The following is a 57,671-nucleotide window of genomic DNA, read 5'->3' on the forward strand; positions in this document are numbered from 1 at the left end:
CCTTGATGATCTCTTCCAGGATCTCGTAGACCTCGGGGCTCTCGCGCTCCACGATCTTCTTGGCGCGCTTGACCGTCTCGGCGATCCCCTTCTCCACGAGCTTGTGGATGATGAACGGCTTGAAGAGTTCCAGCGCCATGGCCTTGGGGAGGCCACACTGGTGGAGCTTGAGCTCGGGGCCCACGACGATGACCGAACGCCCGGAGTAGTCGACGCGCTTGCCTAACAAGTTCTGGCGGAAGCGCCCCTGCTTGCCCTTGAGCATGTCGGAGAGCGACTTGAGCGGGCGCTTGCCGCGGCCGCGGATCGCCTTGGAGCGGCGCCCGTTGTCGAACAGGGCGTCGACCGCCTCCTGCAGCATGCGCTTCTCGTTGCGGAGGATGACCTCCGGCGCGCGGTGCGTGATGAGCTTCATCAACCGGTTGTTGCGGTTGATGACGCGGCGGTACAGGTCGTTGAGGTCGGACGTGGCAAAGCGCCCGCCGTCGAGGGGGACCAGCGGACGGAGATCCGGCGGAATGACCGGGATCACGTCCATGATCATCCACTCCGGCTTGTTGCGCGTCCCGCCGGCGTCGCCCGAGTTGCGGAAGGCGTCGACGATCTTGAGGCGCTTGAGCATCTGCTTCTTGCGATGCTGCGACGACTCGTCGGTCACGCTGCGACGGAGCTGCTCGGCGACCTTGTCGACGTCGATGCGCTTGAGGAGTTCGCGCACCGCCGGCGCGCCGATGTCGGCGAGGAAGGCGCTGTCGCCTTCATCGCGCGCCTTCTGGCGGAGGTCGAGGAACTGGTCTTCGTCGAGGAGCTGGTTGGCCCGGACCTCCTGGTTGCCCGGCTCGATGACGACGTAGTTCGAGTAGTAGATGACCTTCTCGAGATCACGCAGGGTGAGGTCGAGGAGGTTCCCCATGGGCGAGGGGAGCGTCTTGAAGAACCAGATGTGCGCGACCGGGACGGCGAGCTCGATGTGTCCCATGCGCTCGCGGCGCACCTTGGATAGCGTGACCTCGACGCCGCAGCGATCGCAGATCACGCCGCGGTAGCGGATGCGCTTGTACTTGCCGCAATGGCATTCCCAGTCCTTCACGGGACCGAAGATGCGCTCGCAGAAGAGTCCGTCCTTCTCGGGCTTGAACGAGCGGTAGTTGATGGTCTCGGGCTTGGTGACCTCGCCCCACGACCACCACTGCCGGAGCCCCTGCATCTCCTGCCGTTCGCGCTCCTTGGGATCCTTCGGGCCGCGGATTTCCTCCGGCGACGCGATGCGGACCTGGATGAAGTCGAACGACGAGGCGCGCGTCTCGCGCGCGCTGCGGAAATCGATCATGGGTTACACCTCGCCTTCGGTGGTGAAGCCGGCCCCGTTCCCCGCGCCCGGTGCGCCGCCGGTCCCGGCCCCCTCGCCCTTCGCGCCCATCTTCACGTAGATGCCTAACGCCTGCAGTTCCTTCACGAGCACGTTGAACGACTCCGGGGTCCCCGGTTCGGGGAGGTTCTGCCCCTTCACGATCGCCTCGTACACGCGCGACCGGCCGTTCACGTCGTCCGACTTCACGGTGAGGATTTCCTGGAGGGTGTGCGCGGCGCCGTATGCCTCCAGCGCCCACACCTCCATTTCCCCGAAGCGCTGGCCACCAAACTGCGCCTTGCCTGCCAGCGGCTGCTGGGTGACGAGGGAGTAGGGGCCGATGGAGCGCGCGTGGATCTTGTCGTCGACCAGGTGCGAGAGCTTGAGCATGTAGATCTCCCCCACCGTCACCGGCGAGGCAAACCGCTCGCCCGTGCGCCCATCGCGCATGTGCATCTTGCCACCCGGCGTGATTCCCGCCAGACGCAACAACTCGACGGCCGCCTTCTCGACGTCGGCGTCCGACTTCTTCCCCAGCATCGCCGCCAGCGCCGGCAGCTCGAGGTCCTCGAGCACCTCCTGCGGCGTGCGCCCGACGCGCTTCTCCACTCCCTTCACCGCCGCCTTCATCTCCGCGCGGTGCTGCGGCGTGGCCGACTCGTCCTCGGCACCGGCCGTGTGGAAGGCGAGCTGGTTCCTCAGCTCGGACTCCTCCCGCTCGGCCAGCGTGCGCGCCGCATACGCGAGGAAGTCGCGGACACGGTTGAAGACGTCCTTCGTGTCGGCCGACATCCCGCGCCCGCCCAGGTCGTTGAGCGAGGCATCGGCGAGCAGCTCGACCTTGTCCGGTGCCGCACGGTCCGGGCGGAAGTCGCGCGTGATGTGGCGGATGTCCACATCGTTGATGTTGAGCGGGACACCCGTGAGCGAGAGCGTCTCGCGCCCCCAGCTGAGCCCCGCCAGCTTGAGGAGGAGCCCGATCTCGCGCTCGTTGGCCCCCTGGAAGACGGGGGTCTTGGCGTAGAAGCCGAGGATCCGCGCCGCCCACCCCAGGTGGGTCTCGAGAATCTGCCCGACGTTCATGCGCGACGGCACGCCTAACGGGTTGAGCACGATGTCGACCGGGCGCCCGTCGGGGAGGAACGGCATGTCCTCCTCGGGGACGACGCGCGCCACGATACCCTTGTTCCCGTGGCGGCCGGCCATCTTGTCACCCACCGAGATCTTGCGCTTCTCGGCCAGGTAGACCTTCACCAGCTGGATGACGCCCGGCGGGAGTTCGTCCGGCTGCAGGATGCGGTCGATGCGTTCCTCGGCCTTCTCCTCGATGCGCGCCTTTTCCTCGTTGGCCGCATCGATGATCTCGCGCATCTGGTCGTTGATCTTCTTGCTCTCGACGCGGAACGTCTTGAGGTCGAGCTGCGCGAAGCGGAGGTCACGGAGGTTGTCCTTCGTGAGCGCCGTCCCCGTGTTGATCGCTTCCTCGACCGTCCCCGCCTTGAGCGCGAGCGCCACCGTCTGTCCCTCGAGGAGGACCTTCAGCTCCTCGTCGCGGACCTCGTTGACGCGCACCTTCTCCTCGCCCTCGAGGCGACGCACCTCACCGATGCGTTCGCCGCGGTCCTTCTCCACCACCTGGTCCTCGATGCGCGAGAAGATCTTCACGTCGATGACCACCCCTTCCATGCCCGGCGGGACCTTGAGCGACGAGTCCTTCACGTCCTTCGCCTTCTCGCCGAAGATGGCCGTGAGGAGCTTCTCTTCCGGCGACAGCTCGGTCTCGCCCTTGGGCGTGATCTTGCCGACCAGGATGTCACCCGGCTTCACGTGGGCGCCGATACGCACAATGCCGCGCTCGTCGAGGTCGACCAGCGACTCCTCGGCGACGTTGGGGATTTCACGGGTGATCTCTTCCTGCCCGCGCTTGGTGTCGCGCACGTGCAGCTCGAGCTCCTGGATGTGGATGGACGAGTAGACGTCGTCCTTCACCAGGCGCTCGGAGAGGACGATGGCGTCCTCGAAGTTGTGCCCGTACCACGGCATGAACGCGACCAGCACGTTCGAGCCTAACGCGAGCTGCCCGAGCTCGGTCGCGGCGCCGTCGGCCAGCACCTCGCCTTCCTTGACCTTCTGCCCCAGGCGGACGATCGGGCGCTGGTTGATCGCCGTGTCCTGGTTGGTGCGCCAGTACTTCTTGATCTTGTAGCGATCCTGCTGCGTGAGGCGCTCGAGCGGCCGGTCGCCGCTGGAACGCGTGCGCTCCGCCGGTCCGGCGTCGACGATGATCTCGTCGGCGGTCACGCGCGTTACCACGCCCGAGCGGCGGGCAATGACGACCGCGCCGGAGTCGCGCGCCACCTTCGCCTCGAGCCCCGTCCCCACCAGCGGGGTCTGCGGGTTGAGGAGCGGCACCGCCTGGCGTTGCATGTTCGAGCCCATCAGCGCGCGGTTCGCGTCGTCGTGCTCGAGGAACGGGATGATCGCCGCGGCGATGGAGACCAGCTGCTCCGGCGCCACGTCCATGAAGTCGATGCGGTCGGGCGAGACCACGGGGAAGTCACCGCGCTGGCGGCACAGCACGAGCTCGTCGACGAAGGTGCCGTCCTCGTTGAGCTTCGCGTTGGCCTGGGCAATGACGGTGTCCTCCTCGCGGTTGGCATCGAGCCAGGCGAGTTCGGTCGACACCTTGCCGTTCTTCACGACACGGTACGGCGTCTCCACGAAGCCCAGGTCGTTGACGCGCGCAAAGCACGCCAGCGACGTGATGAGGCCGATGTTGGGACCTTCCGGCGTCTCGATGGGACACATGCGCCCGTACTGCGAGTAGTGCACGTCGCGGACCTCGAAGCCCGCGCGCTCGCGGGTGAGGCCGCCCGGGCCTAACGCGGACAGGCGACGCTTGTGCGTCAGCTCGGCCAGCGGGTTGGTCTGGTCCATGAACTGCGACAGCTGCGACGAGCCGAAGAACGCCTGGATGACCGCGCTCACCGTGCGCGCATTCACCAGGTCGTCGAGCGAGATCTTCTCCGGGTCGGTGTTGATCGACATGCGCTCCTTGACCAGGCGCGCCATGCGGGAGAGACCCACCGAGAACTGGTTGGCGATGAGCTCGCCCACCGAGCGAATGCGGCGGTTCCCCAGGTGATCGATGTCGTCGACGTGCCCGCGCCCCTCGTGCAACTCCACGAGGTAGCGGAGGATGGCCACGAAGTCGTCCTTGGTGAGCACCGTGGTGCTCGCCTTCTCCTTGAGGCCGAGGCGCTGGTTGATCTTGTAGCGCCCCACGCGCCCGAGGTCATAGCGCTTGGGGGAGAAGAAGAGGCGCTCGAGCGCCTGCTTCGCGGTCTCCTTGTTGGGCGCATCGCCCGGGCGGAGCAGCGTGTAGATCGAGTTGAGCGCCTTTCCTTCGCCCGACTCGGCGTCACCCGGCCAGCCCTGCTTCTTGCGCTCTTCCGGCGTGATGTGCTTCGGATCGGTAGGGTCCTTGGCGATCGTGTTCTTGATCAGCGCCGACTCGGCGCGCCCCGACGGGACAAAGACCTGGACCTTGACGACGTCGGCCTTCCGGATGCGCTTGATGAGCGACTCCTTGAGCGCGCCGCCGGCATCGGCGACGACTTCGCCCGTCTCCGGGTCGACGACGTCGTGCGACAGGACGCGCGGCGTCGGGCGCTCACCGCGCTCGATGGCGTCGACCTCGTCGCGCAGGTCGACCGTCATGTACGAGGAGAAGACCTTGATGGTCTTGATCCCCTGGCGCACGAGGCGGTTGAGGATCTCCTCGGTGAGCTCGTCGCCCTCGCGCACGAGCAGGTCGGCCGCGGCGCGCTCGGCGGCGGCGCGGGCCTTCTTCGTCTTCGCCTTGGGGGCGTCGGGATCGGCCTCCTCACCAGCGAGCGTGATGTCCTCGGCGACGATCGCGCCCAGCACCTCGCGCGTCTCGGCGCGCCCTTCACGCTTCTTGGTGAGGTCGAGGTCGCGGACGGCGAAGAAGAGCCGCAGGATGTCCGAGTTGGCGCCGTAGCCAAAGGCGCGCAGCAGGGCCGTGGCGGGGAACTTCTTCTTCTTGTCGATGTGGACGTAGATCACGTCGTGGATGTCGACGGTGAACTCGACCCACGAGCCGCGGAACGGGATGATGCGCGAGGAGATGAGGCGCTGCCCGTTGGGGTGCGTCGACTCCTCGAAGACCACGCCCGGCGAGCGGTGCAGCTGGCTCACGATGACGCGTTCGGCACCGTTGATGACGAACGTGCCGAGGTCGGTGAGCAGGGGCAACTCGCCGAGATAGACTTCCTTCTCGATGATGTTGCGCGGGCGCTTGACGCCGTTGACGTCCTCGTTGATGAGGAGTCGCAGCGTCGCCTTGAGCGGCGCCGAGAACGTCATGTCGCGCTCGATGCACTCCTCGACGGAGTACTTGGGTTCGCCAAGGTTGTACTTGACGAACTCCAGCGCGAAGTTCTCGTGGACGTCGGTGATGGGGAAGAGATCCTTGAAGACCCGCTCGAGTCCGATGTCCTCGCGGTCGTGCGAGGCGGCATCCAGCTGCAAGAGCGTCTCGAACGCCCGCGTCTGGATGTCGAGGAGATGGGGCATCCCCATTCCTTCGTCGAGCTTTCCAAATGTGATCTGCTTCATCAGTTCAGGCATGTTTCACCCGCGCACAGGCGAAAACGGCCCCACCCCCGTCGGCGCCGAGGCGGGCGCGATCGGGAGGGAGGCGGAGGAAGGAGCTGCGGAAGTGGAGCGGTACGGCTGAATCACTGAGCGGCGGCTGGGGCGGAGGGAGTGAGGGACGGGAGACGGGGGACGGGGGACTGGAGTGCGCGCCGCTGCGCGGCTCGCCGACCCTTGGAGGCCGGGCAGTCGCGGTGGCCGAAGGCCGCCGCACTCCCGTCTCCCGTCTCCCGTCTCCTGTCTCGCCCTTACTTGACCTCCACCACCGCGCCTTCGGCTTCCAGCTTCGCCTTGATCTGGGCGGCTTCGTCCTTGGAGACGCCACCCTTGATCTCCTTGGGCGCGCCGTCGACGACGTCCTTGGCTTCCTTGAGGCCGAGGCCGGTGAGTTCGCGGACGACCTTGATGACCTGGATCTTCTTGGCGCCGGCTTCCTTGAGGATGACCGCGAACTCGGTCTGTTCCTCGACCACCGGGGCCGCAGCCGCGCCGCCGCCGGCGGCACCGCCAGCCGCAACGGCGGCGATGGTGACGTTGAACTTGGTCTTGAACGCGTCGATGAGGTCGGCGAGCTCGATGACCGACATGTTGCCGATCGCGTCGAGGATCTCGTCCTTGCTCAGGGTCGTAGGCATGATCTGTATTCTCCGGGTAAGCCCCAGGCGATCCTGGGATTGTTGAATCACAATTCCACGGCGATCGGTCGGCGGCGGCGGGGCGGGATGGTCTCCCGGCTCCGTCCTCCGTCTCCCATCTCGCCTGGGTTAGGCGTTCTCCACCTGCTCCTTTCTCGCTTCGAGGGCGAGGGCGAACATCATCAGCACGCTGTTGAAGGCACTCACGAGCTGCGACAGCGCCTCGTCGCGCGTGGGCATCGTGGCGAGCTTCTTCACCGTGGCCTCATCGATGGCGTTGCCCTCGAAGAGACCGCCCTTCATCGCCGGCTTCTGGTCGTGCTCCTTCGCGAAGTCGACGAGCACCTTCGCCGCGGTGATGGCATCCTTCGCCACGACCACGCCCGTGGGCCCCTTGAGGCGGCTCCCGGTGAGGCCGCTCTCGTTCACGGCCCGCAGGGCGAGGGTGTTCTTGATGACGACGTAGTCGATCCCTGCCTTCCGGAAGCGACGGCGCAGTTCCGTCATCCGCTTCACGTTGAGTCCCGTGAAGTCGGTGAAGTAGAGCGCGCTCGCTCCCTTGATCTTGTCGCGGAGCTCGCTAACGAGCTGTTCCTTGTCGGATCTCTTCATCGCTCGTTAACCCCGGTACGGAGTGGTGTCGACGCGCACGCCGGGTCCCATCGTGCTGGAGACCGAGACGCCCTTGACGTACACGCCCTTGGCCGCGGCCGGCTTGGACCGGACGATCTGGTCCATGAAGGCGGTGAAGTTGGTCTCGAGCGCCTCGATGCCAAACGACACCTTGCCGATGGCCGCGTGGACGTTGCCGCCCTTGTCGACGCGGAACTCGATCTTGCCGGCCTTCGACTCGCGCACGGCCTGGCCGACGTTCATGGTGACCGTCCCGGCCTTGGGATTGGGCATCAGGCCGCGGGGGCCGAGCACGCGCCCCAGCTGGCCGACCTGTCCCATCTGGTCGGGAGTGGCGATCATGACGTCGAAGTCTAGCCAGCCGTCCTTGATCTTCTGGATGTGTTCGACGCCCACGAAGTCGGCGCCGGCTTCCTGCGCCTCGCGCGCCTTCTCACCGACGGCGATCACGAGGACGCGGACCGTCTTGCCGGTGCCGGCCGGGAGGACGACCGTACCACGCACGACCTGGTCGGCGTGGCGCGGATCGACGCCCAGGCGGACGGCGACTTCGACGGTTTCGTCGAACTTGGCGAAGGCGGTGCTCTTCACGAGCTCCAGCGCCTGACGGACCTGGTAGTTCAGCGTCTCGTCGATCTTCTTCGCCGCGTTGTTGAACTGCTTGCCGTGTGTGCGCATCAGTCCTTCACCTCGACTCCCATCGAGCGCGCCGCGCCTGCCACCATCGACATCGCGGACTCGATCGAGTCGCAGTTGAGGTCCGGCATCTTCACCTCGGCAATCTTCTTGACCTGCGCCTTGCTGATCGTCCCGACCTTCACGCGGTTGGGCTGACCCGACCCCTTCTCCAGTCCCAGTTCCTTCTTGATCAGGATCGCCGCGGGGGGCGTCTTGAGGATGAAGGTGAAGGACTTGTCCGAGTAGATCGTGATCTCGACCGGGAGGATCAGGCCATCCTGACTCTGCGTGCGAGCGTTGAACTCCTTGCAGAACATCATGATGTTGATCCCCTGTGGGCCGAGAGCCGTACCCACTGGAGGAGCCGGGTTCGCGCGCCCCGCGGGGATCTGGAGCTTGACGAACCCTGTGACCTTCTTTGCCATTGGTCTCCTCTGCGTACGAGCGCGGAGCGAACGGCGAACAGGGGGACGGACATGCCGGGGTGGGAGACACCCGTGGCACGGCTCAGGCACGGCGCAGCTAGGTTGCCGGTTGAGCGCGGAGGGCCGGGTCGAACCCGGCGGACGAACCGCCGGCTGCAACGCCGTCCTCCTTCCGTCCCGCGGCCCTGGTCGACGAGCAACCGCGTTCAGACTTCCACCGTGTGATTCACGTCGTCGTGGTTGCCGACGGTGCGCTTCTCGCCGCAAAGCGGCCGCCCCGCGCAGGGGCCGGTGACTGCATGCGGAGGTCGAGGGACGGTTTCCCGTGCTCTGGCCATCCGGCGCCTGGTTCGCGTCGTGCGGGGCGCCGCAGTTCCCTTGCGCCCCGCCGATCCCCCGGCGTCTTGTGCCCGCCTTGCGGCGGACCCTTCATCCGCCTTGCGGCGGAGTGTTCATCCGCCTTGCGGCGGTATTCGCTGCTATCGATCGACCGGCCCCAGGAGGCGGGGTCAGTAGGCCTTCAGCTGCAAGTAGTCCAGTTCGACCGACGTCGGGCGCCCGAAGAGCGACACCATGACGCGGACCTTTCCCTTGTCGGGCATGACTTCCTCGACCGTGCCGCTGAAGTCGGTGAAGGGCCCTTCGGTGATGGCGACCGCCTGACCGACGAGGAACGGAATCTCCTCGCGCGGGGCGGCTTCCTCCACCTCATCGGCGATGCCGAGCAGGCGCTTGACCTCGTCCTGCCGCAGGTGCATCGGCTCCTTGGTGACGCCGCCAAGCCCGTGCTGCACGAACTTGATGACGCCCTGGATGCCGTTGATGATGTGTGACGACTCCTGGTTCCAGACCATCTCGACGAGCACGTAGCCGGGGTACAGCTTGCGCTCGACGTTGACCTTCTTGCCGTTCTTGAGCTCGACGACCTGCTGGGTCGGGACCAGGGCGTGACGGATGAGGCGCTCCTCCGGCGGACGGGCGTCCTGCTCGATCTTCCGCTGGATGAGCGACTTGACCTTGTTTTCGTGCCCCGCGGTGGTCTGGATGGCGTACCAGCGGTGCTCCACGATCAGCCCCCGAACAGCGACGGGATCCAGCGGACGAGCACCTGTTGCAGGATGACGTCCATCAGGGCGATGAGGGCCCCGATGAAGAGCGACAGGATGATGACCCCGATGCTCAATTGCCGCACCTGCGGGACATCGGGCCACGTCACCTTCTTCATCTCCGCCATCACGTCGTGATAGAACGCGACAAGGCGCTGCATCCAGTTGGCACTGGCAGCTTGGGTAGTCACGGCTACTTGGTTTCCTTGTGCGTCTGATGCTTGTTGCAGCGGGGGCAGTACTTCTTCCACTCCACGCGCTCGGGATGCGTGCGCTTGTTCTTCGTGGTGAAGTAGTTGCGGTTCTTACACTCGCCACAGGCGAGGATGATCTTGTCGCGAGGCATCGTCGTGAACGAGAAGACGAGAAGACGAGAAGACGAGAAGACGAGAGCCCGCTACCGCAGGGCGGGAGCTGCCTCTCATCGCTCGACTGGAGTACGGACAATTCGTGCGCGTGCACCTGCCTGCAGCTGCCTGCGGCCACCAGCGCCGCAGCCCTTCCCAAAGCCCTTCCAAGCACGCGACCGGGATTGAACCGGTGACCTCACCCTTACCAAGGGTGTGCTCTACCAACTGAGCTACGCGTGCAACCGCTGTCGCCCTGCTCCTGCCATTCGGTCCGCTCCAACCAAAGAGCGGGAGACGGGGCTCGAACCCGCGACCTCAAGCTTGGAAGGCTCGCGCTCTACCAACTGAGCTACTCCCGCATCGTGCCCCGCACCTAACGACCTCGTGCGGCCCTGCCTCCTCCCGTATTCCCTGCATCCTCCCAGTGGTGGGGGAAGGATTCGAACCTTCGAAGGCGTACGCCGGCAGATTTACAGTCTGCTCCCGTTGGCCACTTGGGTACCCCACCTAACGACTTCTTGCCAGCTGCCATCCCGCCAGACGAGCCCGTTGCAGCCGAAACACGGCACATCCTCCACCACACGCCTTTCCCCAAACCCGCCGCCCCACAAGCTGACGGCGAGACTCGAACTCGCGACCGCCTGATTACAAATCAGGAGCTCTACCAACTGAGCTACGTCAGCGACCCACCCGGATTTTCTGCGCGAGACACGAACGATAGTGGGACCTGCAACTTGTGTCAACTCAATCAGTTCCGTCTCTGAACCCCGATGTCGCGAGGGGACATATGGGCCGCGAAACCCCGCCCAACACGACACGCCCAGCCCCGCGGAGCACCCCTCTCCCAACACCCCTCAGCCCCCTCCGCCACTAACCCCGCACCGCTCGCCGGCGTGCGCCGTCGACCGCCGTTCAACGCGTCACCGCCAGCGCTCGAGCTGAGTCCCCTGCGGCGTATCCTTCACCACGAAGCCGCGTTCCTCGACCTCCCCACGAATGGCGTCCGACGCGGCAAAGTCACGCTGGGCTCGCGCCGCCAACCGGTCCCGCAAACGCCCCACCGCCCACCGGAACTGCTCCCGCTCCAACGGCTCCAGCTCAGGAAGCGTCTCCGGCGACGGCTCGACCCGATCGGCTCCCACCACCACGCGCTGCGCCCTGGGCTGGACATCGAGGACCGAGTCCATGAGGGCAAAGACGCGCCGCGCCTCCGCCAGGCTGGCCGCGTCGCTCCCCTTGCGGTCGAGCTCGGCGTTGGCGCGCTGTAGGAAGGTGAAGAGCGACGCGACCGCTTCCGGCGCGTTCAAATCGTCGCGCAGCGCGGCTCGGAACGCGAGCTCCCCCTCGGCCGCCACGGCCGCCAGCTCCGGGGTCCCTCCCCTCGCCGTCTCCAGCCGATGCGCGAACTCCCCCACGCGACGCACCGCCTCCAACGACGCCTCGAGCCCGGTCCCCGACAGGTTCATCTGCTTCCTATAGTGGGTCGAGTACACGAAGTGCCGCAGCGCGGCGGCCGAGACGCCGCGCTCGCGCAGGTCCTTCACCGTGGTGATGTTCCCCAGCCGCTTGGACATCTTCGTCCCGTCGATCTGCAGGAACTCGCCGTGGCACCAGAAGCGCGAGAACGGCTTCCCGGTGGCCGCCTCGGACTGGGCGATCTCGTCTTCGTGATGGGGGAAGACCAGGTCGATGCCACCGCAATGAATGTCCAGGGTCTCGCCGAGGTACTTCATCGCCATCGCCGAGCACTCGAGGTGCCATCCCGGGCGCCCGCGTCCGAACGGCGCATCCCAGGCCGCACCGGTCTTCTCGTCCTCCGGCTTGGCGGCCTTCCAGAGCGCGAAGTCCTGCGCGTTCTCCTTGGAGTAGTCGTCCACGGCCACGCGCGCGCCGCTCTTGACCTCGCGCGTGTCGAGGCGCGAGAGCTTGCCGTAGCCGGGAAAGCGATCGATGGCGAAGTAGATCGAACCATCCTCGGCCTTGTAGGCCACTCCCTTCTCCAGCAGCGACTGGACCAGGGCGATCATCTCCGGAATGTGCGTCGTGGCCTTGGGATAGGCTTCCGCATCCTCGATGCGCAGGTAGCGGCGATCCTTGTGGAAGATCTCGGTGATCGGTTCCGTCACCTCGACGATGGTCTTCCCGGTCGACTCTGCCCGCTTGATGATCTTGTCATCGACGTCGGTGAGGTTTTGCACCTGCACGACCTTCCACCCTTCGAGGCGCAAGGCGCGGCGGAGCAGGTCATTGAAGAGGAAGGTGCGGAAGTTCCCGACGTGGGCGGGGTCATAGACCGTGGGGCCGCACGAGTAGAAGCGCACCGTCTCGCCATCGGCGGGGGTGAAGGGCTCGACGCTGCGGGAGAGGGTGTTGTAGAGGCGGAACTCGGGCATCGCCGGTCGACGGGTGGGGACCCGGTGAAGCTAACGGCGCTCCGCAGACGGTGGTACCGGAACGACGACAGGAGTCGCTCGCGGCGCATTGGTGAGCCGCGCGCCAACGACGCAAAGCGTGTGAGCAGGCGCTGGTCGAGGCGTTGGACGTGGGCGCAGTGGCTACGCCCTGCCTGTAAACGAGGCGCACGATCGTCCGCAGGTACAACGCGCCGCCATCGTCTTGCTACGCGCCCGGTGCCGGAGCCGAAGACTCACCGCGCCCGCCGATCCACCACCCGATTCAGCTTTCCCCCCTCCGATCGCGGCGCCTCGCCAGGCGCCAGCAGGGTCACCGACATCCCCACGCCGATCACGTCGCGCAGCAGCCCCGCCACCCGCTGGCGCAGCTCGCGCAACCGGAGGTCGGCCTCGACGACGTCGTCCGACAGCAGCTCGCGCCCCACTTCCCGAAAGAACGAGTCGGCCACCTCGGCTTGAACCTCGATCTCGTGGAGCGTCTCCTCACGGGTGACGACGATGCAGTAGTGTGGCGAGAGTTCGGGGACGCGCCCCAGCACCGCCTCCACCTGGCTCGGATAGACGTTCACCCCGCGAATGATGAGCATGTCGTCGGTGCGCCCCTTGACCAGGCGCATGCGCACGAGGGTGCGCCCACACGCGCAGCTCCCGCGCACGAGCGAGGTGATATCCCCCGTCCAGTAGCGCAGCAGGGGGAGCGCCTCCTTGGTGAGCGTGGTGAGGACGAGTACGCCCTCCTCGCCGTCGGCGACCGGCGCCTGCGTGTCGGGGTCGAGGATCTCCGGGTAGAAGTGATCCTCCATCACGTGCGACCCGTCGCGCGCCTCGACGCACTCGCACGAGACGCCGGGGCCGATGATCTCGCTCAGCCCGTAGATGTTGGTGCTGCGCACGCCTAACGCCGCGTCGATCTGCACGCGCATCCCGTCGGTCCACGGCTCGGCGCCGAGCACGGCGTACCGCAGGGAGATCTCGCCAGGGGCAATCCCGCGACGGGCAAACTCGGTGGCCAGCGTGAGGGCGTAGCTCGGGGTGCAGGTGATGACGTCGGGGCGGAAGTCGGTGATGAGCGTCATCTGCCGTTCGGTCATCCCCCCGCTGACGGGAACGACGCTGAGGCCGAGCCGCTCACCGCCGTAGTGGATGCCAAGCCCGCCCGTGAAGAGGCCGTAGCCATAGGCGTTATGCAGCATCATGCCCGGCGCGGCACCGGCCATGGCCAGCGAGCGGGCGCAGACGCGGGCGAAGAGCGCGACATCATTCGCGGTGTAGGCCACCACGGTCGCCTTCCCGGTCGTCCCCGACGACGCGTGCACGCGCATGACCTGCTCACGCGGCACGGCGAGGAGGCCAAACGGGTAGTGATCGCGCAGGTCGCCCTTGCGCGTGATGGGGAGGCGCGCGAGGTCGTCGATGGAGCGGATGTCGCCAGCCGCAACGCCGGCGGCGGCGAGGCGCTCGCGGTACATCGGGACGCGTTCCGCCAGGTACGCCACGAGCCCCCGCAGGCGCGTCCCCTGCAGCTCGCGCATCGACTCGACGGGGAGGGACTCGAACTCGGGCTCGAGAATCACGTGAGTAATCGGGTAGTCGGGAAGCCAGTCCCAACGTACGCCGGGGACGCGACGGCGCGAGGGCTACGCCGGCCGCCGCGTGTCGCTGAGTCGCAGGACGTCGAGCGGCGGGTCGGCGGCAACCAGGACGCCGCCATCGGGCGCGGGCACACGCAGCACGAGGACGCGCTCCCTCCCGGCGCGCTGCGTCCCCTGCCCGTCGTAGATGCGGTTGATCACGACGCGACGCACGACCACGATCACCACGGCAAGCAGTGGGACGGCAACGGGGAGCCCGGTGGCGCCAAGCAACCGCCCGACGACGAGGACCGCCATGATGCTGAGCACGGGCGGGATCTCGACCTGCTTGGCCGTGATCAGCGGCACCACGAAGTTGGCCTCGATGATGTGGATGACGAAGCCGAGGATCATCACGAGGAGTGCGTGTGTGCCCGGCGACACGCCAAAGACGCCATCACCGCCAAGGACGAAGAGCGCCGGCAAGGTCGAGGAGACGAGCGTGCCGAAGAACGGGATGATGGCCACGGCGCCGGTGAAGACGCCGAAGGTGAGCCAGTACGGGACGTCGAGCGCGTAGAGTCCGATGGCCGTGAGGATGGCGAGCACTGTCATGGCCAGCAGCTGTCCAACGATCCAGGCGCGCAACGTCCCGCCGATGTCGCGCAGCACGTCGCGCACGAGGTCGCGCCGCGCCGGCGGGAAGAGCGCGATGAGCCACTCGCGATAGGTGCCCGGGTGCAGCGCGAGGAAGATCCCCATGACGAGGATCGAGACGATGTTGACGACCGCGTGGCCGAGCCCGACGACCTGCGGAAGAATCTCGCTCACCGCGTTCTCGGCCTGCGCCACGACGCCGCCGACCATCTTGCTCGACTCGGCGCTCCAGAGCTCTTGCAGCCGCGGGTAGCGCAGCAGCACGCGCTGCAGCCACGCCTGCCAGGCGCTGACGTAGTTGGGAAGGTTGCCGACCAGTTGCTGCGTCTGTTCGACCACCGGGGGGACGAGGAGCGTGACCAAACCGGCAACAGCAGCCAGCGTCCCCACGACGGCGATGGTGAAGGCGAGCCCGCTCGGCAGGTGCAACCGGGCCACCAGTGCGTCGCGCACCGCGCCCAGGAAGAGCGAGAAGAGGATGGCGACGAACAGGAGGAGGAAGATGTCCGCCGCCTTGAACAGGAGCCCCAACAGCAGAACGGTCGCGACCGTCGAGGCGAGGACGGGCGCGACCTTGAAGGGGGGCAACGTGGTTCCCGTCACCCGTTCTGCTTGCCGTCGGCGTCCTCGATCTCGGCGTGCACGGTCTCCTCGGCGGGGGCGCTCCCCCCGGCCGAGCCGGCGCCGAGCTGGCGCTTCTCCGCGGGGGCAGGCGATGGGAGGAGCCCCATCTTCTGCTTGAGCGCGAGGAGCTGCGCGTCGGCGCCAATCGAGGTCGACGACTTCTCGAGGAGCTTGAAGTCGCGCTGCAGGCGATCGCCCGAGAACTCCTCGTCGATCTCCGACGACGCTTTGATCATGCGCTCGTTCTGCTCGATCTTCTCTTCCATCCGCGCGAACGCCTCGAAGGCCGACTTCTCCGACAGCCCCGACATCGTCTCCGAGATGCGCTTCTGCGCCTGCGCCCGGCGCTGGCGGGCGAGGAGGAGGTTCTTCTTGCGCTTGGCTTCCTCGATCTTGTCGTTGAGGTCGCGCAACGCATTCTTGAGCTTCTCGGTCTCGAGCTGGTGCGACTGCCAGGTCGTCTCGAGCTGCTGCGCGTGCGCGTAGTGCTCGCCCTGCCTGACGAGGGCCTGCTTGGCCAGGTCGTCTCGCCCTTCCTTGATGGCGAGCATCGCCTTCTGCTCCCAGTCCTGCGACTGCTTGTATTCCGCCTCGAACTGGTCGCGCAACCGCTTCTCGTCGGCGATGGCGGCAGCCACCTGCTGCTTGGCCTTCACCAGCTGGTCGCGCATGTCGACAATGATCTGGTTGAGCATCTTCTCCGGGTTTTCGGCGGAGGAGATCAGGTCATTGACGTTCGACTTGATGAGTGAGGCGAGTCGATCGAAGATGCCCATGGGCTATGCGTCCTCGCGGTACGTCGTGAGCTCGCGCAGGTGGGTGGCGAGGGCAAGGGTCATGCTTTCGTAACTGGCGAGGAACTCCTCGTAATCGAGGTGCGAGATCTCGAGGGCCTCGGTGAGCACGATGGATCCATCACTGATGCCGTACGATCCGTGCACGAGGTCGGAGGCGTTCAGTTCCAGCAGGCGGCGATTGAGATCCGCTCCCTTGCCGTTCTTCTGCGGGACGTTCATGACCTTCATGCGCAACACGATGACGGGGGGGTTGTAGTGCACCACCACGTCGAGGTCGAGTGCGCCACCCGGCTGCACCAGCCAGGTATTCTCGCCCGCTTCGAAGTACGAGGCCCCTTCTTTCGAGAGGCGGTCCAGGAAGGACTCGAGGTCTTCTTTCGTTACCATGAGGTACCTGCGTCGAATGGCCTCTGCTTCGTACGGCTGGTCTCGCCAATTGGTTTCCCGCTCACCCGATATGACCTCGTGAGACGTCCACCAGCCGGCGGTTGAGCGCAAGATACAGGGGGGCCTGCGCGTCGGATACGGCGCTCCCCCGGCCGAGCCCTACTGCCGGAGCGCGCCAGCTGCAGCGCCCGAGCGCGCGGGCGTCGCGCGCACGGTATCCAGCATGTCGCGAACCGCCTGAATCACGAGGTCGGGCTGGTCTTTCTGGATGTAGTGCGTGCTCTGCTCCGCCAGGATCCAACGCCCGCGGGAGGTGCGCGACACGATCTCCTTGTGCATCGCGACCCATTCGTCGTGCAGCGACTTGGCCACTTCGGGGGTGACACCGGGGACCGACATCTTTCCCGCCGTGAGCGCGGTGATCGGGAGGTCGCCGAACGGCTTGGCATCGCGCCCCACCTCGGCGAACCATTGCGGGAGCATGGCCCCGATTTGGGCGGTGTTGTGCATCGCCTGGTCGGTGGTTTCGCGTGCAATCGAGACGGCGTCGAGGGTGTCGGCGGTGGTGCGCTGTGCCACGCGATCGATGCCCGAGTAATGGAGCGCGGGAATCACCTTGATGATCCACTGCGACCACGCGGGCATTCCTTTCATGCGAGTGATCTGGTCCTCGTGCGAGCCGTCGACGAGGACGAGCCCCGCCACCTCCGTGGGGTAGCGTACCGCGTAGTGGCGCGCCAGCGGCCCGCCCAGCGAGTGGCCGACGATCACATACGGACCCGGTTCGCCGGACTTGGCCAGGAGCGTGTGCAAGTCGTTGATCATCGCGGTGGGCATCGGCGTAACGCGCGGCGGGTCGCTCCACCCCGTCCCGGCGCGATCGTAGGAACAGGTGCGCGACAGCTCGGAGAGTTGCGGCTGCACATAGCGCCAGGACGACAGGCCGAAGTCGCCGAGCCCCGCCTCGAGCACCACGGTCGGCGTCCCTGCACCGGTGCAGTAGAGGTGCATCATGCGGCCGGGTTCGACCTCGACCAGCCGTCCCGGCGCCTTCCATCGTGCATCATCGCGCCGGTGCAGCACGCGGGCGTACACGGCGACACCAACGAGGAAGAGCACCAGGCAGATCGCGCCCCACTTGAGGAGCGTGACGACGATTCGGAACAGGGTGCGCATCGGCGATCGGGGGTCGAGAATGATGGCGCGAGGGCGCGCCGGCGCTACCGGTCGTTGGACACTTCAGTGCAGCTCGGCTGGGCTCAGTGCAGCTCAGTCGTCGCGACGCTTGATCTGCACGAGACGTTCGCGGGCGAGGCGTCGCCCGGTGGGCGTTGCCGCCAGCCCGCCTCCGGCCGTCTCGCGGTAGCGAACATCCATGCTGCGGCCAATCTCGCCCATGGTATCGATGACTTCGTCGGCCGGGATGGCGAAGGTGATCCCCGCCAGCGCCATCTCGATGGCCGCGAGGGCGATCGCCGCCCCGGTCGCATTGCGGAAGACGCACGGCAGTTCGACCAATCCGCCTAACGGGTCACAGACCAGTCCAAGCGTCCCCTGCTGGGCGAGGGCGACGGCGTGTCCCGCCTGCGATGGTGTCCCGCCGAGCATCTCGGTGGCGGCGCCGGCCGCCATGCCGGCGGCGGCGCCGGTCTCGGCCTGGCATCCACCCTCGGCGCCGGAGAGCGACGCACGCTCGGCCACGATGGCCCCGATGAGTCCAGCGGTTGCCAGCGCATCGACGAGCGCCTCGTCGCCAATGTGCTTGGCGTCGGCGAGGCCGAGGAGGACGGCGGGAAGGACGCCCGCGCCGCCGGCGGTAGGCGCGGCGACGATCACTCCCATGGCGGCGTTGACTTCCTGCACGGCGAGCGCTCGCGCGAGGACGTCGCGGAACGGCGTGCCGGCGAGCGGCCCTGCCGGCCCTTGGCGCAGCTTGGCGGCGTCGCCGCCAACGAGCCCCGACGCGCTCCGGAGGTCACCGGTGAGCCCCTGGGACACAGCGCCGCGCATGATGGCGAGGGCGCGCGACAGCGCCTCGCGGATGTCGGCGACGCTTCGCCCCTGGTCGCGCGCCTCGGCGGCGAGGGCAACGTGGGCGAGGGTGGAGCCGTGCTGTTCGGCGTCGCGAATGGCGTCGGCGAGGGACTTGTACATCAGAGGACGAGAAGACGAGAAATCGAGAAGACGAGAGACGGCATCACGCGCCGACCTTGTCGAGGCGGTAGGCCCAGCTGACCCAAGGGAGGGTGCGGATGTGGTCGCGGACGTCGGGGCCGGGTTCCTCGTCGACCTCGATGACCATGAAGGCGTCGCCGCCGCGTGCCTTTCTCGTCAGGCGCAACGTGGCGATGTTGACGCCGTCGTCGGCAAGGAGCGACGCAATGCGGGCAATGGAGCCCTTGATGTCCTCGGCGACGAGGACGATGGTGTGGTAGTTCCCGTGCACCTCGACCGGGAAGCCGTCGATTTCCGAGACGAGGATGCGTCCAGCGCCTAACGACGACCCCACCATCACGGCGCGGCGGTCGCCCCGCTCGAGGGTGATGCGCACCGTGTTGGGGTGCGTCTCCCCCTCCTCGCCCAGCTTGGTCTTCTCGAAGGTGTAGGCCAGCCCCTCGCGTTCCATGATGTCCAGCGCGTTGCGCAGGCGCTCGTCGTCGGGACGAAAGCCCATCAACCCGCCCACGATCGCCTTGTCGGTGCCGTGCCCTTCACCGGTGCGGGCAAACGACCCGTGCAGCTCGACGAGCGCCGTTTGCGGCGTCCCGCCCACCAGCCCGCGGGCGAGCAGCCCGAGACGGCAGGCGCCCGCGGTATGGCTGGAACTGGGCCCCACCATGACGGGGCCGATGATGTCGAGAAGGGAGACCACGGCAGGCGAGTCGTGAGGCGCGAGGGCGAGCCGGCGCCCTCTCCCACGCGGGAGGCGCCGAGCATTGGGAACGAGACGAGAATCTCACCGCTGGCGGTCACCGATGCCAGCGTGGCGACGACGCGATCGCCGTCGCAACTTCCGTCACCAAACGTATCAGGACCACACTCGCGTGTCCCTCGACCTTCCGCTCGCCGGCCTCCGCGTCGTCTCGCTCGCCGTCAATGTTCCCGGCCCGGTCGCGGCTGCGCGCCTTGCCGACATGGGGGCGCACGTGACGAAGGTCGAACCGCCCAGCGGTGACTTCCTGCAGGGGGGCGCCCCGGAGTGGTACCGCCAACTCACCGCCCGGCAGCGGGTGATCACCCTCGACCTTCGCACCGACGAAGGAAGGAACGCGCTCGCCGACACGCTCGGCGACGCGGATATCCTGATCGTTTCCAACCGCCCGTCGGCGCTGCCGCGGATGGGGCTGCACCGCGAGGCGCTGCTGGCCAGATACCCGCGCCTGTGCGTCGTCTCGATCATTGGGCACCCCTCTCCCGATCAGGAGCGTCCCGGCCACGACCTCACCTACCTGGTGGAGGCAGGAGTGCTGGACGGTAGCGCACTCCCGCGCTCGCTCTTCTCCGACCTTGCCGCGGCGGATCAGGCGGTAGCCGCGGCGCTGGCGCTGATCATTCGTCGCGGCCGCACGGGGGTTGGGGGGTGGCAGGAGGTGTCGCTGGCCGACGCGGCGCACGCGCTGTCGGCGCCGCTGGTGCACGGGCTCACGCGCGCGGGGGGCGTGTTGGGCGGGGGGCATCCGGGATACGCCTTCTATCGCGCTGCGGACGGAGTGGTGGCGGTGGCGGCGCTGGAGCCCCACTTCCTTCAACGGTTCGTCGCCGCGCTCGCGCTGGCGGAGCCCGATCCCGCCGCGATCTCCTTCAGTGTTCGGCAGCGAACGGTGAGAGACCTCCTCGCGCTCGGCGCCGCGCACGACTTCCCCATCGCCGCCGTGACCGCCTGACGAGCCGCGGCCATTGCGGAGGCGGCGGCCGCGGCGGCGCGCGCCGTCAGGTGCCTCCGCGCGCCGCAAGGTGCCCCTGCGCGCCGCGAGCGCCCCTGCACGCCGTCGTTGCCTGAGCCTAACGACTCTTCAGCGCCTTGCGGAGAAACTGGCCCGTGTAGCTCTCCTTGACCTTCACGACCTGTTCCGGCGTCCCGGTGGCGACGATCGTTCCCCCCTTGTTCCCTCCCTCGGGACCCAGGTCGACGATCCAGTCGGCCGTCTTGATGACGTCGAGGTTGTGCTCGATGACGAGGACGGTGTTGCCGCGATCCACGAGGCGATGCAGGACGTCGAGGAGGAGGCGCACGTCCTCGAAGTGGAGACCGGTGGTCGGTTCATCGAGGATGTACAGCGTGCGGCCCGTGTCGCGCTTGGACAGCTCGGTGGCGAGCTTCACGCGCTGTGCCTCGCCGCCGGAGAGCGTCGTCGCGCTCTGCCCCAGGTGGATGTAGCCGAGCCCGACGTCGTTGAGCGTCTGCAGCTTCTGGTGGATGCGCGGCTGGTGCTCGAAGAAGGCGAGCGAGTCCTCGACGGTGAGGTCGAGCACTTCCGCGATGTTGAGGCCGCGGAAGCGGACCTCGAGCGTCTCGCGGTTGTAGCGCTTCCCCTTGCACACGTCGCACGGCACATAGACGTCGGGGAGGAAGTGCATCTCGATTTTCACGAGGCCGTCGCCCTGGCACGCCTCGCAGCGCCCCCCCTTCACGTTGAACGAGAATCGCCCGGGCCCGTAGCCGCGGATCTTGGCTTCCGGCATCTCGGCGAACAGCTCGCGCACCGGGGTAAAGACGCCGGTGTAGGTCGCCGGGTTGGAGCGTGGGGTGCGCCCAATGGGCGACTGGTCGATGTCGATGACCTTGTCGACGTGCTCGAGCCCCGTGATGCGCGAGTGCTCGCCGGCAATCACGCGCGCCCGGTAGAAGTGGCGCGCCAGCGAGCGGTGCAGGATGTCCTCCACCAGCGTCGACTTTCCCGAGCCCGACACGCCGGTGACGGCGATGAAGGTGCCTAACGGGAAGTCGACGGTGAGGTCGCGCAGGTTGTGCTCCCTGGCCCCTACCACGCGAATGCTGCGCCCCGGATCGGCCGGACGCCGCGCCTTGGGGATCTCGATGCGCAGCTCGTCCTTGAGGTAGCGCCCTGTGAGCGACTCGGCGACCCTGGTGACGTCATCCACGGTGCCGGCCGCCACCACGCGCCCGCCGTGCTTCCCCGCCCCCGGGCCGAGGTCGATGACGTAGTCGGCCTCGCGGATCGTGTCCTCATCGTGCTCCACCACGATGACGGTGTTGCCCAGGTCGCGCAGCTGCTTGAGCGTCCCCAGCAGCCGCTCGTTGTCGCGCTGGTGCAGCCCGATGGAGGGCTCGTCGAGGATGTAGAGGACGCCCACCAGGCGCGAGCCGATCTGGGTCGCCAGCCGAATGCGTTGCGCCTCGCCCCCGGAGAGCGACTCGGCGGAGCGGCCTAACGTGAGGTAGTCCAGCCCCACGTCGTCGAGGAAGCGCAACCGTTCGCGCACCTCCTTGAGGATCGGGCCGGCGATCTCCGGGTCGAGCCCGGGGCGCCCGTTGTTCCTGACGGGGATCTCGTCGAAGAAGCGGCGCGCCTCGCCGATCGAGTCGTCGACGACCTCGCCCAGGTTGCGCCCATCGACGGTCACCGCCAGCGACTCCGGCTTGAGCCGTCGCCCGCCACACGCCGCGCACGGGCGAATCACCATGAAACCGTCCAGCTCCTGGCGAATGCTGTCCGAGTCGGTCTCCTGGTACCGGCGCGAGATGTTGGCGATGATCCCTTCCCACGAGACGGGGGACGGGGGACGCGAGATGGCGGTCTTCTTCGCAGAGGCCCTGGCCGTCGCGCGCTTCCTCGGTCCCGCACTCCCGTCGTCGTCAGCCGCAACTCCCGTCCCGGGCGCGCTGCCGTGCAGGAGGGTGCGCCGGACCTTCTCGGGGATCCTCGCCCACGGGACGTTGAGCTCGAAGCCGAGCGACCTGGCAAGGCCGGGGAGGATGACGCGGCGCAGGTAGCCGTCGGGTTCACCCCAGGGAAGGATGACCCCCTCGAGGATCGTCAGCGAGGGGTCGCCGACAATGAGCTCCTCGCTCACTTCGCGTCGCGTCCCCAAACCGCCGCATGCAGGACAGGCGCCAAACGGGGAATTGAAGGAGAAGTGGCGCGGTTCCATCTCCGGCATCGAGATGCCGCAGTCCGGGCACCCGTAGCGTTCCGAGAACAGATGGCTCGACTTCTCGCTCCCGTGCCGCACGACCTCGACCAGCCCTTCGGCAAGCTTGAGCGCAGTCTCCACCGAGTCGTTGAGGCGCCCACGATCGTCGGCGCGCACCACCAGGCGGTCGACCACGATCGAGACGTCGTGATTCTGCCGTCGATTGAGCTTGGGCGGCGACGCAAGCTCGATCAGCGCACCGTCGACCATGGCCCGGATGAAGCCCTGCTTGCGCGCCGCCTCGAACAGGTCGCGGAACTCCCCTTTGCGACCGCGCACCAGCGGGGCCAGGATCTCGAGACGCGTCCCCTCCGGCCAGGCCAGGATCGCGTCGGTAATCTGGGTGGCCGTCTGCCGTTGTACGGCGCGGCCGCAGTTGGGGCAATGCGGCGTGCCGGCGCGCGCGTAGAGCAGGCGCAGGTAGTCGTAGATCTCGGTGACGGTGCCGACGGTGGAACGCGGGTTGTGCCCGGCGGTCTTCTGCTCGATCGAGATGGCCGGTGAGAGCCCCTCGATGGTGTCGACGTCGGGCTTCTCCATCAGCCCGAGAAACTGGCGCGCGTACGCCGAGAGCGACTCGACGTACCGGCGCTGCCCCTCGGCGTAGATGGTGTCGAAGGCAAGCGACGACTTGCCGGAGCCCGACAGCCCCGTGATGACGGTCAGCTTGTCGCGCGGGATGGTGACGTCGACGTTCTGGAGATTGTGCTCGCGGGCGCCGCGTACGATCAGCGACTCGCTCGCCACGGCGGCGGTGCCGGTCGCGCGAGATGCGGCGCGGGCGGCGGCGCGGGCGGCGGCGGCGCGTGTCGATGCCGGGGAGGGGGCCATAGGTTCCCGAAGATAGGCCGAAGAACGACCGGAGAGCAAGCTGGCCGGCGCACCCCCCGAGCCGTCGCCCGGCGCGTAGGCTCAACTGGCGCAGTTCGCGTGACGTTGGCTAGCTCTCCGCTGTCCCTGACGGGGGGCGTCGCTCTCCGTCCTGCGCGCTCCCGCACCAACCGAGTCCATGCCGCACACCGACGCCGTCGTCGTGCTCACCACCGTTGCCTCGTCCGAGGAGGGGGCGGCGCTCGTTCGCGCTCTCCTGGAACGCCGGCTCATCGCCTGCGGCACGCTCCTTCCCGCGGCGCGTTCGCTCTATCGCTGGGAAGGAAAGGTCGCCGACGAGCAGGAGACGGTGATCCTGATGAAGACGCGCTCGGCCGTGCTGCACGCCATCGAGAAGGCGTTCGCCGAGCTGCACCCGTACAAGGTCCCGGAGCTGCTCGCGCTGGAGGTGCAGTGGGGGCTGGAGAAGTACGTCAACTGGATCAACGACGAGACGTCGATGGCGCTGTTGCAGTAGCGCTGGGCGCCACGCTCCATATCTCGCATGCAGATCGCCGTCACCATCGATGACCTGGCCTTCGTGGCCGCCGACGCCGTCGCCCGTCCTGTCAACGCCGAGTTGCGGGCCATGACACCGGTCATGCGCCGCCTGGAGCAGGCGGCGGGCGAGGGGTTGCTCCGTCAGCTGCATATCCACGAGCCGCTGGACGTGGGCTCGGCCGTGGTCACGCCGGCCGGGGCCGTGCACGCCGGCCTGATGATTCACGCCGTGGTGTCGACCGAGACGGAGCGCGTCTCGCGCGACGGCGTGCGGCGCGCCACCACCAGCGCGCTGCAGCGCGCGCACGACTTCGGCGTGGCGCACCTGGCCATGGCGCCGTTCGGGCTGGGCGCGGGGAACCTCGACGTGGAGGATGCGGCGCAGACGATGGTGGCGGCCATCCGTGCGCAGGCCGAGTCACGCAAGGCACCCGAGGGCGTCACCATCATCGTGGAGAACGACCTCGAGCTGGAGGCCTTTCGCGGCGCCGTCGCGCGCTTCTGGAGTGAGCGATGAACGCTCGCGGGGTGCTGGCCATCGGGGTGCTCGCGGCGTGGGGGGCCGGCATTGCCGCCTTTGTGCAGCGCGAGTCGTCGCGGTCGCCGCGCGAGAAGCTCGCCGAGGCGGCGTCGCGTGTTGCACCGGGGGCGACGTACTTCGCGGTGGAGCGAGCGGGACGTCACGTCGGCTTCGCCTCGAACACGATCGACACGATTCCCGGCGGGTTGCAGGTGACGGACTACCTGGTGGGCGACGTGGCCCTGGGCGGGGCGCTGCAGCGCGTGACCGCGCAGTCGGTCGTGAAGCTGTCGCGCGCTCTCGCGTTGCGCTCATTCACCATCACCTTCAGCGGCGACTCGCAATCCGTGCGGGCAACCGGGCGCACGGTCGGCGACTCGCTGCTCGAGTACGTGGTGCAGGCGGCGGGAGCCGTGGCCGACACCAATCGCGTGCGCCTCACCGGTCCGCTCCTCCTCCCCACGCTCATCCCGCTCGCCGTTGCACTTGGCGAGCCTCCCAGAGTCGGGCGCACCTACACGATCGACACGTTCGACCCAACCACGATGGCAACGCGCGCGCTCCCCGTGAGCATCCGCGCCGAGTCGCTCTTTGTCCTCGTGGACAGCGCGGCGTTCGATCCCAACTCGCGCCGCTGGCTAGGCGCGCATGCCGACACGGTGCGCGGCTTTCATCTGACGTCGGCCGACGGTGCGGCATTCGACAGTTGGGTGGACGAGTTGGGGCGCATGATCACCGTGCGCGCACCGGCTGGCCTGTCGATGCGCCGCACGGCCTATGAGGTCGCCTTCGAGAACTGGCGCACCGCAAGCCCGCTCCGGGCCAGAAGGAGCGGTGCCGCGCCGCCCCACGAGGACCGCTGGAGCGCGAGCGCCATCTCGGCGGGCGTGCTTGGCGCCTGGGCGCCGCGCGACACGCTCCGCGTGCGCGTTCGCGGGATCGATCTTTCCCGCCTCTCGATTGACGGCGGGGGGCAGCTGGTGACGGGCGACACGGTCACGATCGTGCGCGACGGCGCGAGCGAGCTGCGCCCCGCGTTCTCGCTCCCGCCTGACGCAGCGACGCGTGCGCGTTACGCGCGCGACCTGCGCACGGAGCCGTTGCTGGAAGTCGAGCACCCGGCAGTCGTGGCGCTGGCCAAGCGGCTGCGCATGCGCGAGTCCATGGCCGACGTGGTGACGCGCCGCCTCATGACGTGGGTCCACGACTCGCTGGCAAAGGAGGCGTCCGTCACCCTCCCCAGCGCAGTGGCCACGCTGCGCTCGCGCCGCGGCGACAGCAACGAGCACGCGCAGCTGTTCGTCGCCCTCGCGCGGGCGGCGGGGATCCCGGCGCGCACGGTGAGCGGCGTGGTGGCCATCGACGGTCAGTTCTACTACCACGCATGGGCCGAGGTGATGCTGCAACGCTGGGTTGGGGTTGACCCCACGCTGGGGCAGTTCCCGACCGACGCCACGCACCTGCGCCTCCTCACCGGCGGACTCGGCGCGCAGGCGGAGCTGTCGCGTGTCACCGGCCGCCTCGACCTCAGCGTCGTCGGCGTTGCAGCCGGCGATGCGACGACGCCGCGCGCGCGCCGCGCTGCCTCTCCATTGACTCGTCAGGCGCCAGGCGCCTCCCCTCGATGATCGAGATCTCCTCGCTCACCAAGAAGTACGGCTCCTTCACGGCCGTCGACGCCATCGACCTTTCTGTCCCCAAGGGGGAGCTGTTCGGCTTCCTGGGCCCTAACGGCGCGGGGAAGACGACGACGCTGCGCATGATTGCCGGCATCCTGCGTCCCACGGCGGGAACGGTGCGCATCGCCGGGCTGGACATCGGCGCCGATCCCATGGCGGCCAAGGCCAAGCTCGGCTTCATCCCCGACCGCCCCTTCATCTATGAGAAGCTGACGGGGATGGAGTTCCTGCGATTCGTCGCCGGGCTGTATCGCGAGGAGGGCTCGAGTGTCGAGCACCGCGCCCGCGAGTTGCTCGCCCTGTTCGACCTGGAGGACTGGCGCGACGAAGTCGTCGAGTCGTATTCGCATGGGATGCGGCAGAAGCTGATCATCTCCAGCGCCTTCGTGCACCGCCCCGACGTGATCGTCGTCGACGAGCCAATGGTGGGGCTCGATCCCAAGGCGGCGAAGACGCTCAAGGAGCTGTTTCGCGAGTACACGCGCCGCGGGCACACGATCATGATGTCGACGCACACCCTCGAGGTGGCGCAGACGATGTGCGACCGCATCGCGATCATCCAGAAAGGGAAGATTCGCGCCTGCGGGAGCATGGACGACCTGCGCCGGAACGCCGAGCGCGGCGACGAGGGGCTGGAAGAGATCTTCCTTCGCCTCACCGGCGAGAATGCCGCCCGCGGGTTGGTCGAGGTGCTGGATGCCTAACGGGCTGTGGCACGTGCTCTCCCCGAAGTGGCAGACGGTGCGCAATCGCGCCGCCACCGCCGAGAAGGGGCGCGGGGTCCGGTACGCACTGCTCGGGTTGATCGGGGTGGGCTTCTGGGCGTTCGCCTTCGGGGCACTCTACCGCGTGCTGGCCTACTTCAAGGGGGTGGAGGAGATCGGCGCGCTGCTCGCCGGCAAGCTCCTCGGCATCGTCCTGCTGTCGTTCGTGTCCATTCTCCTCCTGTCGAACATCATCACGGCGCTCTCGTCGTTCTTCCTCGCCCGCGACCTCGACCTCCTCGTCTCGGCGCCGGTGGACTGGCTCACGCTGTACGCCGCGAAGTTGCTGGAGACGACGCTTCACTCGAGCTGGATGGTCGTCCTGCTCGCGGTTCCGATGCTCACCGCCTACGGCGTGGCGTACGATGGTGGGCCGCTCTTCCCGCTGGTGGCCTTGGCCGCGTTCATCCCCTTCCTCCTCCTGCCATCAGTCGTTGGCAGCGCCATCACATTGCTCCTGGTCAACGTCTTCCCCGCCAGGCGCACTCGCGACATCCTCTCGGTGATCACGGTGATTGCCGGCGCAGGGGTCGTGGTGCTGTTCCGCCTCATGCGCCCGGAAAAGCTGGCCCGGCCGGAGGGCTTCCGTTCGCTGGTCGAGTTCATATCGGTGCTTCGCGGCCCCACCTCGCCGATGCTCCCCAGCGAGTGGATGCAGCGCACGTTGATGGGTTTCCTCACCGGCGACGTGGACCTCCTGCCGTTGTACCTGCTCTGGTCGACGGCAGCGGCCTTCGTCGTGCTGGGGGCGCTCCTTCACCGCGCGCTGTACCCCGTGGGCTTCACCAAGGCGCAGGAAAGTGCGCAGCAGTCGGTGCGCAGCACGGGAAAGCCGAGCCTCCTGTCGCAGATGCTCCGCCCCTGGGGAACGCGCCGTCGCGAGCTGATCCTCAAGGAGGTGCGCGTCTTCTTCCGCGACACGACGCAGTGGTCGCAGCTGATCCTGCTGGCGGTGCTCGTGGTGGTGTACGTCGTGAACATCAAGTTCCTGCCGCTCACGGGAGACGGGATCACCTTCTTCATCGTCAACCTGATCCCGTTCCTCAACCTGGGGCTGGCCGGCTTCGTCCTCGCCTCGATCGCCGCGCGCTTTCTCTTCCCGGGGGTGAGCCTCGAGGGGCGCTCGTGGTGGCTCCTGCGCTCGTCGCCGCTGTCGATGCACGAGCTGCTGTGGTCCAAGTTCTGGGTGGGGACGGTCCCGTTGCTCGTCCTTGCCCTCTCGATCGTGGCGGTGACCAACTACTTGCTGCAGGTGAGCCCGTTCATGTTCGCGGTCTCGGTGGGATCGATCACGCTCATGACCTTTGCCATCGCCGGGCTCGCCGTGGGATTCGGGACGCTCTATCCCCGCTTCGAGACCGAGAACGCGGCGCAGATCCCCACGTCGTTCGGCGGGTTGATGTTCATGATGACGGCGGTGCTGGTGATTGGCGGCGTGATCTTTCTCGAGGCGCGCCCGGTGTACGGCTACCTCAGCGCGCGCCTGTACGGCGCCGCCGACGCGGTGGACCCGACCGGGATGATCATCGGCTTCGGCCTCGCCGCGCTTCTCTGTCTCGCCGCCACGTTTGTCCCGCTGCGCATGGCCCTGCGGCGACTCGAGGCGCTCGAGCGTTAGGCGCTCCGTCGCTCCGGCGCCCCGCGTTCAGCGTTAGGCACGCGACGGGTGCGGCTGGCGCCTGGCGTCAGGAGCGCAGCGGCGCCCCACACTGGTCGCAGTAGCGGGCGGCGCCTGCGCGAACTGCGGCACCGCAGCGCGGGCAACCGCCCAGCGCGCGTCCGCAGCTGGAACAGAAGCGCGCCCCGGGCTCTGGGCGCGGCCCGCAGTCGGGACAGGTCACCGCGTTGACACGTTCCGCGCGCACCAGACGCTCGGCTTCTTCCTCGAGCGATGACGACGACGCTGGCGAGGATGCAGTCGGTGCCGGCGACTCGGCGGCTGGCGACGCGGGAGATGGCGGCGTGGAGGCGGCGCTCTCGGCGCGACGCGCGCGCGCGTCGAGTGCGGCCAGCATCCTGCCGTAGTCCGCATCGGACAGCTTTCCCATCGCGTGGTCGAGCGTCAGCTCCTCGCGCTCGAGCGCGAGTGCGTCCTCGACAGGCACGCGTCCCTTCGCGGTGCCGCGTGGCGCGGGCCGCGGCGACGGTGACGGTGGCGCGTCGTCGTCCGTGGACCGGCGAAGGAAGGGATAGACGGCGAAGGCGAGTCCGCCGACCATGAGGACGATTCCTGCGACGAGCATGCTCATGAGATCGTGGTGACGTTGGGATCGAATGCGAACGACGACGCATCGTGAGGCATCCTCGTCCCGCCAGTGGTGGCCAGTTGCGCCAGGAGTGCGCCGGTCACGAGCAGCACGGCGCCCCCCCACAGCGAGGCAAGGACGACGACCGTGATGCGCATCCGCACCTGCTGGAGCGTCCCGAACTCCTCGGCGACGATGCGAATCTCCTCGAAAGGAAAGCGAAGAACCGCGGGGCGCGCGAGGGGCGATGTGATGATTTCGTCGCGCGAGTCGACGTACTCGCGGCGGTCCGGCGAGAGGAGCGCTCGCGCGCGCCCAGCGACCATCGGCTCGAGAGCGACGGCGGCCACATGTGCATTCTCGTCCTCGAACTGCGAGACGCCCTGGTGCACGAGCGTCACGGGGGAACCGAATCGGCGCACCACCGTGGTGCGACCGCCGCTCGCCACCGTGCGCTCGATTGTCACGGCGGCCGCCTCACCGGCAGCTGCAAACGCCAGGCAGGCAATCGCGCCTGCGTATGACGCGCGGATCGCCCGTGCGCGCACGGTCGCTGCTGACGCAAGTGCGCTCGCGGTGACCAGGAGAGCAACCGCCGCCACGCCGCCCCACCAGGTACCAGGCGACGCGAGCGCTGCGCCGAGCGTGGGTGAGCTAGTCGTCGGGTGCGCACCGGGCGCCACGCCCTGAAGCGCGCCGGGCGCCATGCCAATCACAATGCCAGCCGCCACGCCGAGCGTGAGGGCCAACAGGAGCGCCCCCCGGCGCGCCCATCGGGGTCGAGTCGCTGCCAGGGTGGCACCTGACGGCGTCTCGAAGGACGCCGCGAGTGCCAGCACGAGGCCGGCCATCAGCGCCCACTGCCTGAGGTCGCGCGTCGTGGCGACGGTCTCGGCACGCGGGAGGAGCGAGAGGGCGGCGCCGACGACCAGGAGGGCGATCGATCCCGTCAGGAGAGAAGGCGCGAGCCTCGAGGTATGATCCCGCGTATCGTCGCGCGGCTCGCGGGCGCGCACGTTGCGCCTCGCGGACGCGAGCGCCCCCGACGCCGCGGCGCCTAACGAAAGCCAGGCGAACCCCTGCAACGCCCATGCGCCACCCTCGGCGTCCACACCACGGAGCAGCGCGTTCGCCACGAGACCCAGCGTCCCCAGCCACGACGCCAATCGCGCGGTCCCGTCGCCCGAGGTGAGGAGCGTGAGTCCCGCCGCCACCATCGGCGCGACGAGGAGGCCGCTGAAGGCATCGACGGCGGCGGGAGTCGGCGCCACCCCCGTGGCGTACACGCCCCGAGCGCCGCCCCACATCGCGAACGCCAGCAGGACGACTACCGATGCTGACAGCAGTTCCTCCACCCGCGCGTCATGCGCGTTGCGTGCGCCACGTGCGCCGCGCGGCTGGGGGAGCGCGGAGTCGTCGGCGGCAAGCGCGGTTGCGGCGGCCGACACGGCGACGGCGAGCGCGATGGCCAACCGCGAGGCGACCGACAGCGGATGCTGCAACGCCGGAACCAGTCCGAGACCGTCTCCCGGGACCCAGGGGAGCGTCGCGAACGCTCGGGCCGCGAGCGACGTGGCAAGCAGCGCCAGCACGACGGTCCCGACAGCCGCAACGCCGAGCGCCGTGCGCGCACACCAAGACACGAGTGCGCCGGCAAGCGCCGCCAGCGCCGCGGTGGGAAGCACGCTCCCGGCCGGGAGCTGCCAGAGTGCCGCGACGCGATAGCTGGCCGGGAGATTGCGCGTGATCGAACGGGCCACGTAGCTGACGGTCACGTCCCCCGCCAGGAGCAACTGGACCAGGGCCACCGTCGCGATCGCGGCCGCCGCGGCGCTCCCCAGGAGGGCGAGTTCCCCCCACCGCCGGCGCTGATCCCCGGGCGGCGTCGTCACGAACCCTGCCCCGAACGCGCACGCGGCCAGCAGCGCAGCGATCCAACTGGCGGCCGTTCCTACAATCGCCACGGCCTCATCGAGACATCACCTGATGGCCGACGCGGCGGCGACCTTCGATCGAGTGGGCGCCTAGTCATTCTTGTGCCGAACCGCTTCCTGTCGCACCTGATTCATGATGCGCTCGAGGGCGGTTTCGGCCTTGGCTCGCTCGTCGTCGGGCCATGGGCCTGCGTGGCGGTGCAGCTCCCGCACCTGTTCCAGCATGTCGTTGATCAGGATGCGGAGCAGGACGTTCTTGCGCTGCTCCCGCGGCACGTCTTCGTCTTCTGTCATAAACGGGGCATGGACCGTAACACTGTCATTTCCGCGACGGGTACATGATGGCGACGCTGGCCACTCCGGCGCCAGCCACATCGGCGCTCACGTCGCCGGCCGCTGCGGCGATGCAGCGCCCGCGGCCAGCGGATGGCGAAGGACGCTCGGGGCCGCCAGGTGTTGCTCGCGCGGCTGTGGCGCCTGGTTGCTCGTGCTCGCCGCTGCTAGCGATCGTTGGCCCAGGACAGCGCGGCGCGGACCGCACGCTGCCAGCCGGCGTACGCGGCGCCCCGGAGGTCGCTCTCCGAGTGGGGGGAGAATCGCGTGAAGCGCCGCGACGCGAGGAACTCGTCCGGCGACTGCCATACGGCCGCGGCGATCCCGGCCAGGCCGGCCGCGCCTAACGCGGTCGTCTCGATCATGGCCGGGCGCTCCACCGCCACCTGCAACACGTCGGCCTGGAACTGCATGAGCCAGTCGTTCGCGGTGGCGCCACCATCCACGCGCAGCGTGTCGAGGGTGACGCCCTGCGAGCGCACCGCGTCGACCACATCGGCCGTGCCATAGGCCATGGCCTCGAGCGCGGCACGCACCAGGTGGGCCCGCGTCGTCCCGCGCGTGAGGCCGACGATCGTCCCCCGCGCCTCCGGCGACCAGTGCGGCGCACCCAGTCCCACGAGCGCCGGCACGAAATACACGCCGTCGTTGGAGGTGAGCGAGCGCGCGAGCGCCTCGGAGTCGGCGGCTCGCTCGATGACCTGCAGCCCGTCACGCAGCCATTGCACGGCGGCGCCGGCAATGAAGATCGAGGCCTCCAGCGCATACGCGCGGCCGCCAGCGGCGTCGCAGGCGATCGTCGTCAGGAGCCCGCCGCCCCCCGCCGGTCGCGTTGCCCCCGCGTTGAAGAGGAGGAAGGCTCCGGTGCCGTAGGTGTTCTTCCCCTCCCCCGCTCGCCAGCACCCCTGGCCGTAAAGCGCTGCCTGCTGGTCGCCAGCAACACCCATGATGGGAATCGCGGCGCCAAGTTGCGCCTGCTCCGTCACCCCAAACGCCCCGGCCGACGGACGCACCTCGGGGAGCATGGAGCGCGGGACGCCGAACAGTGCGCACAGCTCGTTGCTCCACGCGCCAGCCTCGAGATCGTACAGCATGGTGCGCGACGCGTTGGTGGGATCGGTGGCGTGCACCGCGCCGCCGGTGAGCGACCAGATGAGCCAGGTGTCGATCGTCCCCGCCAGCAGCTCGCCGTCGGCGGCGCGACGCGCGAGCGCCGGGTCGCGCAGGAGCCATTCGAGCTTGGAGGCGGAGAAGTACGGATCGATCACGAGTCCGGTGCGACGGGCGATCTCGCTCGCGCGCGGGGCGAGCTGGGCGCAGCGCTCGGCGGTGCGACGATCCTGCCAGACGATGGCGCGGGCAACTGGGCGAGCGGTGGCGCGACTCCAGACGACGATGGTCTCGCGTTGGTTGGTGATGCCGATGGCATCGGGCACGACACCCGAGCGCGCGATGGCCTCGCGCGCCGCATCGCGTGTGCGCTCGAGGATTTCCTCGGCGTCGTGTTCCACCCAGCCGGGTTGCGGGTAGTGCTGGGTGATCTCGCGATAGGCGCGTCCGGCAATGGAGCCGTCACGACGAACGACGAGGCAAGTGGAGCCCGTGGTGCCCTGATCGATCGCGAGGACGTGTCGCATGCGAGGAAATGGTACGAGGCGAGATGAAATGGTGAGGTGCCACCGGGAGCGAGGGGCGATGTTGTTCTACGGGGGGGGCCCCCCACTCGCCCCACCCGCCAGCGCCCACTCGCCGCCAAATCGATACGGACCGCGCAACACCCCGCGATCCGTCACGATCGCCGTCACCAGCGACGCCGGCGTGATGTCGAACGCCGGGTTGCACACCGAAACCCCCATCGGCGCCGTCGCCTTCCCGAAGCCGAGGATCACCTCCTCGCGGCCCCGCTGCTCGATCACGATGTCGCGCCCCGTCTTGGTTGCCGGATCGATCGTCGACGACGGCGCCGCCACGTAGAACGGAATCCCGTGATGGTGCGCCAACACCGCCACGCCATACGTCCCGATCTTGTTCGCCACATCGCCATTGGCGGCGATCCGATCGGCCCCCACGATCACCAGATCGATCGCCCCCATCGCCATCAGCGACCCTGCCATGTTGTCGGCGATCACCGTCACGGGGACGCCGGCGCGCGAGAGCTCCCAGGCGGTCAGTCGCGACCCTTGCAACAGCGGCCTGGTCTCGCCCGCGAAGACCGCCACGCGCCGCCCACCGCGCGCCGCACGGTAGATCGGTGCCAGCGCCGTACCGATTCCCGCGGTCGCCAACGCCCCCGCATTGCAGTGCGTGAGCACGCGCGCCCCCTCGGCGATGAGCGGCTCGCCGTAGGCGCCGATGGCCTCGCACATCTCCCGATCCTCGCCGAGGATCGCCGTGGCCTCGTCGCGAAGCGCCGCCACCAGCGCCGCACTGCCACCACTCACCCCCGCCGCCCTCCGCAGCATGCGGTCGACGCCCCACATCAGGTTCACCGCCGTGGGGCGCGCGTCGCGAATGCGGTGCGCAACGACGTGCAGTCGCTCACGAAGCTCGGCCTCTGGCTCGTCCCGGTGCGGCAGGATCGCCGTGACCACCCCCATCGCACCGCACACGCCAATGGCGGGCGCCCCGCGCACCGAGAGCGTCCGGATCGCCTCGCAGACCTCCAGGTCCGTCCGGATGTCGCGCTCGACGTACTCGTTGGGCAACAGGCGCTGGTCGATGATGCGGACGGCATCGCCATCGGGCGACCAGCGCACGGCTTCGATGATCTGCATGCGGAGCTAAGCTACGCCCACCTGCCCCACAGCGGGAGCGCGCGGGCGCGTTCCGCCTCGGGTGCGCAGCGGGAGATCGCGGGCGGCGGTAGATTGACGCTCGTCCCCCGCCACCGCGCCTTCGCCTCGCCCCGCCTCATGCCTTACGCGAACCTGACGCTGTCCGTCGCCGACCGCATCGCGATCCTCACCGTCAACCGGCCGGACAAGCTCAATGCCCTCAACGACGCCACGATCGCCGAGCTCGATCGGGCGATCGAGGAAGTGCGGACGCGCGACGACATCGGCGGGGTAATCCTCACCGGGGCGGCGCGCGCCTTCGTCGCGGGCGCCGACATCTCCGAGCTGCGCGCGCAATCGCCCATCCAGGGCAAGGCGCGCGCTGCCTACGGCCAGTCGGTCTTCGACAAGTTCGAGCGGTCCCCCAAACCGGTGATTGCCGCCATCAACGGCTTTGCACTCGGCGGCGGGTGCGAGCTGGCCATGGCGTGCCACATTCGGCTGGCGAGCGAGGTGGCGAAGTTCGGGCAGCCCGAGGTGAAGCTGGGGATCACCCCGGGCTACGGCGGGACGCAGCGCCTCCCCCGCCTCGTGGGACGCGGGCGGGCGCTGCAGTTGCTCCTGACGGGCGAGATGATCGACGCCGCCGAGGCGCTGCGCATCGGGCTGGTGAACAAGGTCGTGCCGCTGGCCGACCTCATGCCGACGGCCGAGGCGATGATGCGGCAGATCCTCGCCAACGCGCCGCTCGCCATCGCCCTCTGCATCGAGGCGGTGGACCGCGGCTACGACGCCACACAGGACGACGGGCTCAATCTCGAAGCCAACCACTTCGCGATCCTCTCCGGGACCGCCGACATGGCCGAGGGGATGGCCGCCTTCCTCGAGAAGCGCCCCGCCTCGTTCAAGGGCGCGTGACGCTCGCGCTGGTCGCGCTCTCGGTTCGCGACTTCCGCAACCTGGCGCGCGTCGAGCTCTCCGTCCCCGCGCAGGGAATGGTTGTCGTGGGGCCCAACGGGCACGGCAAGACGAATCTCCTGGAGGCGATTCACTACCTGCACACGCTGCGTTCCGTGCGTGGCGCCCGCGACGTGGACCTGGTGCGCTTCGGCGCCGAGGCGTTTCACCTGGCGGCGCGTGTTTCCGGCGCCCCGATCGATGACATGCGCGTGGGCTTCGCGCGCGCCGGCAAGCGGAAGAAGGTGACGCTCGACGGTGTGGAATGCAGTCGCCTGGCCGACGCGTTCGGTGCCATTCCCTCGGTGATGTTCTCCCCACGCGACGTCGAGCTGGTCGCCGGCGCCCCCACCGAGCGGCGCCGCTTCCTCGACATCGCGCTGGCCACCACGTCGCGGCGCTACCTCGCCGCGCTCCAGCGCTACCGCGCCGCGCTCGTGAGGCGCAACGCCTCGCTGCGTGATGCCGTCAAGCGGGGCGACGGCGCCCAGCGCGTCGCGGTGTGGGAGCCGGCGCTGGCCGAGTCGGGCGCCACGCTCTGGTGCGAGCGCGTGCGCTGGGTGCGGTGGGCCGCCCCGCGCCTCGAGGCCCTGTGCGACGCCATCGGCGAGCGGCAGCGGGTGACGCTGCAGTACCACACCGCACTCGACGTCGACGCCGGCAGCGCCGGCGACGAGGATGCCGTCCGCGTGCAGCTGGCGGCGGCGTTCGAGCGCGACCGGGCGAGCGACCTGCGGCGCACCCTCACGCACAGCGGCCCGCACCGCGACGACCTCGCGCTCAAGCTCGACGCGCGGGCGCTGCGGACCTTTGGCTCCGCGGGGCAGCAGCGCACCGCCGCCATCGCCCTTCGCCTGCTGGAACGCGAGACGCTGCAGACGCTGGCCGGCCGCACCCCGCTCGTCCTCCTCGACGACCCATTCGCCGAGCTCGACGTGGACCGTTCGCGCCGGATCTTGCAGCTCCTGCGCGACGGGACCGGCGGGCAGACGATCCTGGTCGTGCCGCGCGCCAGCGACGTCCCCACGGAGTTCACCCCGCTCACGCGCCATGACATCCGCGATGGAATCCTGATGTCTGGAGATCCCGCCCATGCCTGACGAAGCCGCGGAGCGCCTGGCGGACCTCCTCTCGCGCTTCCTCAAGAAGTCGGGCATGGAGTCGCGCATCAAGCAGTCGGCGGTCCTCGAGGAGTGGCAGAACCTGGTGGGACCGGAAATCGGCGCCGTCACGCGGGCGCTCTCCATCTCGGACGACGGCACGCTCTTCGTGGCGGTGCGCAACCACGCGTGGATGTCCGAGCTGAGCATGATGGAGCGCGAACTGCTGGCCTCGGTGAACCGGATCACGGGGGACAAGCCCATCCTGCGGCTGCGCTGGCAACTGATGCGTTAGGTGGGGAAAGCGCGTGGCGCATGGTGGGGGGAAGGCGGGCTTCGCGAGCGACCGCTAAGCCATTATCGAACAATTGTTTAGGGCGGGCGCTGGCGGTTGAAAACGGGCGCTCAAGCGGGTAGATTCACCGCTTCTCGCCGTCCCCCAGCTTCGGCGGTTCTTCGGGGACATCCAGCGCTCTTCCAGCACGGGCAGTCATGGCCAAGACCCCACCCAACGGGAATTCGTACGAATCGAGCAACATCCAGGTCCTCAAGGGGCTGGAAGCGGTTCGCAAGCGGCCGGGCATGTACATCGGCTCGACGTCATCGCGCGGGCTGCATCACCTGGTCTACGAGGTCGTCGACAACTCGATCGACGAGGCGCTGGCCGGCTTCTGCGACACGGTCAGCGTCACCATTCATCGCGACGACTCGATCACGGTCGACGACAACGGGCGCGGGATCCCCGTCGACATGCACCCGACGGAGAAGCTGCCGGGGCTCGAGGTGGCGATGACGGTGCTGCACGCCGGCGGCAAGTTCGACAAGGATTCCTACAAGGTGTCGGGGGGGCTGCACGGCGTCGGCGTCTCGGTGGTGAACGCGTTGTCGGAGCAGCTGCGCGTGTGGGTCAAGCGCGACGGGAAGGAGTACTACATGGACTTCAAGCGGGGAACGACCACCACCCCGCTCAAGACGTTAGGCAAGGTCCGGGAGAAGGACACCGGGACCAGGGTCTACTTCAAGCCCGACGACCAGATCTTCACCGAGCTGCGCTACGACTACGCCACGCTCGCCAACCGCCTGCGCGAACTCTCGTTCCTCAACAAGGGCGTGACCATCACGCTCTCCGATGAGCGCGAGGACGAACCGAAGACGGAGACCTTCTTCGCCAAAGGCGGGCTGCAGGAGATGGTGAAGTTCCTCAACAGCAGCAAGAAGCCGCTGCATCCCGAGGTCCTCTACCTCGACACCGAGAAGGACGACATCGGGATCGAGATCGCGCTGCAGTACAACGACGGCTACAGCGACAACGTCTTCACCTTCGTCAACAACATCAACACGCACGAAGGCGGGACGCACCTCACCGGCTTCAAGGCGGCGCTCACGCGCACCATCAACACCTACGCCCAGAAGGGGAACTTCCTCAAGAAGGCGGACTTCACCCTCTCCGGCGACGACGTGCGCGAAGGGCTCACCGCGGTCGTGTCGGTCAAGGTGCGCGAGCCGCAGTTCGAGGGACAGACGAAAACCAAACTCGGGAATAGCGAAGCCGAGTCGGCGGTCAAGACGGTCGTCAACGACTGGCTCACCACCTACCTCGAGGAACACCCGCGCGTCGCCAACATCGTCATCGAGAAGGCGGTGTCGGCGGCGCGGGCGCGCGAGGCGGCACGCAAGGCGCGCGACCTCACGCGCAAGAAGTCGGCGCTCGACGTCGGCACCCTCCCCGGCAAGCTCGCCGACTGCTCGCTCTCCGATCCCGCCATGTGCGAGATCTTCCTCGTCGAGGGCGACTCGGCCGGCGGTTCGGCCAAACAGGGGCGCAACCGCGAGTTCCAGGCAATCCTCCCGCTGCGCGGCAAGATCATCAACGTCGAGAAGGCCCGCATCGACAAGGTCCTCTCCAACGAGGAAATCCGCACGATCATCACTGCCATCGGGACGGGGATCAAGGAGGAGTTCGAGCTGGAGAAGGCGCGCTACCACAAGGTCATCATCATGACCGACGCCGACGTCGACGGCGCGCACATCCGCACCCTCCTCCTCACCTTCTTCTTCCGCCAGATGCGCGAGCTGATCGAGGCCGGCTTCGTCTACATCGCGCAGCCGCCGCTCTATCGCGTCGCCAAGGGAAAGCAGGAGTTCTACGCCTACGACGAGAAGGAGCGCGAGACCTACTCCGAGCGACTGGGCGGCCCGGACAAGTCGTCGGTCAACATCCAGCGCTACAAGGGGCTGGGTGAGATGAACAAGGAGCAGCTGTGGGACACGACGATGGATCCGGAGCGGCGCACGCTCATGCGCGTGGCGATGGAAGACGCCGTCCTCGCCGACCAGATCTTCCAGACGCTGATGGGCGACGAAGTCGAGCCGCGCAAGGCGTTCATCGAAGCCAACGCCAAGTTCGTGAGCTATCTCGACATCTGACCACACGCCCGCGGGCAAGGGAGTGGATCACCATGGGGCGCGCGGCGATTGCTGCGCGCCCCATGCGCATGACCCCGCCGCCGCCTGACGATGGCACTTCCTGGGCCTTCGGTGGTACGGCAATGGGCTCCCTGTTTCATGTTCCCCCACCTGGAGAACTGCTCATGCGTCTCATGCACGCCTTGCATCGCCCTGCCCGCCGAGCCTCGCTCGTCGCGGTTGCCGCGCTCGCGTCGACGGTCGCCGCCTCCCGCGCCGATGCGCAGGCATGCCTCGGGCTTGGTTCGCTGACCGCACAGCCGGCCAACGCGACCTTCACCGCGCTCTTCACCGACGGCGCCAAGGCGCTCGACGCGCGCGTCGGCTTCGGATCGTCGATCGCCTTTGGCGGGGTGTCGGCGCAACTGTCCGACTACGACGCGATTGGCGGAACGGGAAAGACGATCGCCGTGGATGGTGGTCTTTCGTTCGTCACCGGCGAAAAGCGCAACGTGTCGGTGTGCCCGATCGCTTCGCTGGGACATACGTCGTTCCCCGACGGCGGTCAGTCCACCTACAACGCGAGTAGCACCGACGGCGGCGCCGGTGTCGCGCTCGGCGCGCGTGTGGGCACCACCTCGTCGCTGGCACTCATTCCCTTCGCGTCGCTCCAGGCCGTGTACTCCCGCGTCTCCGTGAGCGGTCCCGGCACCGATGGTTCCGACACCGACACGTACGGCGTGCTCTCGGGTGGAGTCAGCTTCGCGCTGTCGGAAACGCTCCTCGTCCGTCCTCTGGTGCAGATCCCGCTGGGGCTCGACGGGGGGAACGCGAGCTACGGCATCGGCGTCTCGTTCGGCTTCGGCAAGCGCTGAACGCGCGCGCGCCGCGCGGCAGCACAGCGCGCGCGCCGCGCGACGACCACTCGCACGCCCGAAGCACGGCGCGCCGCGTCCTCCTGGGGCGCGGCGCGTTTTCATTGCATCTGTCGGACTGCCGGCGCGGCCCGGGGGCCGGCGACACTCGTGCGCTAGGCGTTGTCCTTCGCGTACCTGGCCAGGATGCGCGCGTACGTCACGTGCACGGCGATGATCGCGCCGATCGGGATCGCCATGCCCAGGTAGGCGATCATTGCCTGCACCGAGTCGATCCCCCCCGTCGGCGTCGGCGACGAGACCCACGCGAGGAAGGCGAAGAGGGCCACGCAAGCGCCGGCCACCGCGAGCGCCCCGAGCGACCCGAGCCTGGCGTACTTCTTCATGTCGATTTCCATGGAATCCTCGGCGAGCGTTTCGTGGTGAAGTCGGGGTGGGTATTGCGTGTGCGAGCGCTGTTGCGCGCCCACACCCAACCTGACGCCGCGCGGGTTCACGACGGCGAAAGTATCGGCGGCGGAAGATGAACGGCGCGGGGCGCCGCGAAAAGGGGGGCGTTCCCGGACGCCGCGTTCGCCCTGGCGTCGCTATCGTGCAGCCCGCCGGGCGATTCTTGCAGCGACTCACGCACGCGAGGCATGAACGGTAAGATTGCCGCGCGTCGTGCTCCCTCGACGCCTTCCCCACACCAGCTTCCTCGTCATGCCTCACTTCATGTTGCCGAGTCCTGCGTGCGGCGCGCGCCACGCGATGCGCCTGGCGCGCGTCATTCGCGCCCCGCTCTCCTTCGTCGTCCTGGTCGCGCCGGCACTCGTCCACGCGCAGTCGGCCGCGCCGGCGCCACGCCGGGCGGCGGGGGCGGCATCCGCAAGCGAGTCGGTGGCGGAGTCCACCTTTACCGCGCTGTCCTGGCGCAACATAGGCCCGGCCAACATGTCGGGGCGCATGTCGGATGTCGAAGGGGTGGCCGGCAATCCGGCGATCCTCTACGCAGGGAGTGCATCGGGCGGCGTCTGGAAGTCGACGAACGCCGGGACCACGTGGCTCCCGATCTTCGACAAGCAGTCGGTGCAATCGATCGGCGACCTGGCGGTGGACCCGACGAACCCGGAGGTGGTGTACGTCGGCACCGGTGAAGCCAACGTGCGCAACTCCGTCTCGTTCGGGAACGGGATGTACAAGACGACCGATGGCGGGCGCACCTGGCGGTCGCTGGGACTGGGCGACACGCGCCACATCTCGCGCGTCGTCATCGACCCGAAGAACCCGCGGCGGGTCTTCGCGGCGGCGATCGGGCACGCGTTCGGCCCGAACGAGGAGCGCGGCGTCTTCATGACGGAAGACGGCGGCGACACGTGGAAGAAGGCGCTCTACACCGACAGCCGCCACGGCGCCTCGGACCTCGACATCGACCCGCAGAATCCCAACATCCTCTATGCCGGGATGTGGTACTTCGACCGCAAGCAGTGGACGCACCGGTCGGGCGACACGCTGGGCGGCATCTATCGCTCCACCGATGGCGGTCACTCGTGGCAGAAGATGACCAAGGGGCTCCCGAAGCTGATGGGGCGCATCGGCATCAAGGTTGCCCCGTCATCGCCCAACGTCGTGTACGCGGTGGCCGAGACGCGCGAGGGGTACGTCTTCCGCTCCGACGACCACGGCGAGTCGTGGCGCAAGGTGAGCGACAACGCGCACACGCTGGGGCGCGGTTTCTACTATGCCGACCTGCGCGTGGATCCGCAGAACCCCGACCGCGTGTACACGTTAGGCATGTCGTACATGGTCTCCATCGACGGCGGGAGCACCTTCAAGGCGGTGACCGGGAACTTCCACGGCGACCACCAGACGATGTGGATCGACCCGCTCGATCCCAAGCGCCTCTACATGGGCGATGACGGCGGCTTGAGCGTCTCCCACGACCAGGGGAAGACATGGGAGTGGTTCCAGAACCTCCCGGTGGGGCAGTTCTACCAGCTCAGCTACGACATGCGCGAGCCGTTTTACCATGTCGCGGGCGGGCTGCAGGACAACGGCGTGTGGACCGGCCCTTCGCGCACGCGCGGCGCATCGGTCATGTCTCCCGACTGGCGCTTCATCCAGAATGGCGATGGCTACTACGCGGTCTCGCATCCCGAGAATCCGGACCTCTTCCTGAGCGACTACCAGGCGGGCGGGATCCAGGCGACCAACCTGCAGACCTACGAGCAGCGCGAGGCGTCGCCGCAGGTGAAGCGCATGGACGGCTACTCGGCCGACTCCAACGCCGTGCGCTTCAACTGGAACGCGCCCATCGTGCAGTCGCCGCACGACAAGCGCGTGGTCTACTTCGCGGGAAGCGTGATCTATCGCAGCAGCGACTGGGGGAAGACATGGACCACGATCTCGGGTGACCTGTCGAAGAACGACAAGTCACGACAGGGCGACGCGGGCGGCCCGATCCTCAAGGAGAACACGGTCGCCGAGTACTATGGCAACGTCTATTCGTTCGCCGAGTCGCCGGTGCAGAAGGGGGTGCTGTGGGCGGGGACGGACGACGGCAACGTGCAGGTCTCGCAGGATGACGGCAAGACGTGGGTGAACGTCGCGCCTAACGTGGCAGGCGTCGGCGCCGATGCGGTGGTGAGCGGCGTGGAGCCGTCGCGCGCGGCGGCGGGGACGGCCTACGTGACGTTCGAGCGGCACATGATGGACGACTACCGCCCGTACGTCTACAAGACGACCGACTTCGGGAAGACGTGGACGAACATCACGGGGAACCTCCCCTCCAGCGCCTACCTGCAGGTGATTCGCGAGGACCCGCGGAACCCCAACCTGCTCTATGCCGGGACGGAGCTGGGGCTGTACGTGTCGTGGAGCGGGGGAACGGCGTGGACGAGGTTGCACCTGAAGAACCTCCCGTCGGTCGCCGTGCATGAGGTCCTGGTGCACCCGCGCGAGAACGACCTGATCCTCGCCACGCACGGGCGTGCGGTGTGGGTCCTCGACGATGCCACGCCGATCCAGCAGATGACGGCGCAGGTCGCGGCAAAGGCGGCGCACCTCTTCCCGATGCGCGCGGCGACGCGCTACAACCAGGGCGACCATCAGTGGAACTGGGGGAACAAGCAGTATCGCGGGCAGAACGCGCCGTACGGCGCCATCGTCACGTACTGGCTGGGGCGCAAGCCGGCCGCCGATTCGCTGGTGAAGGTCGAGATCCTCAAGGACGGCTCGGTGATTCGCACGCTCAAGAAGCCGAGTGCGGACGCCGGCTTCAACCGCGTCACGTGGGACCTGCGCATGGATCCGCCCAAGGTCCTGAGCGACATGCCGGCCGACAGCGCCGACCCGGGTGACTGGCGCGCCCGCCCCACGGGGCCGCAGGTCCTCCCGGGGCAGTACGCTGTGCGCCTGACGGTGGCCGGCGCGTCGCAGGAGCAGGCGCTGACGGTGCGCATCGACCCCTCCTCGGGGATCGGCGAGCAGGAGCTGCGCCAGCAGTTCGAGCAGGCCACGCGACTCAACACCGTGATTGCATCGCTCATCGACACGGAGCGCAACCTCGTGGCCTTCAAGGGGCAGATCGACGAACGGCGCGCCACAGGGAAGGAGATGCGCGGCGAGGCCTCGCGCGACATGGCGACCGCCGCCGGCGAGGAGATCGTGAAGCTCGACAGCGTGCGGTTGCAGCTGACGCGCCCGCGCAGCGAGGTGATTCCCTTCTATTCCGAGGGGCCGCGCCCGCTGGAGCGCGCCATGTCGCTGATGGGAAGTATCGACAACGGCCTCACCCCGGTCATCGCCGCCCAGCGCGAGTACATGGGCGACGTCCGCCGCGACGCGCAGACGGTGATCGACATGGTCGAGCGCCAGGTCAATGCCAGCGTGCAGCGCATGAACCCGCTGCTGAAGGCGTTGGGGCTGCCGGAGCTGATCGCGCCGCCGAAGAAGGCAACAGCGATGTGAGAAGACGAGAAGACGAGAAGACGAGAAGACGAGGTTTAGACCCTCAAGCGCAGGACTCGGAAGCGCTTACGGGCAACCTCGTCTTCTCGTCTTCTCGTCCTCTCGTCTTCTGCCCTATCTAGGCTCTATATAGACTGGAAACTCCGCCGTCCTCACCCACGGCTCCGCCTCATACGCCTCCACCCCCGCCTTCGTCACGCGGTGCGACACGAGCGGGAGCGGGGGCTCGGCTTCCTCGGCGATGTGGAACGACTCGGCTAACGATGCCATGCCGGCGGCGATTCCCGCCTCGTCGCGGGCAAAGATCGTCGCGATCGGTTCACCCACGCGCACCACGTCGCCGGGGCGGGCGCGGATCACGAAGCCGACGCTCGGGTCGATCGCGTCGTCCATGCGCGTGCGGCCGCCGCCCAGCGCGATGATCCCCCGCCCCACGGCCCGCGGCTCCACGCGGGCAATCACCCCCGCCGTCGGCGCCGTGAAGATCTCGACCTCCTTCGCCTGCGGCAGGCGCGATGGGTCGTCGACGACCCTCGGGTCGCCCCCCTGCGCCTCGATGATCCGCTGGAACATCTCGGCGGCGCGCCCGCTGGAGAGCGAGACCTCCATCTTCCGCCGCGCCTGGTCGGTGTTGGCGGCGGCGCCGCCCAGCACCAGCATCTCCGCGCCTAACGCGTAGGTCACCTGCATCAGGTCGGGGGGGCCCTCGCCGCGCAGGGCGGCAATCGACTCCTCCACCTCCAGCGCATTGCCGCAGGCGCGACCCAGCGGGCGGTCCATGGCCGTCATCAACGCCACCACCGGACACCCGTGATCCTCGCCCAGCTCGATCATCAGCCGGGAGAGGGCCACGCCACGGTCGAAGTCGGGGATGAACGACCCCGACCCGCGCTTCACGTCGAGCACCAACCCGGTGAGCCCCTCCGCCAGCTTCTTGCTCATGATCGACGCGGCGATGAGCGGGATACTCTCCACCGTGCACGTCGCGTCGCGAAGCGCGTACAGCTTGCGATCCATCGGCGCGATCTCGGCGCTCTGCCCGATCAGGGCGCAGCCCAACTCCTCCAGCTGCCGGCGCGCCTGTTCGAGCGTGAGCCGCGTCTGGAAGCCGTCAATCGACTCGAGCTTGTCCAGCGTCCCCCCCGTGTGCCCAAGGCCCCGCCCGGACATCATGGGAACGACGACGCCGAGTGAGGCGACGAGCGGGGCGAGGACGAGGGAGACCTTGTCGCCCACGCCGCCCGTGGAGTGCTTGTCCACGCGCCCTGCCGCCAAGTGCGAGAGCTCCAGCCGCTCCCCGCTCTGCAGCATCGACTGCGTCAGCGCCCCCACCTCCTCACGGTCCAGTCCGTGGATGAAGGCTGCCATGAGGAACGCCGCCATCTGGTAGTCCGTCATGCTCCCCGAGGTGTAGGCGCGCGACAGCGCGTCCCACTCGGGGGGCGTGAGGCGTCCACCATCGCGTTTCCTCTCGATCAGGCGTTGGGCAAGCATGTCCGGCTCGATTCGGGTATTATCACGCACCCCCACGACCTCAACCCCGGCGCCTGGCCAGGCGCCCCAGAGCGGAGACGTGGCGATTTCTCATGTTGTTCCAGCTGACCATCCAATCCTTCTTCCGCCCCATCGTCGTGGCGGGAGCGCTGCTCCTGCCCGGTAGTCTCGGCCACGCGCAGTCGTCGGCGAGCGACCACATTGCACAGGGCGACCGTGAGTCGGCCGCCTTCAATCCTGTCGCGGCGCTCGTGCACTACGAGGCGGCGATCGCGGCAGACCCCCGCAACGGCGAGGCGCTGGGCAAGGCCTCGCGCACCGCCGTCGACATCGGAGAGCAGGCGACCGACGCCGCCAAGCGCACCGAGGTGTACCGCAAGGGAGAGCAATACGCGCGGCGCGCCGTCGAGGCAAGTCCTAACGATCCGGAGGCGCACTTCCACCTGGCGCGCGCGCTGGGGCGTAACGCCCTCTCGCTGGGCGTGCGTGACCGCGTGAAGTACGCCAACGAGATCCGCGCCCAGGCGCTGGAGGCGCTGCGCCTCGACCCCAACCACGCCGGCGCGCTGCACGTCATGGGGGTGTGGAACGCCGAGGTGATGCGCCTCAACGGCGTGGAGCGATTCTTCGCGAAGAATGTGCTTGGCGGCAAGACGTTCGGAATGGCCAACTGGAAGGACGCCGTGTCGAACCTCGAGAAGGCCGTCGCCGTCGATCCCGCACGGCTCACCCACCACCTCGACCTCGGGATGATCTACCTCGACGTCGGCGAGAAGGCAAAGGCGCGAGAGCAGCTCGAACTGGTGGTGCGCGGCCAGCAGACCGACTACAACGACCCGGTGTACAAGCGGCAGGCCGAGGCGGCCCTGCGCAAGATCAAGGACTAGGACCAAGACTCGCATGAGCGGCTCGCGCGACCGGACAGTCCTCATCGTCGAGGACAACGAGGACAACCGCATCGTCTACTCGACCATCCTGCGCCACCACGGCTTCGTCGTGAGCGAGGCGCTGGATGGTGAGGAGGGGATCGCCAAGGCACGGCGGGAATTGCCGGACATCATCCTGATGGACATCTCCATCCCGTTGATCGACGGATGGGAAGTGACCCGTCAGCTCAAGGGCGACGACTCGACCCGGCGCATCCCCGTCATCGCCCTCACCGCGCACGCCATGCCCGGCGATCGCGAACACGCCCTCGCCGTGGGATGCGACGGATACCTGGCTAAACCGTGTGAGCCACGCGCCGTCCTGGCAGAGGTCAATCGCCTCATCCAGCCGCCGCGCGAAAGCTGAGCCCATCGCGGCGTGACCCCCGTCACGCCGCGCTCATGTCGCGCACGGAACTCGTGTCGTGCGCTCCCGCACGCATTGACGGCACGTCGCGCTTGCGCGTCTTACAGGCGAGCCCGCTTCGCATTTCGAGCAGCGTGGTCGCCGCCTCTCGACCGCGCCCCCGGCTCCGTGCCGCCACTCGTCGCCCTTCGCATGTCGTCTCCCGTCGTCCCGTCGCTCGCGCACGATTCCGTCGCCTCGCCGGCGCTCGACGTCGCGTCGCTGCGCGAGCGCGTGGACGCGCTCACGCGCGAGCGCGACCAGCTCCTGGTAGTGGTTGACCTGCAGCAGGAACTGGGCGGGTCGTTGCAGGTGGCGGAGGTCCTGCAGCGCCTGACGAGTCGCCTGGGTGAGCTATTCGGGCTCGATCGCGCGTCGATCTACCTGGCGGGCGATGGACGCCGTGAGGGGCATCGCGAGGTGCGCCTGGTGGCGACGTTCGAGAACCCGTCGATCAGCAACGTCGTCGTCGACCTGGACCGCTATCCGGAGTTGGCCGACGCCTTCTCGTCAGGGCAGACCGTCGTCATTCCCGACGCCGTTGCCGACCCGCGCCTCGCCTCGGTGCGAGCGGCGCTCGACCTGCGCAGCGTACGCTCCATCATCGTCGTCCCCATGCGGTGGCGCGCCGCCGTCATCGGCGCCATCGTGCTGCGCACGGAGCGTGGCGGAACGCCGTTCTCCGAGGCGGACGTGCGCTTCTGCGAGGTGATTGCTTCCCTCACGGCGCGCGCACTGCGCAACGCGCACCGCTTCGAGAAGATCCAGCAGGCCAGCGACGCCGAGTCGGAACGCCGCCGGCGTGGCGAACTGGAACGCATCGCCTTCGTGGCCTTCCTCCGGCGCCTCATGGCGAGATACGCGCGCAGCGACGACCAGCGCTGGTCCGAAACGCTCCTGCCGCGCGAGTCCGACGAGGAACTCGACCGCCTGGTGTCGGTGGCAATGCAGGTGATAGAGGAAGAGGCAAAGGGATAGCAGGACAGCGCCCGGTTGGCGCGGAGCGGCGTCGCGCGGTCCGGCATGGCGCGGTGTTACGTGTCGTGAAACAGGCGGCGTTGGCGGCCTGTTAGTGTTCGTGGCGAGAGTGCTGTCAGATTCCTTACCTCTTCCCGACCGACACATGCTCATTACCGACGCCATGACTGCCGCGATGAGCGAGCAGATCGGCAACGAACTCGCGGCCTCCAACCAGTACGTCGCCATCGCGGTGTACTTCGACGGCGAAGGGCTCCCCGCCCTCGCCAAGCACTTCTACAAGCAGGCTGCGGAAGAGCGCCAGCACGCCATGCGCTTCGTGAAGTACCTGGTCGACGCCGGCGCGACTCCGATCATTCCTGCCATCCCGGCCCCGCGCGCCAGCTTCACCTCGGCCGCCGACGCGGTGCAGCTCTCGCTCGACTCGGAGCTTCGTGTCACTCGGCAGATCAACGCGCTCATGGACCTCGCGATCAAGGAGGGCGACCATCTTTCCAGGAACGCGCTCGAGTGGTTCGTGAACGAGCAGCGGGAGGAAGTGTCGAGCATGGACATGCTGCTCCGCATGGTGAAGCGCGCCGGCGAGCCTGGACTCTTCTTCGTGGAGAACTTCCTAATCCAGGGTGGGCCCGAAGGCGGGGAAGACGAAGGAGAGGAAGGCGCGGAGACGTAGTTCGCACGTTCGCGGGGAGATACGAACGGGCCCGGCACTGGTCGCCGGGCCCGCTTCGCCCTTGTATGCTTCCGCACCACGCCCGCGCACGCGTTTCGCACGCTTCGCCCGATACTACCGTCCCCCGGTTCCGCATGCCCTCCCCCTCCGCCGGCACTCCCCGCGCGCGCGCGGCCGAGCTGCGCACCGTGCTCGACCGCGCCTCGTACGAGTACTACGTGCTCGACCGCCCGTCGATGCCGGACGCCGAGTACGATCGGCTGTTCCGCGAGCTGCAAGCCATCGAGCGCGAGCACCCGGCGTTGCGCACCCCCGACTCGCCCACGCAGCGCGTCGGCGCCGCCCCCGTGAGCGCGCTCCCCAAGCACACGCACACGGTCCCGATGCTCTCCCTCGACAACGCCTTCTCCAACGAGGAATTGCAGGCGTGGGAGGATCGCCTGGTGCGGCTGGCGGGCGAAGACGTGCGGCACGCCGGCTACTCGGCCGAGCTCAAGATCGACGGGGCGGCGGTGAGCCTGCTGTACGAGGATGGCGTCCTGGTCACCGGCGCCACGCGCGGCAACGGAACGGTAGGGGAGGACGTCACGCCGAACATCCGCACGGTGCGCGACGTCCCGTTGCGCCTGCGCGGCTCGCGACACCCGCGCCGCATCGAGGTGCGCGGCGAGATCTACTACCCGTTCGACCTCTTCGAGCGGATGAACGAACAGCGCGTCCGCGCCGGCGAGCCGGTCTTCGCCAACCCGCGCAACGCGGCGGCGGGAACGCTGCGCCAGCTGGACCCGGCCATGACCGCCGCCCGTCCGCTGCGCTTCTTTGGTTACACGATGATCCCTGCCCCCGGCACGACGCTCCCGGTGGCGACCCAGGGCGAGGTGCTCTCCCTCCTCGAATCGTGGGGCGTCCCCGTCGCCCCGCACCGCCAGCGCTGCGCCACGCTGCAGGACGTGATGGACTGGGCGCACCGCCTGGAGCACGACATCCGCGCCACGCTCAACTTCGCGATCGACGGCGGCGTGGTGAAGATCGACCGACTCGCCCTGCAGGACGACCTCGGCGTGGTGGGCGGGCGCGAGCCACGCTGGGCCATTGCCCGCAAGTTCGCCCCCGACATCGCCGAGACGCGGCTCCTCGAGATTCGCGTGAACGTGGGACGCACCGGGGCGCTCAACCCGTACGCCGTGCTGGAGCCGGTGGAGATCGGCGGCACGACCGTCACCTACGCCACGCTGCATAACGAAGACCTCATCCTCGCCAAGGACCTGCGCATCGGCGACACGGTGCAGGTCAAGCGCGCGGGCGAGGTCATCCCGCAGGTCATCGGTCCCGTCCCCGAAAAGCGCACGGGGAGCGAGAAGAAATGGCGCATGCCCCTCCGCTGCCCGGTGTGCCACACCCCGCGCGTGCGCGACGAGGAAGAGGTCGCGTACTACTGCCCCAACGTGCAGTGCGAGGGGCGACGGCTGGAAGGGCTCGTCCACTTCGCCAGCCGCGACGCGATGGACATCCGCGGACTCTCCTACGCCCGCCTCGAACAACTGGTCAACGCGGGGCTCGTCCGTGATCCCTCCGATCTGTACCGGCTCGCCGCCGACCAGGTGAGCACCCTCGAGCGATTCGCCGAGAAGAGCGCGCAGCAACTGGTCGACGCCATCGCCGCCAGCAAGGCGCAACCGCTCTCGCGCCTCCTCTTCGGACTCGGGATTCGCCATGTCGGCGCCACCGCCGCCGAACTCCTGGCGCGCCACTTCGGCACCATGGCGAGCCTCAGAAAGGCGAGCGAAGAGGCCATTGGGGAGGTGCACGGCATCGGGACGACCATCGCCAAGTCGGTGGTGTCATATTTTGCCGATCCCACCGCGCGGGCCCTGCTCGATCAGCTGAACGTGATGGGGCTCACCATGTCGGAGCCGCAACCCCGCACGCGGGATGGTGCCCTCAAGGGACTCACGGTCGTCATCACTGGGACGCTCCCGACCCTGAGCCGAACCGACGCGACCGAGCTGCTCGAGCGCGCCGGCGCCCGCGTCACCGACAGCGTCTCGAAGAAGACCTCGTTCCTCGTGGCGGGTGACGCGGCGGGGAGCAAGCTGGAGAAGGCCCGATCGCTCGGCGTCGAGGTCATCGACGAAGCCGAGTTGCTGCGAAGAGTTGGTCGATGACAACCGGGAATCGCCAGCACACGCCGAGATACGCCCATGCCACAGCCGCTCGACCTCACCCACCACGGGATGCTCGCCCTCACGCGCTCCTCGCTCGCGACGCTGCGCGCGGCCCTGCTGCGCGATGGCGGTCCCGACGCCGCGGTCTACCTGCAGGAAGCCGGATACGCCGGCGGTGACGCGATGTGGGAGGCGTTCAGGCGATGGCTGGCCGAGCGCAGCGACATCCCCGCCGAACAGCTCGACGTGGAATCGTTCGAGCAACGCGCCACCGAGTTCTTCCGCGACGCCGGCTGGGGGAGCATCACCGTGGGCTCCATTGGCGACGTGGTGGCCACGCTCGACTCCAGCGACTGGGGCGAGTCGGACCCGGGGAGCGCGATGGATCACCCCTGCTGTCACCTGACCACGGGGATGTTCGCCGACCTGTTCGGGCGCGTGGCGGGTGCCCCGGTGGCTGTGCTCGAGGTCGAGTGCCGCTCCGCCGGCGCTCCTCGTTGCCGCTTCCTGGTGGGGAGCCCCGCGGTGATGGAGCAGCTCTACGACGACATGGGGCGCGGCCTCCCGTACGAAGAGGCCATTAGCGCCTGCGCGTGACCTGCCGCCGCCGGCGAGAGCGGGGCCGAAATCGGTACTCAAGTGCCGGGTATTAGAGGACGACAATGAAACGGGGAGGATGCGGCAGGGGCCGCTCCTCCCCGTCGTCGTGCTCCGAGGGTCGGCGCGCGACGCCCGACCGATTCGCCCCCGAGGTACCGCATGGGAACCACCTCCCCCCGCGCCCCGCGCGATTCCATCTCGATGCGCGCCCTGGAGTGCTGCCCCGACTCCATCCTCCTCATGATGGGTATGGTCGAACCGATCGGCCCCACGATCATCTTCGTCAACAAGGCGTTCGAACGGCTCACGGGCTACCGCCGCAGCGAGGCCTGGGGGCAGACGCCCCGAGCGCTCCTGAATCCGGGGTTCGACGCCAGCTCACCCGACCCCATGCTGGCCGCACTCCGCGCCGGCGAGGACTTCCACGGCGAGCTGTCCCACGTGCGAAGGGACGGCTCGACGTACGTCGCCGACTGGAAGGTCTCACCCATGCGCGACGCGAGCGGCGAGATCACTCACTGGATCGCGGTCCAGCGCGAGGTGCAGGCCGCGCGCGGATGTGCTGACAGCACAGCGACTTCCGCCGAGTGGGCCGCATCGGGGAGGAGCGGGAGCGAGACCCCGGCCATGCGCGCCTCCGCACTCGCCATCGCCACGCTGCGCGTCGAGCAGGTCACGGTGGAGCCCGAACAGCACGCCCTCGCGGGCGCCGGCGCCCTCGCCTAACGCGCCTCGAAGTACTTCGGGTTCGCCACGAGTTCGCCGTTCACCAGCACCTCTCGATCCCACGGGAGGACGATGGTGCTCTCCGTGGCCAGGGCGTGAAAATCCGGCTCATACACCCCCGTCTTGAACGAGACCGCGGTGCGTACCTCGGCGGCCCCGGCGTTCACGATCGCCGCAACCGCCAGCCGCATCGTGGCCCCGCTGTCGCACGTCTCGTCGACGATGAGGACGCGCTTGCCGCGCACTTCGTGCGGGGCGGCCCCCAGCACGGCAGGGGTCTCGCGCACCTGTTCGTGGTCGCGCCGGCTCACGAGGATCGACCGGAACTCGCGCTCCAGGATGGCGGCCACCACCGCCCCGGGAATCACGCCGGCCGTGGCGACACCGACCACGATCTCCGGGTCGAAGCTGCGCGCCACCTTGAGGGCGAGTGCGCGTGACAGCTCGCCAAAGAGCGGCCACTCCACATCGAACCGCCCCTTGGTGGGATCGACTTCATAGCGTCGCGGCGACATCGTGGCTCCTCGGCGTGATCGTCGTGGGCGTTGGCCGCTCAGGCGCTCCGCGTGAGAGCGGGACCCGACCGACGGGGAATGGCGACTCCCGGCAACCTAGCGACGCGCATCGGGGCAGGCGAGTTGGTGATCTCCGACGCATGCGTCGGGCGGCACGATGCGCCAACGTGGTCGTGCCGCGAGTTCGCGCGATTGCACACGGCGGAGTTGACGCGGTTGCCCACGATGCGGCGGCACGATAGTTTTGCGCGCGAAGCGCCGTGTCGCGCGCCCGGTCTTCACTTGGTGGTTGCGGCGTTCGCCGTGTAGACGGGAGCGTCGGCCTCCTTCCAGCCCAGCCTCGATCGCATGTCATGGTTGAGCCGCCTCCTTGGCGGCGGGAATGACAAGAGCAACCGGCGCCTCGACTATCTCAACGAGGCGCTGACCCTCGAGAAGTCGGGGGACATCGAAGCTGCCCTGACCTCGTACCGCCTCGCCCTGCGCGAGAAGCCGGACGATCACAAGATCCTGATCAACATGGCCATTGCCTATTCGCGCCAGTCGCGATTGGACGAGGCCATCCGCTGTTACAAGCGGGCACTCGAGATCGATCCGTCGCTGGCCGCGGCGCATTACGGGCTCGCCTTCCTCCTCATCAAGCGGGGCGATCGCGACGAGGCGACGGTGCACCTCGAGTCCTTCCTGTCGTCGCCTCCAAAGAGCGCCGACCCGGCCAACATCGAGCACGCGCGAAAGGCACTGGACGACCTGCGCAATCCGCAGGTCGATGAGACGGCGGAGTCGCCAGAAGTCGGCGGCTAACAGTGGGGCGCGTCCTCGCGGTCGTCAGTCAGAAGGGAGGGGTTGGCAAGACCACCACGTCGGTGAACCTGGCCGCGGCTTTCGCCCGGCGCGGGCTCAAGACGCTCGTCATCGACGTGGACCCCCAGGGCGCCGTGCGATACGGCATCGGACTCCGGCGCGGGCATCCCAGCTTTGGGTTCGCCGACTACCTCAACGGCCAGCGAACGCTGCGGGAGATCATCCTCCCCACCGCCCTTCCCTGGCTTCGCGTGATCCTGGCCGGTTCGGTCTCCGACTCCGCCGATCACACCTTCTATCAGCAGCTCATCGCCGAGACGAACGTCCTGCGCGATCTCCTGCAGACGGCGCGCGAACGCTGCGACGTGGTGGTGGTCGACACGCCCCCCGGGCTCGGCCCCATCGTCCACCGCGTCCTCGAGGCGTCGCAGCACGTCATCGTCCCGCTGCAATGCGAACCGCTCGCCCTGCAGACAACTCCGCAGATCCTTCGGGGTATCCAGGAGATCGTGGACCACAACCGCGAACTCACCCTGGACGGGATTCTGCTCACGATGTTCGAGCCCAACCAACCGTCGTCGCAGCGCGTGGCGGACTACGTGCGGGAGCACCTCCCGCGCAACATGGTGTTCGATGTCGTGGTGCCGCGCACCGAGGCGGCGCTCGAAGCCTTTGCTGCGGGTCAGCCGGTGGTGCTGCGCACCCCTGCCGACGCCGCCTCGCAATCGTACATCAACCTCGCGACGCTCCTGTCGGAGCGCTTTCGCTGAGTTGCCGGTAAGCGCGTGGTTCCGGCGCGACCTTCCCGCGGCACTCCGTTGGTGATGATCGGCGCGAGCGTCATGCTTCGGCGCCTCGGGCGATGCGTCGCCATCCCGGCCGTCGCGGCGCTGACGGCATTGCTGGCGTCGTGCATCGAACTGACCGTCGATCCCAAGGAGATTGCGGCCATCGAGTTCATCGCGCCGGCCAACCCCTCGTTCGTCGTCGGCGACTCGCTGCGAGACACGTTGGGCGCGGTCACGTCGCTGCAGGCCAAGGTCTTCGACGCAGGGGGCGACCTGGTCCCCAATGCCCCGCTCTACTTCGTGACGGTCGATTCGCTGTCGAGGATCGCGGGCAATTCGCTCCTCGTCGCCAACAAGAAGCTCGTGGGGACCACCAAGGTGTATGCCGTGAGCGGGCGGCTGCAGAGTGCGGCGCGATCGCTCGCCATCATCGCCAGCCCCGATTCCATCGCGTTCACGCCGGCCACGGTGGACACGATCAAGCTCAAGATCCCCAGCTCCGGCAGCACACTGGACACCTCTACAACGGTAAAGGTGACCGTTCGCGCCGCCGGCGGCGTGGCGAGCACCGTGCGTGTGCGCTTCGAACTCGAACGACGCGGCACGCTGCTGGGTCCCGCCGACACGGCGACCTACGCGCTGGTGAATACGGGATTGATGCACAGTCGCATCGACACCACCGATGCCTCCGGCACGGCGTCGCGCACGCTGCGGGTGCGCGTGACGGCGGGAACGCCGGTGCTCGACACGCTGGTGGTGCGCGCCACCGCCACCATGGGCGGCGTGCTGCAGCACAAGCCGGCACTCAAGACGTTCCTGATCGTCCCCGCGCCGTAGCCCACCATTCCGGCGCACACGCCGGGACATTGCGCCCGTCGCCGTGTGGCGCACGGGCTACGGGCGTGCGACGAGCTGCCGAGTACCGTGGCGACGGTTCCGCTCGCTCGTCCGGCGGCGCAACTTCCCGCGTCGTTCGCTCTCACTCGTCGCAGGAGACCTCGATGTACGCTCGCGGAGGCCCACGCCCCCCCGAAGGCACGCTGACGGCGCTCTTCCTGGATGCGCTGCGGAAGTACGACCGTCCCGACGCGCTGATGCATCGCGTGGCGACCAACTCGTGGCGTTCCGTCTCGCACCGCACCGTGCGCGAACGCGTGCGGCGTCTCGCGTTAGGCTTGCGGGAACTCGGGATTGCGCGCGGCGATCGGGTGGCGATCCTCTCCGAGAACCGCCCCGAGTGGGCAATCGCCGACTACGCCTGCCTCACCGCGGGACTCACCGATGTGCCGATCTACTCGACGCTCCCCGCCGAGCAGATCCCGTACATCCTCAACGATTCCGGGGCGGTGGCGCTCTTCGTCTCCACCGCGGTGCAAGCCGAGAAGGTCGCGTCGATCCGTGCCCAGGTGCCGGGCGTGCGGCTGGTGATTGCCTTCGACGAGGGGGCCCGCGCACACGCCGACCTCACGCTGGCCGATGTCGAGTCGCGGGGGATGGGGATCGACACACCGGCGGCCGCCGAGGCGTGGGAGCGCGAGGCCCGCGCCGTGAAGCCTAACGACTTGGCGACGATCATCTACACCTCGGGGACGACCGGCCCGCCCAAGGGCGTCATGCTGACGCACGACAACTTCTGGTCGAACGTGGCGGCCACCGCGCGCCTCATCCCGATGGGGACCGACGAAGTGGCGCTCTCGTTCCTTCCCTTGTCGCACGTCCTCGAGCGCATTGGCGACTACTGGTTCTTCCACACCGGGACGTCGATTGCCTACGTGGAGTCGTTCGACCTGGTCCCGATCTGCATGCAGGAGGTGCGCCCGACGATTGCGATGTCGGTCCCGCGCCTGTACGAGAAGATGTACGCCCGCGTCCTGGAGAACGCACTCTCGGGGAGCGGGACCAGGAAGCGGATCTTCTTCTGGGCACGGGGGGTGGCCGACCGGTGGGCCAACGAGAAGCTGGCCGGGCGCGAGCCGTCGGGGTTGCTCGCGCTGCAGTACGCCATCGCGCAGAAGCTCGTCTTCTCGAAGCTCAAGGCACGCACCGGGGGGCGCATGCGCTACTTCGTGTCGGGCGGGGCGCCGCTGGCCACCGAGATCAACAAGTTCTTCTATGCCGCCGGCCTCACGATCCTCGAGGGATACGGCCTCACGGAGACGTCGCCCGTCATCGGCGTCAACACGCCGAAGGACTTCCGCATCGGGACCATCGGCAAGCCGATCGACGGCGTGGAGGTGCAGATTGCGGCTGACGGCGAGATCCTGACCCGCGGACCGCACGTGATGAAGGGCTACTGGAACAAGCCCGAGGCCACCGCCGAGGCGATCGATGCCGACGGCTGGCTGCACACGGGGGACATCGGGGTGATCGAGGACGACTTCATCCGCATCACCGACCGCAAGAAGGACATCATCGTCACCGCCGGCGGGAAGAACATCGCCCCGCAACCGATCGAGAACCTGATCAAGACCAACAAGTACGTGAGCCAGGCCGTGATGATCGGCGACCGGCGCAAGTACCCCATCCTCCTCGTCGTCCCCAACTACGACAACCTGGAGAAGTGGGCCGCGTACAAGGGAATCCTCTGGACCGACCGCGGCCAGCTGCTCCAGATGCCCACCATCCAGGCCAAGATGGACAAGGAGGTGCGCGAGCAGCTGACGGGGCTCGCCAGCTTCGAGACGCCGAAGAAGATCGCGCTCCTCGAACACGACTTCACGGTGGAGTCGGGGGAGATGACGCCGACGCTCAAGGTGAAGCGCCGCGTGGTCGACCAGCGCTACAAGGCCTTGATCGACACGCTGTACGAGGACGACGTGCACGCGTGACGCGGGTCGTTACGCCCGGCACTCCTGACGCGGCGCGGGGCAGCGCCGAGCCTAACGACGACGCAGCGGGACCGGGACGCCCGGCGTCGCCTCCGCACGCTCGGCGACCCATACGTAGGCGTCGCGCGCGAGTTCGCGCACGCCAGCAGGGACTGGGACGCTGGCCGGCGCAACGAGGCGGCCGCGCGCGCGAAGCGCCTCAACAACGGAATCCAGCATCGCGCCCGACGCCGTGGCACTGTCGAGCCACGCGGCTCGCAGCGTTCCCGGCGCCAGGGGGAGCACCGCCTGCGTGCGAAGCGCCGAAGCGTAGCGCCCGCGGGCGACGCCGTGACGCGGCGCATTGAGCAGGAGCGGCAGTACCTGCGCCTCATCTTCCAGCGCGAAAGCCCACGCCGCGCAGTTGCCTCCCAGGAGCACTACCCCACCCCCGTCCCCCAGGGCGAGCAGCGCCCGCAGGCGCAGGAGCGTCTCCTCGTCGCCGCCTTCCCGCGGCGCGTCACGACCTTCGCGTGCCGCCGCGTCAGCGTCTGACTCTCGCCCCTCGGCTCCGTCGGTGAAATCAACCTCACCATCGCGGATGGTGAACTGGCGCCGGCAGACGGGACACCCGAGGAGTCCGTCGACGATGTCGCGCCCCTCCAGTCGCGTCACGGATGCAACGAGCCATGTCTGCTCGTGCGGCGACGGACAGCGAAGGGAGTCGACGAGCTCGATGAACACTGGCGGCGGAGGGGAGGGGGAAGTGCGAGCAGCGGCGAGATGAGGCGGCCGAGCGGCGGACGTCAGCTATGGCTCACGCGCAGCTCATCGACATTCACCTCGGCGGGGCGCGTCGCGAGCCAGAGCACCGCATCGGCCACGGCGTCGGCGCGAAGCATCTGCGTGCGCCGCGTGAAGCCGGGGCGCGCGTCCGGATCGATCGGATCCCAGATCGCGGTGTCGGTGGGTCCGGGCGACACCAGCGAGACGCGCACCCCGCTCCCGCGCAGTTCCTGTCGCAGCACCTCGTGCATGGCACGTGCGCCGAACTTCCCCGCGGCATAGCCCGCGTTCTCGGGGAATGCCGTCCGGTCGGCAATGGAGCCGATGGTGATCACGTGTCCCGAGCCGCGTTGCCGCATCCCGGGGACGAGCGCGTGCATCAGTCGATACGGGGCGAGGAGGTTGAGCTGCACCATCCGGTCGACCTCACTCGGCGGGAGCGTCCCGATGGCGCCGAGCGCGAAGATCCCGGCGTTGTTCACCAGCAGGTCGGGGGTGCCGACGGTTTGTCTCAGGCGGGCGAGCGCCGATTCGACTTGCTCCTCGCGCGCGAGGTCGCAGGCGATGGCGAGGGCGCCGGCCCCCGTTTCCGCGACGAGCTGCTCCAGCGCGCGCGAGTCGCGCGCGATGGC

The 57,671-nt window shown here is 68.3% G+C and carries 51 protein-coding genes and 4 tRNA genes (1 of these 55 running past the window's edge); 23 read left to right on the top strand and 32 right to left on the bottom strand.

From position 1 onward, the window contains the following. The 21 genes from IT359_12320 to sdaAB form a co-directional block, all read right to left on the bottom strand. A partial coding sequence (locus IT359_12320; protein MCC6929760.1) for a DNA-directed RNA polymerase subunit beta' occupies nt 1-1,330 on the bottom strand: 1,330 nt, incomplete at its 3' end. Between the two features lie 3 nt (nt 1,331-1,333). Continuing rightward, entirely contained in the window at nt 1,334-5,992 is a 4,659-nt protein-coding gene (gene rpoB, locus IT359_12325; GenBank protein ID MCC6929761.1) for a DNA-directed RNA polymerase subunit beta, read from the bottom strand. 287 nt (nt 5,993-6,279) lie between these two features. Beyond that, on the bottom strand, nt 6,280-6,654 hold the full coding sequence (gene rplL / locus IT359_12330; protein MCC6929762.1) for a 50S ribosomal protein L7/L12: 375 nt from the start codon (nt 6,652-6,654) through the stop codon (nt 6,280-6,282). Nucleotides 6,655-6,795: 141 nt separating this feature from the next. Further along, complete coding sequence (locus IT359_12335) at nt 6,796-7,278, bottom strand: 50S ribosomal protein L10 (protein ID MCC6929763.1); 483 nt, start codon at nt 7,276-7,278, stop codon at nt 6,796-6,798. A gap of 6 nt (nt 7,279-7,284) precedes the next feature. Then, nucleotides 7,285-7,977, bottom strand: coding sequence for a 50S ribosomal protein L1 (locus tag IT359_12340; GenBank protein MCC6929764.1), 693 nt, complete (start codon nt 7,975-7,977; stop codon nt 7,285-7,287). Then, nucleotides 7,977-8,402, bottom strand: coding sequence for a 50S ribosomal protein L11 (rplK, locus tag IT359_12345; GenBank protein MCC6929765.1), 426 nt, complete (start codon nt 8,400-8,402; stop codon nt 7,977-7,979). Before rplK ends, IT359_12340 begins: the two co-directional genes overlap by 1 nt. Nucleotides 8,403-8,911: 509 nt before the next feature. Further along, nucleotides 8,912-9,469 carry a transcription termination/antitermination factor NusG gene (nusG, locus tag IT359_12350; GenBank protein ID MCC6929766.1) on the bottom strand — a complete coding sequence of 186 codons (558 nt, stop codon included), beginning with the start codon at nt 9,467-9,469 and terminating at the stop codon, nt 8,912-8,914. A 2-nt stretch (nt 9,470-9,471) separates the two neighbouring features. Then, nucleotides 9,472-9,699, bottom strand: coding sequence for a preprotein translocase subunit SecE (secE, locus tag IT359_12355; GenBank protein ID MCC6929767.1), 228 nt, complete (start codon nt 9,697-9,699; stop codon nt 9,472-9,474). 2 nt (nt 9,700-9,701) lie between these two features. Further along, nucleotides 9,702-9,854, bottom strand: coding sequence for a 50S ribosomal protein L33 (rpmG, locus tag IT359_12360; GenBank protein MCC6929768.1), 153 nt, complete (start codon nt 9,852-9,854; stop codon nt 9,702-9,704). 171 nt (nt 9,855-10,025) lie between these two features. Continuing rightward, nucleotides 10,026-10,098, bottom strand: a tRNA-Thr gene (locus IT359_12365). Between the two features lie 46 nt (nt 10,099-10,144). Beyond that, nucleotides 10,145-10,217: transfer RNA gene (locus IT359_12370), tRNA-Gly, on the bottom strand. 66 nt (nt 10,218-10,283) lie between these two features. Continuing rightward, nucleotides 10,284-10,366 (bottom strand) — tRNA-Tyr (locus IT359_12375). A gap of 102 nt (nt 10,367-10,468) precedes the next feature. Next, nucleotides 10,469-10,541: transfer RNA gene (locus tag IT359_12380), tRNA-Thr, on the bottom strand. Between the two features lie 237 nt (nt 10,542-10,778). After that, on the bottom strand, nt 10,779-12,251 hold the full coding sequence (locus tag IT359_12385) for a cysteine--tRNA ligase (protein ID MCC6929769.1): 1,473 nt from the start codon (nt 12,249-12,251) through the stop codon (nt 10,779-10,781). 254 nt (nt 12,252-12,505) lie between these two features. Next, entirely contained in the window at nt 12,506-13,846 is a 1,341-nt protein-coding gene (locus IT359_12390; protein MCC6929770.1) for a phenylacetate--CoA ligase, read from the bottom strand. 63 nt (nt 13,847-13,909) lie between these two features. After that, entirely contained in the window at nt 13,910-15,103 is a 1,194-nt protein-coding gene (locus IT359_12395; protein MCC6929771.1) for an AI-2E family transporter, read from the bottom strand. Next, a complete protein-coding gene (locus IT359_12400; GenBank protein ID MCC6929772.1) occupies nt 15,100-15,900 on the bottom strand; it encodes a PspA/IM30 family protein in 801 nt (266 codons plus the stop codon). The genes IT359_12395 and IT359_12400 overlap by 4 nt, the downstream gene beginning before the upstream one ends. Before the next feature lie 3 nt (nt 15,901-15,903). Next, the gene (locus IT359_12405; GenBank protein MCC6929773.1) at nt 15,904-16,308 is read right to left on the bottom strand and encodes a hypothetical protein; all 405 of its coding nucleotides are present in this window, start codon (nt 16,306-16,308) and stop codon (nt 15,904-15,906) included. Between the two features lie 159 nt (nt 16,309-16,467). Continuing rightward, nucleotides 16,468-17,484 (bottom strand): alpha/beta fold hydrolase, encoded by a 1,017-nt coding sequence (locus IT359_12410; GenBank protein MCC6929774.1) that lies wholly within the window; start codon nt 17,482-17,484, stop codon nt 16,468-16,470. A 93-nt stretch (nt 17,485-17,577) separates the two neighbouring features. Next, complete coding sequence (gene sdaAA / locus IT359_12415; protein ID MCC6929775.1) at nt 17,578-18,462, bottom strand: L-serine ammonia-lyase, iron-sulfur-dependent, subunit alpha; 885 nt, start codon at nt 18,460-18,462, stop codon at nt 17,578-17,580. Nucleotides 18,463-18,505: 43 nt separating this feature from the next. After that, nucleotides 18,506-19,180 carry an L-serine ammonia-lyase, iron-sulfur-dependent subunit beta gene (sdaAB, locus tag IT359_12420; protein MCC6929776.1) on the bottom strand — a complete coding sequence of 225 codons (675 nt, stop codon included), beginning with the start codon at nt 19,178-19,180 and terminating at the stop codon, nt 18,506-18,508. A 172-nt stretch (nt 19,181-19,352) separates the two neighbouring features. Between sdaAB and IT359_12425 the strand changes: the two genes are divergently transcribed. Further along, nucleotides 19,353-20,192 carry a CoA transferase gene (locus tag IT359_12425; protein MCC6929777.1) on the top strand — a complete coding sequence of 280 codons (840 nt, stop codon included), beginning with the start codon at nt 19,353-19,355 and terminating at the stop codon, nt 20,190-20,192. Nucleotides 20,193-20,310: 118 nt separating this feature from the next. On the opposite strand, the gene uvrA is transcribed toward IT359_12425, so the two are convergent. After that, nucleotides 20,311-23,295 (bottom strand): excinuclease ABC subunit UvrA, encoded by a 2,985-nt coding sequence (gene uvrA, locus IT359_12430; protein ID MCC6929778.1) that lies wholly within the window; start codon nt 23,293-23,295, stop codon nt 20,311-20,313. A 178-nt stretch (nt 23,296-23,473) separates the two neighbouring features. Here uvrA and IT359_12435 point away from each other — a divergent pair, with 178 nt between their 5' ends. Genes IT359_12435 through IT359_12455 form a run of 5 tightly spaced genes read left to right on the top strand, consistent with a single transcriptional unit; the run spans nt 23,474 to nt 28,416 of the window. Beyond that, nucleotides 23,474-23,812, top strand: a complete 339-nt coding sequence (locus IT359_12435; GenBank protein ID MCC6929779.1) for a divalent-cation tolerance protein CutA — start codon at nt 23,474-23,476, stop codon at nt 23,810-23,812. A 27-nt stretch (nt 23,813-23,839) separates the two neighbouring features. Continuing rightward, nucleotides 23,840-24,352: a macro domain-containing protein gene (locus IT359_12440; protein MCC6929780.1), complete on the top strand. Its 513-nt coding sequence runs from the start codon at nt 23,840-23,842 to the stop codon at nt 24,350-24,352. Then, nucleotides 24,349-25,983, top strand: coding sequence for a transglutaminase domain-containing protein (locus tag IT359_12445; protein ID MCC6929781.1), 1,635 nt, complete (start codon nt 24,349-24,351; stop codon nt 25,981-25,983). The genes IT359_12440 and IT359_12445 overlap by 4 nt, the downstream gene beginning before the upstream one ends. Continuing rightward, the gene (locus IT359_12450) at nt 25,980-26,738 is read left to right on the top strand and encodes an ABC transporter ATP-binding protein (GenBank protein ID MCC6929782.1); all 759 of its coding nucleotides are present in this window, start codon (nt 25,980-25,982) and stop codon (nt 26,736-26,738) included. The genes IT359_12445 and IT359_12450 overlap by 4 nt, the downstream gene beginning before the upstream one ends. Then, complete coding sequence (locus IT359_12455) at nt 26,731-28,416, top strand: hypothetical protein (GenBank protein ID MCC6929783.1); 1,686 nt, start codon at nt 26,731-26,733, stop codon at nt 28,414-28,416. The genes IT359_12450 and IT359_12455 overlap by 8 nt, the downstream gene beginning before the upstream one ends. 67 nt (nt 28,417-28,483) lie before the next feature. On the opposite strand, the gene IT359_12460 is transcribed toward IT359_12455, so the two are convergent. The 5 genes from IT359_12460 to mtnA form a co-directional block, all read right to left on the bottom strand. After that, a complete protein-coding gene (locus tag IT359_12460) occupies nt 28,484-29,047 on the bottom strand; it encodes a zinc ribbon domain-containing protein (GenBank protein MCC6929784.1) in 564 nt (187 codons plus the stop codon). Then, a complete protein-coding gene (locus IT359_12465; GenBank protein ID MCC6929785.1) occupies nt 29,044-31,008 on the bottom strand; it encodes a hypothetical protein in 1,965 nt (654 codons plus the stop codon). The genes IT359_12460 and IT359_12465 overlap by 4 nt, the downstream gene beginning before the upstream one ends. 60 nt (nt 31,009-31,068) lie before the next feature. After that, nucleotides 31,069-31,272, bottom strand: a complete 204-nt coding sequence (locus IT359_12470) for a hypothetical protein (protein MCC6929786.1) — start codon at nt 31,270-31,272, stop codon at nt 31,069-31,071. Between the two features lie 206 nt (nt 31,273-31,478). Continuing rightward, a complete protein-coding gene (gene glpK / locus IT359_12475; protein MCC6929787.1) occupies nt 31,479-32,948 on the bottom strand; it encodes a glycerol kinase GlpK in 1,470 nt (489 codons plus the stop codon). A 66-nt stretch (nt 32,949-33,014) separates the two neighbouring features. Beyond that, entirely contained in the window at nt 33,015-34,085 is a 1,071-nt protein-coding gene (gene mtnA, locus IT359_12480; protein ID MCC6929788.1) for an S-methyl-5-thioribose-1-phosphate isomerase, read from the bottom strand. A gap of 138 nt (nt 34,086-34,223) precedes the next feature. Here mtnA and IT359_12485 point away from each other — a divergent pair, with 138 nt between their 5' ends. The 5 genes from IT359_12485 to IT359_12505 all read left to right on the top strand — a co-directional run bounded on the left by IT359_12485 (nt 34,224) and on the right by IT359_12505 (nt 39,423). Further along, complete coding sequence (locus IT359_12485; GenBank protein ID MCC6929789.1) at nt 34,224-35,003, top strand: enoyl-CoA hydratase/isomerase family protein; 780 nt, start codon at nt 34,224-34,226, stop codon at nt 35,001-35,003. Continuing rightward, nucleotides 35,000-36,142 (top strand): DNA replication and repair protein RecF, encoded by a 1,143-nt coding sequence (gene recF, locus IT359_12490; protein MCC6929790.1) that lies wholly within the window; start codon nt 35,000-35,002, stop codon nt 36,140-36,142. Before IT359_12485 ends, recF begins: the two co-directional genes overlap by 4 nt. After that, on the top strand, nt 36,135-36,437 hold the full coding sequence (locus IT359_12495; protein ID MCC6929791.1) for a DUF721 domain-containing protein: 303 nt from the start codon (nt 36,135-36,137) through the stop codon (nt 36,435-36,437). Before recF ends, IT359_12495 begins: the two co-directional genes overlap by 8 nt. 197 nt (nt 36,438-36,634) lie before the next feature. Further along, the gene (gene gyrB, locus IT359_12500) at nt 36,635-38,569 is read left to right on the top strand and encodes a DNA topoisomerase (ATP-hydrolyzing) subunit B (GenBank protein MCC6929792.1); all 1,935 of its coding nucleotides are present in this window, start codon (nt 36,635-36,637) and stop codon (nt 38,567-38,569) included. 164 nt (nt 38,570-38,733) lie between these two features. Continuing rightward, complete coding sequence (locus IT359_12505) at nt 38,734-39,423, top strand: hypothetical protein (protein MCC6929793.1); 690 nt, start codon at nt 38,734-38,736, stop codon at nt 39,421-39,423. Between the two features lie 155 nt (nt 39,424-39,578). On the opposite strand, the gene IT359_12510 is transcribed toward IT359_12505, so the two are convergent. Further along, nucleotides 39,579-39,821: a hypothetical protein gene (locus IT359_12510; GenBank protein ID MCC6929794.1), complete on the bottom strand. Its 243-nt coding sequence runs from the start codon at nt 39,819-39,821 to the stop codon at nt 39,579-39,581. 304 nt (nt 39,822-40,125) lie between these two features. On the opposite strand from IT359_12510, the gene IT359_12515 reads away from it, so the two are divergent. Further along, nucleotides 40,126-43,371, top strand: coding sequence for a hypothetical protein (locus tag IT359_12515; GenBank protein ID MCC6929795.1), 3,246 nt, complete (start codon nt 40,126-40,128; stop codon nt 43,369-43,371). A gap of 114 nt (nt 43,372-43,485) precedes the next feature. On the opposite strand, the gene IT359_12520 is transcribed toward IT359_12515, so the two are convergent. Further along, the gene (locus IT359_12520) at nt 43,486-44,865 is read right to left on the bottom strand and encodes a thymidine phosphorylase (GenBank protein MCC6929796.1); all 1,380 of its coding nucleotides are present in this window, start codon (nt 44,863-44,865) and stop codon (nt 43,486-43,488) included. Between the two features lie 92 nt (nt 44,866-44,957). Here IT359_12520 and IT359_12525 point away from each other — a divergent pair, with 92 nt between their 5' ends. The 7 genes from IT359_12525 (at nt 44,958) to IT359_12555 (ending at nt 51,339) form a co-directional block, all read left to right on the top strand. Next, the gene (locus IT359_12525; protein ID MCC6929797.1) at nt 44,958-45,752 is read left to right on the top strand and encodes a hypothetical protein; all 795 of its coding nucleotides are present in this window, start codon (nt 44,958-44,960) and stop codon (nt 45,750-45,752) included. A 13-nt stretch (nt 45,753-45,765) separates the two neighbouring features. Continuing rightward, a complete protein-coding gene (locus IT359_12530) occupies nt 45,766-46,158 on the top strand; it encodes a response regulator (GenBank protein ID MCC6929798.1) in 393 nt (130 codons plus the stop codon). A 192-nt stretch (nt 46,159-46,350) separates the two neighbouring features. After that, a complete protein-coding gene (locus tag IT359_12535) occupies nt 46,351-47,175 on the top strand; it encodes a GAF domain-containing protein (GenBank protein ID MCC6929799.1) in 825 nt (274 codons plus the stop codon). A gap of 145 nt (nt 47,176-47,320) precedes the next feature. Continuing rightward, entirely contained in the window at nt 47,321-47,848 is a 528-nt protein-coding gene (locus IT359_12540) for a ferritin (protein MCC6929800.1), read from the top strand. A 134-nt stretch (nt 47,849-47,982) separates the two neighbouring features. Further along, nucleotides 47,983-50,013 carry an NAD-dependent DNA ligase LigA gene (gene ligA, locus IT359_12545; GenBank protein ID MCC6929801.1) on the top strand — a complete coding sequence of 677 codons (2,031 nt, stop codon included), beginning with the start codon at nt 47,983-47,985 and terminating at the stop codon, nt 50,011-50,013. A 36-nt stretch (nt 50,014-50,049) separates the two neighbouring features. Next, nucleotides 50,050-50,610, top strand: a complete 561-nt coding sequence (locus tag IT359_12550) for a 4-vinyl reductase (GenBank protein ID MCC6929802.1) — start codon at nt 50,050-50,052, stop codon at nt 50,608-50,610. A 162-nt stretch (nt 50,611-50,772) separates the two neighbouring features. After that, nucleotides 50,773-51,339, top strand: coding sequence for a PAS domain-containing protein (locus tag IT359_12555; GenBank protein ID MCC6929803.1), 567 nt, complete (start codon nt 50,773-50,775; stop codon nt 51,337-51,339). Here IT359_12555 and IT359_12560 read toward each other — a convergent pair. Next, complete coding sequence (locus IT359_12560; GenBank protein ID MCC6929804.1) at nt 51,336-51,854, bottom strand: phosphoribosyltransferase domain-containing protein; 519 nt, start codon at nt 51,852-51,854, stop codon at nt 51,336-51,338. The genes IT359_12555 and IT359_12560 overlap by 4 nt on opposite strands. A 348-nt stretch (nt 51,855-52,202) precedes the next feature. Between IT359_12560 and IT359_12565 the strand changes: the two genes are divergently transcribed. From IT359_12565 to IT359_12580, 4 genes are all read left to right on the top strand, one after another. After that, a complete protein-coding gene (locus IT359_12565) occupies nt 52,203-52,658 on the top strand; it encodes a tetratricopeptide repeat protein (GenBank protein ID MCC6929805.1) in 456 nt (151 codons plus the stop codon). A 2-nt stretch (nt 52,659-52,660) separates the two neighbouring features. Next, a complete protein-coding gene (locus IT359_12570) occupies nt 52,661-53,428 on the top strand; it encodes a ParA family protein (protein ID MCC6929806.1) in 768 nt (255 codons plus the stop codon). A 72-nt stretch (nt 53,429-53,500) separates the two neighbouring features. Continuing rightward, nucleotides 53,501-54,283 carry a hypothetical protein gene (locus IT359_12575; protein MCC6929807.1) on the top strand — a complete coding sequence of 261 codons (783 nt, stop codon included), beginning with the start codon at nt 53,501-53,503 and terminating at the stop codon, nt 54,281-54,283. Nucleotides 54,284-54,447: 164 nt separating this feature from the next. Further along, nucleotides 54,448-56,274 carry a long-chain fatty acid--CoA ligase gene (locus IT359_12580; protein MCC6929808.1) on the top strand — a complete coding sequence of 609 codons (1,827 nt, stop codon included), beginning with the start codon at nt 54,448-54,450 and terminating at the stop codon, nt 56,272-56,274. Between the two features lie 51 nt (nt 56,275-56,325). On the opposite strand, the gene IT359_12585 is transcribed toward IT359_12580, so the two are convergent. Then, nucleotides 56,326-56,997, bottom strand: coding sequence for a hypothetical protein (locus IT359_12585; GenBank protein ID MCC6929809.1), 672 nt, complete (start codon nt 56,995-56,997; stop codon nt 56,326-56,328). A gap of 62 nt (nt 56,998-57,059) precedes the next feature. Then, nucleotides 57,060-57,671, bottom strand: partial view of an SDR family oxidoreductase gene (locus IT359_12590; GenBank protein MCC6929810.1) — the 3' portion only. The gene runs 123 nt beyond the window's last position; only the last 612 of its 735 coding nucleotides appear in the window; the start codon falls outside the window, past its right edge — the gene reads right to left on this strand; its stop codon occupies nt 57,060-57,062.

The sequence above is a fragment of the Gemmatimonadaceae bacterium genome, assembly GCA_020852815.1.
Taxonomy (GTDB): domain Bacteria; phylum Gemmatimonadota; class Gemmatimonadetes; order Gemmatimonadales; family Gemmatimonadaceae; genus SCN-70-22.

What these genes read in the sequence shown, in the direction of transcription:
- rpoB (MCC6929761.1), bottom strand. Translation starts at nt 5,992, where the DNA reads ATGAAGCAGATCACATTTGGAAAGCTCGACGAAGGAATGGGGATGCCC.
- IT359_12335 (MCC6929763.1), bottom strand. Translation starts at nt 7,278, where the DNA reads ATGAAGAGATCCGACAAGGAACAGCTCGTTAGCGAGCTCCGCGACAAG.
- IT359_12340 (MCC6929764.1), bottom strand. Translation starts at nt 7,977, where the DNA reads ATGCGCACACACGGCAAGCAGTTCAACAACGCGGCGAAGAAGATCGAC.
- rplK (MCC6929765.1), bottom strand. Translation starts at nt 8,402, where the DNA reads ATGGCAAAGAAGGTCACAGGGTTCGTCAAGCTCCAGATCCCCGCGGGG.
- rpmG (MCC6929768.1), bottom strand. Translation starts at nt 9,854, where the DNA reads ATGCCTCGCGACAAGATCATCCTCGCCTGTGGCGAGTGTAAGAACCGC.
- IT359_12385 (MCC6929769.1), bottom strand. Translation starts at nt 12,251, where the DNA reads ATGCCCGAGTTCCGCCTCTACAACACCCTCTCCCGCAGCGTCGAGCCC.
- IT359_12400 (MCC6929772.1), bottom strand. Translation starts at nt 15,900, where the DNA reads ATGGGCATCTTCGATCGACTCGCCTCACTCATCAAGTCGAACGTCAAT.
- IT359_12405 (MCC6929773.1), bottom strand. Translation starts at nt 16,308, where the DNA reads ATGGTAACGAAAGAAGACCTCGAGTCCTTCCTGGACCGCCTCTCGAAA.
- IT359_12410 (MCC6929774.1), bottom strand. Translation starts at nt 17,484, where the DNA reads ATGCGCACCCTGTTCCGAATCGTCGTCACGCTCCTCAAGTGGGGCGCG.
- sdaAA (MCC6929775.1), bottom strand. Translation starts at nt 18,462, where the DNA reads ATGTACAAGTCCCTCGCCGACGCCATTCGCGACGCCGAACAGCACGGC.
- uvrA (MCC6929778.1), bottom strand. Translation starts at nt 23,295, where the DNA reads ATGGCCCCCTCCCCGGCATCGACACGCGCCGCCGCCGCCCGCGCCGCC.
- IT359_12435 (MCC6929779.1), top strand. Translation starts at nt 23,474, where the DNA reads ATGCCGCACACCGACGCCGTCGTCGTGCTCACCACCGTTGCCTCGTCC.
- IT359_12440 (MCC6929780.1), top strand. Translation starts at nt 23,840, where the DNA reads ATGCAGATCGCCGTCACCATCGATGACCTGGCCTTCGTGGCCGCCGAC.
- IT359_12445 (MCC6929781.1), top strand. Translation starts at nt 24,349, where the DNA reads ATGAACGCTCGCGGGGTGCTGGCCATCGGGGTGCTCGCGGCGTGGGGG.
- IT359_12450 (MCC6929782.1), top strand. Translation starts at nt 25,980, where the DNA reads ATGATCGAGATCTCCTCGCTCACCAAGAAGTACGGCTCCTTCACGGCC.
- IT359_12455 (MCC6929783.1), top strand. Translation starts at nt 26,731, where the DNA reads ATGCCTAACGGGCTGTGGCACGTGCTCTCCCCGAAGTGGCAGACGGTG.
- IT359_12460 (MCC6929784.1), bottom strand. Translation starts at nt 29,047, where the DNA reads ATGAGCATGCTCGTCGCAGGAATCGTCCTCATGGTCGGCGGACTCGCC.
- IT359_12470 (MCC6929786.1), bottom strand. Translation starts at nt 31,272, where the DNA reads ATGACAGAAGACGAAGACGTGCCGCGGGAGCAGCGCAAGAACGTCCTG.
- glpK (MCC6929787.1), bottom strand. Translation starts at nt 32,948, where the DNA reads ATGCGACACGTCCTCGCGATCGATCAGGGCACCACGGGCTCCACTTGC.
- mtnA (MCC6929788.1), bottom strand. Translation starts at nt 34,085, where the DNA reads ATGCAGATCATCGAAGCCGTGCGCTGGTCGCCCGATGGCGATGCCGTC.
- IT359_12485 (MCC6929789.1), top strand. Translation starts at nt 34,224, where the DNA reads ATGCCTTACGCGAACCTGACGCTGTCCGTCGCCGACCGCATCGCGATC.
- IT359_12495 (MCC6929791.1), top strand. Translation starts at nt 36,135, where the DNA reads ATGCCTGACGAAGCCGCGGAGCGCCTGGCGGACCTCCTCTCGCGCTTC.
- gyrB (MCC6929792.1), top strand. Translation starts at nt 36,635, where the DNA reads ATGGCCAAGACCCCACCCAACGGGAATTCGTACGAATCGAGCAACATC.
- IT359_12505 (MCC6929793.1), top strand. Translation starts at nt 38,734, where the DNA reads ATGCGTCTCATGCACGCCTTGCATCGCCCTGCCCGCCGAGCCTCGCTC.
- IT359_12510 (MCC6929794.1), bottom strand. Translation starts at nt 39,821, where the DNA reads ATGGAAATCGACATGAAGAAGTACGCCAGGCTCGGGTCGCTCGGGGCG.
- IT359_12515 (MCC6929795.1), top strand. Translation starts at nt 40,126, where the DNA reads ATGCCTCACTTCATGTTGCCGAGTCCTGCGTGCGGCGCGCGCCACGCG.
- IT359_12520 (MCC6929796.1), bottom strand. Translation starts at nt 44,865, where the DNA reads ATGCTTGCCCAACGCCTGATCGAGAGGAAACGCGATGGTGGACGCCTC.
- IT359_12525 (MCC6929797.1), top strand. Translation starts at nt 44,958, where the DNA reads ATGTTGTTCCAGCTGACCATCCAATCCTTCTTCCGCCCCATCGTCGTG.
- IT359_12530 (MCC6929798.1), top strand. Translation starts at nt 45,766, where the DNA reads ATGAGCGGCTCGCGCGACCGGACAGTCCTCATCGTCGAGGACAACGAG.
- IT359_12535 (MCC6929799.1), top strand. Translation starts at nt 46,351, where the DNA reads ATGTCGTCTCCCGTCGTCCCGTCGCTCGCGCACGATTCCGTCGCCTCG.
- IT359_12540 (MCC6929800.1), top strand. Translation starts at nt 47,321, where the DNA reads ATGCTCATTACCGACGCCATGACTGCCGCGATGAGCGAGCAGATCGGC.
- ligA (MCC6929801.1), top strand. Translation starts at nt 47,983, where the DNA reads ATGCCCTCCCCCTCCGCCGGCACTCCCCGCGCGCGCGCGGCCGAGCTG.
- IT359_12550 (MCC6929802.1), top strand. Translation starts at nt 50,050, where the DNA reads ATGCCACAGCCGCTCGACCTCACCCACCACGGGATGCTCGCCCTCACG.
- IT359_12555 (MCC6929803.1), top strand. Translation starts at nt 50,773, where the DNA reads ATGGGAACCACCTCCCCCCGCGCCCCGCGCGATTCCATCTCGATGCGC.
- IT359_12560 (MCC6929804.1), bottom strand. Translation starts at nt 51,854, where the DNA reads ATGTCGCCGCGACGCTATGAAGTCGATCCCACCAAGGGGCGGTTCGAT.
- IT359_12565 (MCC6929805.1), top strand. Translation starts at nt 52,203, where the DNA reads ATGTCATGGTTGAGCCGCCTCCTTGGCGGCGGGAATGACAAGAGCAAC.
- IT359_12575 (MCC6929807.1), top strand. Translation starts at nt 53,501, where the DNA reads ATGCTTCGGCGCCTCGGGCGATGCGTCGCCATCCCGGCCGTCGCGGCG.
- IT359_12580 (MCC6929808.1), top strand. Translation starts at nt 54,448, where the DNA reads ATGTACGCTCGCGGAGGCCCACGCCCCCCCGAAGGCACGCTGACGGCG.